At 33.7% G+C, this 57,671-nt stretch carries 62 protein-coding genes and 1 tRNA gene (1 of these 63 running past the window's edge); 33 read left to right on the top strand and 30 right to left on the bottom strand.

Translation table 11 applies throughout. From position 1 onward, the window contains the following. From ACQH2P_RS05300 to ACQH2P_RS05290, 3 genes are all read left to right on the top strand, one after another. Positions 1-857: the end of an ATP-dependent DNA helicase RecG gene (locus ACQH2P_RS05300; RefSeq protein ID WP_425363324.1), read on the top strand. It extends 1,219 nt beyond the left edge of the window; the window shows 857 of its 2,076 coding nt (coding positions 1,220-2,076); its start codon lies beyond the left edge, outside the window; the stop codon is at positions 855-857. 78 nt (positions 858-935) lie between these two features. Then, positions 936-1,109: a hypothetical protein gene (locus tag ACQH2P_RS05295; RefSeq protein WP_425363323.1), complete on the top strand. Its 174-nt coding sequence runs from the start codon at positions 936-938 to the stop codon at positions 1,107-1,109. 64 nt (positions 1,110-1,173) lie between these two features. Then, positions 1,174-2,057, top strand: a protein-coding gene (locus tag ACQH2P_RS05290) for an IS630 family transposase (RefSeq protein ID WP_425363003.1) whose coding sequence is annotated in 2 segments (ribosomal slippage) — positions 1,174-1,494 and positions 1,497-2,057 — 882 coding nt in all. Because the reading frame shifts where the segments join, the coding sequence is not laid out codon by codon here. 58 nt (positions 2,058-2,115) lie between these two features. On the opposite strand, the gene ACQH2P_RS05285 is transcribed toward ACQH2P_RS05290, so the two are convergent. Then, complete coding sequence (locus tag ACQH2P_RS05285) at positions 2,116-2,241, bottom strand: hypothetical protein (protein ID WP_425363322.1); 126 nt, start codon at positions 2,239-2,241, stop codon at positions 2,116-2,118. A gap of 431 nt (positions 2,242-2,672) precedes the next feature. Here ACQH2P_RS05285 and ACQH2P_RS05280 point away from each other — a divergent pair, with 431 nt between their 5' ends. The 4 genes from ACQH2P_RS05280 (at position 2,673) to ACQH2P_RS05265 (ending at position 9,433) form a co-directional block, all read left to right on the top strand. Then, the gene (locus tag ACQH2P_RS05280) at positions 2,673-3,995 is read left to right on the top strand and encodes an MFS transporter (RefSeq protein ID WP_425363321.1); all 1,323 of its coding nucleotides are present in this window, start codon (positions 2,673-2,675) and stop codon (positions 3,993-3,995) included. Positions 3,996-4,028: 33 nt separating this feature from the next. Beyond that, positions 4,029-4,997 carry a phosphatase domain-containing protein gene (locus ACQH2P_RS05275; protein WP_425363320.1) on the top strand — a complete coding sequence of 323 codons (969 nt, stop codon included), beginning with the start codon at positions 4,029-4,031 and terminating at the stop codon, positions 4,995-4,997. Positions 4,998-5,110: 113 nt separating this feature from the next. Next, complete coding sequence (locus ACQH2P_RS05270; protein ID WP_425363319.1) at positions 5,111-7,480, top strand: penicillin-binding protein 1A; 2,370 nt, start codon at positions 5,111-5,113, stop codon at positions 7,478-7,480. A gap of 132 nt (positions 7,481-7,612) precedes the next feature. Then, a complete protein-coding gene (locus ACQH2P_RS05265) occupies positions 7,613-9,433 on the top strand; it encodes an autotransporter domain-containing protein (RefSeq protein ID WP_425363318.1) in 1,821 nt (606 codons plus the stop codon). A gap of 416 nt (positions 9,434-9,849) precedes the next feature. Here ACQH2P_RS05265 and ACQH2P_RS05260 read toward each other — a convergent pair whose 3' ends face one another. Continuing rightward, positions 9,850-9,987 carry a hypothetical protein gene (locus ACQH2P_RS05260; protein ID WP_425363317.1) on the bottom strand — a complete coding sequence of 46 codons (138 nt, stop codon included), beginning with the start codon at positions 9,985-9,987 and terminating at the stop codon, positions 9,850-9,852. 379 nt (positions 9,988-10,366) lie between these two features. After that, positions 10,367-11,860 (bottom strand): Npt1/Npt2 family nucleotide transporter, encoded by a 1,494-nt coding sequence (locus tag ACQH2P_RS05255; RefSeq protein WP_425363316.1) that lies wholly within the window; start codon positions 11,858-11,860, stop codon positions 10,367-10,369. A gap of 26 nt (positions 11,861-11,886) precedes the next feature. Between ACQH2P_RS05255 and ACQH2P_RS05250 the strand changes: the two genes are divergently transcribed. The 6 genes from ACQH2P_RS05250 to ACQH2P_RS05225 all read left to right on the top strand — a co-directional run bounded on the left by ACQH2P_RS05250 (position 11,887) and on the right by ACQH2P_RS05225 (position 17,300). Next, positions 11,887-12,051 (top strand): hypothetical protein, encoded by a 165-nt coding sequence (locus ACQH2P_RS05250; RefSeq protein WP_425363315.1) that lies wholly within the window; start codon positions 11,887-11,889, stop codon positions 12,049-12,051. A gap of 148 nt (positions 12,052-12,199) precedes the next feature. Further along, entirely contained in the window at positions 12,200-12,601 is a 402-nt protein-coding gene (locus ACQH2P_RS05245; protein WP_425363314.1) for a hypothetical protein, read from the top strand. Beyond that, positions 12,601-13,914: a tRNA lysidine(34) synthetase TilS gene (gene tilS, locus ACQH2P_RS05240; RefSeq protein WP_425363313.1), complete on the top strand. Its 1,314-nt coding sequence runs from the start codon at positions 12,601-12,603 to the stop codon at positions 13,912-13,914. The genes ACQH2P_RS05245 and tilS overlap by 1 nt, the downstream gene beginning before the upstream one ends. An 11-nt stretch (positions 13,915-13,925) precedes the next feature. Further along, complete coding sequence (ftsH, locus tag ACQH2P_RS05235) at positions 13,926-15,812, top strand: ATP-dependent zinc metalloprotease FtsH (RefSeq protein ID WP_425363312.1); 1,887 nt, start codon at positions 13,926-13,928, stop codon at positions 15,810-15,812. A 14-nt stretch (positions 15,813-15,826) separates the two neighbouring features. After that, on the top strand, positions 15,827-16,612 hold the full coding sequence (locus ACQH2P_RS05230; protein WP_425363311.1) for a succinate dehydrogenase iron-sulfur subunit: 786 nt from the start codon (positions 15,827-15,829) through the stop codon (positions 16,610-16,612). Positions 16,613-16,637: 25 nt separating this feature from the next. Next, positions 16,638-17,300 carry a GNAT family N-acetyltransferase gene (locus tag ACQH2P_RS05225; protein ID WP_425363310.1) on the top strand — a complete coding sequence of 221 codons (663 nt, stop codon included), beginning with the start codon at positions 16,638-16,640 and terminating at the stop codon, positions 17,298-17,300. 435 nt (positions 17,301-17,735) lie between these two features. Here the strand turns inward: ACQH2P_RS05225 and ACQH2P_RS05220 are convergent, their stop codons facing one another. Continuing rightward, positions 17,736-17,957: a transposase gene (locus ACQH2P_RS05220; RefSeq protein WP_425363309.1), complete on the bottom strand. Its 222-nt coding sequence runs from the start codon at positions 17,955-17,957 to the stop codon at positions 17,736-17,738. Positions 17,958-18,010: 53 nt separating this feature from the next. On the opposite strand from ACQH2P_RS05220, the gene ACQH2P_RS05215 reads away from it, so the two are divergent. Continuing rightward, positions 18,011-18,178: a hypothetical protein gene (locus ACQH2P_RS05215; RefSeq protein WP_425363308.1), complete on the top strand. Its 168-nt coding sequence runs from the start codon at positions 18,011-18,013 to the stop codon at positions 18,176-18,178. Here ACQH2P_RS05215 and ACQH2P_RS05210 read toward each other — a convergent pair. The 6 genes from ACQH2P_RS05210 to ACQH2P_RS05185 form a co-directional block, all read right to left on the bottom strand. After that, positions 18,123-18,662: an IS110 family transposase gene (locus ACQH2P_RS05210; protein ID WP_425363307.1), complete on the bottom strand. Its 540-nt coding sequence runs from the start codon at positions 18,660-18,662 to the stop codon at positions 18,123-18,125. The two genes, ACQH2P_RS05215 and ACQH2P_RS05210, sit on opposite strands and share 56 nt — an antisense overlap. 269 nt (positions 18,663-18,931) lie before the next feature. Further along, complete coding sequence (locus ACQH2P_RS05205; protein ID WP_425363306.1) at positions 18,932-19,066, bottom strand: hypothetical protein; 135 nt, start codon at positions 19,064-19,066, stop codon at positions 18,932-18,934. A gap of 402 nt (positions 19,067-19,468) precedes the next feature. Then, complete coding sequence (hemA, locus tag ACQH2P_RS05200) at positions 19,469-20,713, bottom strand: 5-aminolevulinate synthase (RefSeq protein WP_425363305.1); 1,245 nt, start codon at positions 20,711-20,713, stop codon at positions 19,469-19,471. A gap of 110 nt (positions 20,714-20,823) precedes the next feature. Continuing rightward, positions 20,824-22,860, bottom strand: coding sequence for a DNA mismatch repair endonuclease MutL (mutL, locus tag ACQH2P_RS05195; protein ID WP_425363304.1), 2,037 nt, complete (start codon positions 22,858-22,860; stop codon positions 20,824-20,826). After that, the gene (locus ACQH2P_RS05190; RefSeq protein WP_425363303.1) at positions 22,835-23,014 is read right to left on the bottom strand and encodes a zinc-finger domain-containing protein; all 180 of its coding nucleotides are present in this window, start codon (positions 23,012-23,014) and stop codon (positions 22,835-22,837) included. The genes mutL and ACQH2P_RS05190 overlap by 26 nt, the downstream gene beginning before the upstream one ends. A gap of 177 nt (positions 23,015-23,191) precedes the next feature. Next, positions 23,192-23,845: a phosphatase PAP2 family protein gene (locus tag ACQH2P_RS05185; RefSeq protein ID WP_425363302.1), complete on the bottom strand. Its 654-nt coding sequence runs from the start codon at positions 23,843-23,845 to the stop codon at positions 23,192-23,194. Between the two features lie 34 nt (positions 23,846-23,879). On the opposite strand from ACQH2P_RS05185, the gene ACQH2P_RS05180 reads away from it, so the two are divergent. The 5 genes from ACQH2P_RS05180 to ACQH2P_RS05160 all read left to right on the top strand — a co-directional run bounded on the left by ACQH2P_RS05180 (position 23,880) and on the right by ACQH2P_RS05160 (position 27,818). After that, positions 23,880-24,626, top strand: coding sequence for an MBL fold metallo-hydrolase (locus ACQH2P_RS05180; RefSeq protein WP_425363301.1), 747 nt, complete (start codon positions 23,880-23,882; stop codon positions 24,624-24,626). A 1-nt stretch (position 24,627) separates the two neighbouring features. Continuing rightward, entirely contained in the window at positions 24,628-25,350 is a 723-nt protein-coding gene (locus ACQH2P_RS05175) for an amino acid ABC transporter ATP-binding protein (protein ID WP_425363300.1), read from the top strand. Continuing rightward, positions 25,347-26,051: a TIGR02281 family clan AA aspartic protease gene (locus ACQH2P_RS05170; RefSeq protein WP_425363299.1), complete on the top strand. Its 705-nt coding sequence runs from the start codon at positions 25,347-25,349 to the stop codon at positions 26,049-26,051. The genes ACQH2P_RS05175 and ACQH2P_RS05170 overlap by 4 nt, the downstream gene beginning before the upstream one ends. 734 nt (positions 26,052-26,785) lie before the next feature. Further along, positions 26,786-27,154, top strand: a complete 369-nt coding sequence (locus ACQH2P_RS05165) for a hypothetical protein (protein WP_425363298.1) — start codon at positions 26,786-26,788, stop codon at positions 27,152-27,154. Continuing rightward, a complete protein-coding gene (locus tag ACQH2P_RS05160) occupies positions 27,120-27,818 on the top strand; it encodes a hypothetical protein (RefSeq protein ID WP_425363297.1) in 699 nt (232 codons plus the stop codon). The genes ACQH2P_RS05165 and ACQH2P_RS05160 overlap by 35 nt, the downstream gene beginning before the upstream one ends. Here ACQH2P_RS05160 and ACQH2P_RS05155 read toward each other — a convergent pair. Both ACQH2P_RS05155 and ACQH2P_RS05150 read right to left on the bottom strand, forming a co-directional pair. After that, positions 27,808-28,691, bottom strand: a protein-coding gene (locus ACQH2P_RS05155; RefSeq protein WP_425362619.1) for an IS630 family transposase whose coding sequence is annotated in 2 segments (ribosomal slippage) — positions 27,808-28,368 and positions 28,371-28,691 — 882 coding nt in all. Because the reading frame shifts where the segments join, the coding sequence is not laid out codon by codon here. The two genes, ACQH2P_RS05160 and ACQH2P_RS05155, sit on opposite strands and share 11 nt — an antisense overlap. Positions 28,692-28,755: 64 nt before the next feature. Next, a complete protein-coding gene (locus ACQH2P_RS05150; protein ID WP_425364111.1) occupies positions 28,756-29,073 on the bottom strand; it encodes a reverse transcriptase domain-containing protein in 318 nt (105 codons plus the stop codon). Between the two features lie 95 nt (positions 29,074-29,168). Here ACQH2P_RS05150 and ACQH2P_RS05145 point away from each other — a divergent pair, with 95 nt between their 5' ends. Then, positions 29,169-29,300: a hypothetical protein gene (locus tag ACQH2P_RS05145; RefSeq protein WP_425363296.1), complete on the top strand. Its 132-nt coding sequence runs from the start codon at positions 29,169-29,171 to the stop codon at positions 29,298-29,300. A 194-nt stretch (positions 29,301-29,494) separates the two neighbouring features. Here the strand turns inward: ACQH2P_RS05145 and ACQH2P_RS05140 are convergent, their stop codons facing one another. From ACQH2P_RS05140 to ACQH2P_RS05100, 9 genes are all read right to left on the bottom strand, one after another. Continuing rightward, positions 29,495-29,662 carry a hypothetical protein gene (locus tag ACQH2P_RS05140; RefSeq protein ID WP_425363295.1) on the bottom strand — a complete coding sequence of 56 codons (168 nt, stop codon included), beginning with the start codon at positions 29,660-29,662 and terminating at the stop codon, positions 29,495-29,497. A 78-nt stretch (positions 29,663-29,740) separates the two neighbouring features. Further along, entirely contained in the window at positions 29,741-30,472 is a 732-nt protein-coding gene (locus ACQH2P_RS05135; protein ID WP_425364110.1) for a methyltransferase domain-containing protein, read from the bottom strand. A 73-nt stretch (positions 30,473-30,545) separates the two neighbouring features. Beyond that, a complete protein-coding gene (locus tag ACQH2P_RS05130; RefSeq protein ID WP_425363294.1) occupies positions 30,546-31,199 on the bottom strand; it encodes a lytic transglycosylase domain-containing protein in 654 nt (217 codons plus the stop codon). Between the two features lie 366 nt (positions 31,200-31,565). Continuing rightward, the gene (locus tag ACQH2P_RS05125; RefSeq protein ID WP_425363293.1) at positions 31,566-31,841 is read right to left on the bottom strand and encodes a hypothetical protein; all 276 of its coding nucleotides are present in this window, start codon (positions 31,839-31,841) and stop codon (positions 31,566-31,568) included. Positions 31,842-31,958: 117 nt separating this feature from the next. Continuing rightward, positions 31,959-32,034, bottom strand: a tRNA-Ala gene (locus tag ACQH2P_RS05120). Positions 32,035-32,277: 243 nt separating this feature from the next. Further along, a complete protein-coding gene (gene idi, locus ACQH2P_RS05115) occupies positions 32,278-32,859 on the bottom strand; it encodes an isopentenyl-diphosphate Delta-isomerase (RefSeq protein WP_425363292.1) in 582 nt (193 codons plus the stop codon). Next, positions 32,859-34,154 carry a lipid IV(A) 3-deoxy-D-manno-octulosonic acid transferase gene (gene waaA, locus ACQH2P_RS05110; protein ID WP_425363291.1) on the bottom strand — a complete coding sequence of 432 codons (1,296 nt, stop codon included), beginning with the start codon at positions 34,152-34,154 and terminating at the stop codon, positions 32,859-32,861. The genes idi and waaA overlap by 1 nt, the downstream gene beginning before the upstream one ends. A 3-nt stretch (positions 34,155-34,157) precedes the next feature. Continuing rightward, entirely contained in the window at positions 34,158-34,829 is a 672-nt protein-coding gene (locus ACQH2P_RS05105) for a lysophospholipid acyltransferase family protein (RefSeq protein ID WP_425363290.1), read from the bottom strand. After that, positions 34,790-35,992 carry a pyridoxal phosphate-dependent aminotransferase gene (locus tag ACQH2P_RS05100; protein ID WP_425363289.1) on the bottom strand — a complete coding sequence of 401 codons (1,203 nt, stop codon included), beginning with the start codon at positions 35,990-35,992 and terminating at the stop codon, positions 34,790-34,792. Before ACQH2P_RS05100 ends, ACQH2P_RS05105 begins: the two co-directional genes overlap by 40 nt. A gap of 193 nt (positions 35,993-36,185) precedes the next feature. Here ACQH2P_RS05100 and ACQH2P_RS05095 point away from each other — a divergent pair, with 193 nt between their 5' ends. The 11 genes from ACQH2P_RS05095 to ACQH2P_RS05045 all read left to right on the top strand — a co-directional run bounded on the left by ACQH2P_RS05095 (position 36,186) and on the right by ACQH2P_RS05045 (position 45,542). Then, positions 36,186-36,437, top strand: a complete 252-nt coding sequence (locus ACQH2P_RS05095; RefSeq protein ID WP_425363288.1) for a hypothetical protein — start codon at positions 36,186-36,188, stop codon at positions 36,435-36,437. A 236-nt stretch (positions 36,438-36,673) separates the two neighbouring features. Further along, positions 36,674-37,696: a methyltransferase domain-containing protein gene (locus ACQH2P_RS05090; protein WP_425364109.1), complete on the top strand. Its 1,023-nt coding sequence runs from the start codon at positions 36,674-36,676 to the stop codon at positions 37,694-37,696. 37 nt (positions 37,697-37,733) lie between these two features. Next, positions 37,734-38,492 (top strand): MlaA family lipoprotein, encoded by a 759-nt coding sequence (locus ACQH2P_RS05085; protein WP_425363287.1) that lies wholly within the window; start codon positions 37,734-37,736, stop codon positions 38,490-38,492. Between the two features lie 162 nt (positions 38,493-38,654). Further along, positions 38,655-39,236, top strand: a complete 582-nt coding sequence (locus ACQH2P_RS05080) for an MlaC/ttg2D family ABC transporter substrate-binding protein (protein WP_425363286.1) — start codon at positions 38,655-38,657, stop codon at positions 39,234-39,236. Positions 39,237-39,585: 349 nt separating this feature from the next. After that, complete coding sequence (locus ACQH2P_RS05075) at positions 39,586-40,476, top strand: ribose-phosphate diphosphokinase (RefSeq protein ID WP_425363285.1); 891 nt, start codon at positions 39,586-39,588, stop codon at positions 40,474-40,476. A gap of 17 nt (positions 40,477-40,493) precedes the next feature. Further along, entirely contained in the window at positions 40,494-41,594 is a 1,101-nt protein-coding gene (locus ACQH2P_RS05070; RefSeq protein ID WP_425363284.1) for an alanine racemase, read from the top strand. Continuing rightward, positions 41,584-42,357 carry an MlaE family ABC transporter permease gene (locus ACQH2P_RS05065; RefSeq protein ID WP_425363283.1) on the top strand — a complete coding sequence of 258 codons (774 nt, stop codon included), beginning with the start codon at positions 41,584-41,586 and terminating at the stop codon, positions 42,355-42,357. Before ACQH2P_RS05070 ends, ACQH2P_RS05065 begins: the two co-directional genes overlap by 11 nt. A 4-nt stretch (positions 42,358-42,361) precedes the next feature. After that, complete coding sequence (locus ACQH2P_RS05060; protein WP_425363282.1) at positions 42,362-43,123, top strand: ABC transporter ATP-binding protein; 762 nt, start codon at positions 42,362-42,364, stop codon at positions 43,121-43,123. Positions 43,124-43,583: 460 nt separating this feature from the next. Then, positions 43,584-45,074: an adenosine deaminase family protein gene (locus ACQH2P_RS05055; protein WP_425363281.1), complete on the top strand. Its 1,491-nt coding sequence runs from the start codon at positions 43,584-43,586 to the stop codon at positions 45,072-45,074. Positions 45,075-45,113: 39 nt separating this feature from the next. After that, positions 45,114-45,365, top strand: coding sequence for a hypothetical protein (locus ACQH2P_RS05050; protein WP_425363280.1), 252 nt, complete (start codon positions 45,114-45,116; stop codon positions 45,363-45,365). A 54-nt stretch (positions 45,366-45,419) separates the two neighbouring features. Further along, positions 45,420-45,542, top strand: coding sequence for a hypothetical protein (locus ACQH2P_RS05045; RefSeq protein WP_425363279.1), 123 nt, complete (start codon positions 45,420-45,422; stop codon positions 45,540-45,542). A gap of 97 nt (positions 45,543-45,639) precedes the next feature. Here the strand turns inward: ACQH2P_RS05045 and ACQH2P_RS05040 are convergent, their stop codons facing one another. The 7 genes from ACQH2P_RS05040 to efp all read right to left on the bottom strand — a co-directional run bounded on the left by ACQH2P_RS05040 (position 45,640) and on the right by efp (position 50,957). Further along, the gene (locus ACQH2P_RS05040) at positions 45,640-45,786 is read right to left on the bottom strand and encodes a hypothetical protein (protein ID WP_425363278.1); all 147 of its coding nucleotides are present in this window, start codon (positions 45,784-45,786) and stop codon (positions 45,640-45,642) included. A 518-nt stretch (positions 45,787-46,304) separates the two neighbouring features. Further along, positions 46,305-47,069 (bottom strand): CDP-alcohol phosphatidyltransferase family protein, encoded by a 765-nt coding sequence (locus ACQH2P_RS05035; RefSeq protein WP_425363277.1) that lies wholly within the window; start codon positions 47,067-47,069, stop codon positions 46,305-46,307. Positions 47,070-47,256: 187 nt separating this feature from the next. Next, complete coding sequence (locus tag ACQH2P_RS05030) at positions 47,257-47,952, bottom strand: phosphatidylserine decarboxylase (RefSeq protein ID WP_425363276.1); 696 nt, start codon at positions 47,950-47,952, stop codon at positions 47,257-47,259. 244 nt (positions 47,953-48,196) lie between these two features. Further along, positions 48,197-48,526 (bottom strand): DUF2610 domain-containing protein, encoded by a 330-nt coding sequence (locus ACQH2P_RS05025; RefSeq protein WP_425363275.1) that lies wholly within the window; start codon positions 48,524-48,526, stop codon positions 48,197-48,199. Positions 48,527-48,580: 54 nt separating this feature from the next. After that, positions 48,581-49,498: an Rpn family recombination-promoting nuclease/putative transposase gene (locus ACQH2P_RS05020; protein WP_425363274.1), complete on the bottom strand. Its 918-nt coding sequence runs from the start codon at positions 49,496-49,498 to the stop codon at positions 48,581-48,583. A gap of 133 nt (positions 49,499-49,631) precedes the next feature. After that, complete coding sequence (locus tag ACQH2P_RS05015) at positions 49,632-50,384, bottom strand: inositol monophosphatase family protein (RefSeq protein ID WP_425363273.1); 753 nt, start codon at positions 50,382-50,384, stop codon at positions 49,632-49,634. A gap of 6 nt (positions 50,385-50,390) precedes the next feature. Then, complete coding sequence (efp, locus tag ACQH2P_RS05010; protein ID WP_425363272.1) at positions 50,391-50,957, bottom strand: elongation factor P; 567 nt, start codon at positions 50,955-50,957, stop codon at positions 50,391-50,393. A 402-nt stretch (positions 50,958-51,359) separates the two neighbouring features. On the opposite strand from efp, the gene ACQH2P_RS05005 reads away from it, so the two are divergent. After that, a complete protein-coding gene (locus tag ACQH2P_RS05005; RefSeq protein WP_425363271.1) occupies positions 51,360-52,718 on the top strand; it encodes a PleD family two-component system response regulator in 1,359 nt (452 codons plus the stop codon). A gap of 97 nt (positions 52,719-52,815) precedes the next feature. Beyond that, the gene (locus ACQH2P_RS05000; protein ID WP_425363270.1) at positions 52,816-53,319 is read left to right on the top strand and encodes an RNA pyrophosphohydrolase; all 504 of its coding nucleotides are present in this window, start codon (positions 52,816-52,818) and stop codon (positions 53,317-53,319) included. A gap of 555 nt (positions 53,320-53,874) precedes the next feature. Here ACQH2P_RS05000 and ACQH2P_RS04995 read toward each other — a convergent pair. After that, positions 53,875-56,097, bottom strand: a complete 2,223-nt coding sequence (locus tag ACQH2P_RS04995; protein ID WP_425363269.1) for a tetratricopeptide repeat protein — start codon at positions 56,095-56,097, stop codon at positions 53,875-53,877. 64 nt (positions 56,098-56,161) lie between these two features. After that, positions 56,162-57,514 carry a signal recognition particle protein gene (gene ffh, locus ACQH2P_RS04990; protein ID WP_425363268.1) on the bottom strand — a complete coding sequence of 451 codons (1,353 nt, stop codon included), beginning with the start codon at positions 57,512-57,514 and terminating at the stop codon, positions 56,162-56,164. Positions 57,515-57,671 lie beyond the last annotated feature (157 nt).

Raw genomic sequence — 57,671 nt, 5'->3', positions numbered from 1 at the left:
TTAACAAAGCCTCGCATCCAGATGTTTTAGTAATGACAGCTACCCCTATTCCTAGAAGTCTTACTTTGACCATGTTTGGAGATATGGATATTTCTAAATTAACCAGTAAACCCAAAAATCGACTACCAATTATTACCAGCATATTACCAAAGACAAAACTAAATAATGTAATCTCAGTTTTGGATAAAAAGATAAGAGCTGGGGAGAAAATTTACTGGATATGTCCTCTTATCGATCAAAATGATGAAGAGTTAACAACGCAGGCAAAAAATACTGGAATGACTGACGTTAATAGCAGATTCATTACCATTGAAACCGCCTACCCTAACATTACAGCTATCATCCACGGCAAAATGAAAAATGAGCCAAAAGATATGATTATGCAACAATTTAAGAATGGCAATATTAAAATCCTGGTTGCTACAACTGTAATCGAAGTGGGTATCGATGTACCAGATGCCACCTTAATAGTCATCGAAAATGCTGAACAGTTTGGTTTAGCTCAGTTACATCAGATAAGAGGTAGAGTTGGACGTGGAATGTTACAATCTCATTGTATCCTTCTATATGATCCTAAAAAATTAAGTATATTTGCAAAATCTAGATTTGAAGTGATGAGAAATAGTAATGATGGTTTTTATATAGCTGAGCAAGACCTACTGTTAAGAGGTAGTGGAGAAATATTAGGTACTAAGCAAAGTGGTGAAATAAGATTCTTTTTTGCCGATCTAGCTAGAGACCTAGACCTTTTGACTAAAGCTAATAAATTAGCAGAAGAAAGTTCAAACAATCATTCAGAATTTTCTCTACTTCAAGCAAAATTATTTGCTAAAGTAGAATTTAATGAATTAAACTAACACTACAGTCGTAGTTTACAAATAAAATAAAATGTATTAGAATGTATGGCATAGTTGAAGGAGGAGATGAGATAAGGAATGGATAACATCAAGATATGGCAAGAACTGGAAGGAATGATAGAAGAAGGTCAGAGTGGTTTAAGAGTAGGATGTAATGATTATAGAACTTTTAATAATATGTCACTGTATGTCAAAGCATTAATGAGTTCTGTTGAGAGGAAGAATAGCTGGCAATTAGCGGAAATGGTATAGCACTTAACATATGGATTCAAATAAGTTATAATGATAAATAATAAAAAAATTTTATAATAGCAATATGGCATCCCCCTACAGTTACGATTTACGTTCTAGAGTTATAGAACATTATGAGAAATATAAGAAAGTAGCACTTACATGCGAAACCTTTAAAATTAGTCGGTCAATAATCTATGATTGGATTAGATTAAAGAAACAAACTGGAGATATAAAGTCAAAGGAGGGATACCAGAAAGGATATGGTCATAAAATCCCTGATTTATCGGAGTTGCGTCATTTAGTAGAAAAAGGTAACTCGTTAACGCTTACAGAAATAGCAAAAGAATTAGATAATGTTGCAAGTATAATGACTATCAGCCGAGCTTTAAAGAAACTCAACATTACTCGAAAAAAAAGACATATGCGTATAAAGAAAGAGATGAAGGAAAGCGACAAGATTTTCTCAGTGAATTAGAAAAAGTGCCGAAAGAGAAACGTGTTTATCTTGATGAAGCGGGCATAAATGATAATGAATCATATGAATATGGATGGTCAATGAAAGGAAGTCGTTGTAATGGGAGTAAATCGGGAAAACGTAGTGAAAGAACAAGTTTTATTGGTGCGTTAAATCAGAATAGTTTAATCGCATCACTAGTCTTTACTGGGAGCTGTGATAGTAAGGTATTTGAAGCTTATATAGAAAATTGCCTTGTGCCGGAGCTAAAGCCTGGACAGGTTGTCATTGCTGATAATGCAAGCTTTCATAAATCCAAAAGGGCTAAAGAATTAATTGAAAAAGCTGGCTGCAAACTAAAATTTTTACCACCTTATTCCCCTGATTTAAATCCTATTGAACATCATTGGTTTCCGATAAAAAATAACATTAGAAAATTATTAGATAAAGGTATTTCTGTATTTGAGGCAAGTTGTAGAACGTTTAAAATAATGTATGAACCTATATGTTAAGTGCTATAGGAGCTAAAACACCATACAATTTTCAGTATCTTTTATGTTATAGTTATGCCTATAGGATTAGGTGATAAAGAACATAACGATTGTAAGATGTCATTCCTAGCTGCGGCGGAAATCTAGATACCTGCTTTCGCAAGGTTAACACAAAGTTTGTATCACCTAATTCAATAGGTTTCACTATAAAGAAAGAACCCGTGTACTGTATGCACAAAGTTTACGACTGTAGTACTAGCATGAAGATAAAAAATATTTTTTGCTAAATCTATTCCTATTATGTTATATTCCATGTTGGGTCTTCCTATTGTTGTTTTAATATATTAAATCTAGAAGAATAACAACTGCTATTCATTCTATATATATGGTAGAGCCATACCATTACCTTACGCATGGCGTTTAAAAGTAATAGGGAGAACAGCCCGGCGTCATTGTGAGGAGCCACTTTGGTGGCAAACGAAGCAATCCAAATTTAACCGTTTTCCTAGATTGCTTCGTTGATCTCGCTAATAGACATTTAGGAACTTATAATAATATCAAGAACCTATTTGGGTTAGCTATATAAAGAAAATAGTATGAGGTAATTTAAATATAAGGTGGAGAGGTGGAGAGGTAATGGAATATCAACAGGAACAAAGAAGTCTAACTAGAGAACAAAAAGAAGCTATAGGATTATTCTCAGTTGGCACATTCCTAGAATATTTTGACTTAATGTTGTATGTCCATATGGGCGAGTTTTTTAATGAGTTATTTTTTAAACCTACCGATCCTCATACCGCATCTTTAATGAAGGCTTTGGTCTTTTGTTCTACATTTGTTTTTCGCCCTGTTGGTGCTTTAATATTCGGTTGGTTGGGTGATAATATAGGGCGCAAGTCAACAGTAATCATTACAACTTTTTTAATGGCCACATCATGTTTTGTTATGGCTAATCTCCCTACTTATGCTCAGATAGGAAGCACGGCAGCATGGATAGCAACAATCTGTCGTATTGTTCAAGGTATTTCTGCCATAGGAGAGGTGACAGGGGCACAACTTTATTTAACTGAAACGATTAAGCCCCCAGTTCAATATGCAAGTGTAGGATTAATGTGGGCTACCTGTAATCTAGGAACGTTAGGTGCTTTAGGTATTGCAACACTTGTTACTTCTCATGGTTTTAACTGGCGTCTGGCGTTTTGGATTGGTACAGCAATTGCATTGGTTGGTTTTGTTGCGAGAAGCAAACTTAGAGAAGTACCAGAATTTGCTGATGCCAAATATCGAATAAAAAGAGTTTTTGAAAGAATTAATACAGATCCAGCTATCTTAAAAGACAATCCCATTTGGCAAGCAAAAGTTAATAAAAAAACACTAATAGCTTTCTTTTTATTACAATGTGCTTCACCGGTATGTTTTTATTTTATATACGTACATTGTGGTAATATTTTAAAAACTAATTTTGGTTATACAACTTCGGAGGTTATTCATCATAACTTTATTATCTGTATAATAGAGCTGCTAACCATTTTAGTATTCTGTTATTTAAGCTTAAAAGTGCATCCATTATTAATCCTAAAAATCATACTGTTAATATCTTCTATTTTTATCATATTTTGTCCGTATTTATTGAATAATGTTAGTTCTCCTTACCAATTATTTCTGATTCAATTCGTTATATCTTTATTACATGAATGCTTAGGTCCTGCTCTTCCCATTTGTTATAGAAGCTTTCCTATATTTAAACGTTTTACCTGTGCTACTATGACATTTGCTTTATCTCGAGCTTTAATGCTTGTTATTACCTCTTTTGGTTTTGTCTATCTTATTGAATATTTTGGCAATTGGGGATTATTGTTTATTATGATTCCTACAATTATTGGCTTTGCCTATGGGTTATTTCATTTCGAAAAGTTAGCAAAAGATTCTGGGAATTATCCACCCAAAGGAGTCTTATAGCTCTTGTGTTATTATAGTAAGTTAAAGTTTATAATGAAAAAAATAATAGGTTTAGACATAAGTGAAAAAGCTCAATTCATGACCGTATTAGGTATAATAGTGTTGTTATTACTTATGTCATGCACTAATCGCTCATCTTGTATTACTTATATGTTACCACCAGAATATTTAAATAATGGCAACTTAGCATATTTTGGATTTAATAATCATAATAAACTATCAGAGTTTCTTCCTAAACATATTAGATATATTAATCAATATAATATAATTGGTAGTGGGCAATTTAGTGTTAACCAATTTAAAAATGCTATTGTATCTAAAGTAGATATTATTGATGTTGATTTGAGAAGCGAGTATCATGGATTTAACGGTTTAAACCCAGTCTCCTTTATCAGTTTACCATATAATGACTCCAACACTAATAGATTTCAAGAAGAAATTATAGTACAGGAGCAATATTTATTTAATTCAATACTACCAACTTATAAACAACTTAGTATATATATAAATAATTTAAAGGTTAAACCAACAAAGAACGATCCTACCGCCTGTATAACCATTGCTACTAGGACTGAGGATGATATGATGAAAAGTTTAAACATTGATTATCATAGAATTACTGTGCTAGATCATCGAGAACCGAGTAATGATAATTTAGATAAAATGGTAGCACTTTTTGATCAGAAGTTAAAATTAAGTCCAAGTCGATGGGTTTATGTACATTGCAATGGTGGGAATGGTCGTACCACGACAGCTATAGCTGAGCTTATTATGTTAAAGCAACAAGAGGCGGACAAATTACAACCATTCGATGATTTGATATCATATGTGGAATCAGTTAATAATGGTTATAAATTAGTACCAAATTGTAATCCTAGGGATAAAAATCATCGTTGTCAATGGAAGTGGCATCGCTATAATACCTTAAAAATATTCTATAATTTTGTACGAACAAGAGCTAACAATCAAACTTTTAGTAATTGGTATGATAAGAATGTGTAAATATAACTATACTCTAAAACAAAAAATGTTCTTTCTAGGAGACTGTCGGAAATGACTAATTGCTTTAGTTATTTCTGACAATCTCTTGGACCTCATAATAAATTAATATAACTATGTTCAAACTTTTTTATGTATTTTTTAAATTATTTATAATATTAGGGCTAATAGCACTTAGTGCTTGTATATATTTGTTGTATCATTACTCTAAAGAATTACCGGACTATTCTCAACTTGCCGATTATCATCCACCATCGGTAACAAGAGTGTATGCCCAAAATGGAAAATTAATGGAGGAATATGCTTTGGAACGTAGAGTTTTTGTACCTATTAGTAGTGTACCACGCTCTCTTATAGAGGCGTTTATTTCAGCAGAAGATAAGAATTTTTTTGAACATTCAGGAGTTGATATTATAAGCATTATCAGAGCAGCAATATTAAATATCTCTAATATCGTACACCGTCGTAGAGTGGAAGGAGGGTCAACTATTACCCAGCAAGTAGTCAAGAATTTTTTATTAACCTCTGAGGTATCGATAGAACGTAAGATTAAAGAGGCGATTTTATCATATATGGTCTCAAAAACCTTTACTAAAGATCAAATTTTGGAGTTATATCTTAATCAAACATTTTTTGGTAGGGGAGCATACGGAGTTGCTATGGCTGCTCAAAACTATTTTAATAAATCTATTGACGATTTAACTCTTGCTGAATCAGCTTTTATTGCTGGGTTACCAAAAGCACCATCAAATTTTAACCCGGAGAAAAATTATGCCAGGGTAAAAGAGCGTAGAGATTATGTCATTATAAGAATGTTGGAAGATGGTTATATAACGCAAGAAACATCGAAGGAGGCAATAGATACTGCAATTACTTTACAAAAGCGGGATCGTAATGAGACCGTTACAGCCGGTTATTATGCTGAGCAAGTACGGGAAGAAGTCATTAGCAGAATTGGCAGTAAAGAATATTTTTATACTGGAGGGTTAACAGTCATTACCTCACTTGATGCTAATATGCAGCAAGCTGCGGAAAATGCCCTTAGGAAAGGTATAAGAGAATATGACAGAAACCATGGTTTTAGAGGAGTCATAACTAATATAGATATAAATAACTGGCAAGATAATTTAAATAAACTAACAAAGCCACCAGCCATTCTGGAATATCAATTGGCTGTGGTGTTAAATGTTGCAGATAATCAAGCAGAAATTGGTCTTTGCGACTTGAGTAAGTCAAAAATAGTTTTATCAGAAATGAAATGGGCAAAAAATAATCTTAAATCTGTAAAAGCTCTTTTACAGAAGGGTGATGTTATAGTAGTCGAAAAAGTGAATGCTAATTACTATTTAAGACAAATTCCGACCGTTAATGGGGCTATTATGGCGATGAATCCTACAACAGGTCAGGTACTTGCAAGTGTTGGTGGATATGATTTTACGGTTAGTAAATTTGATCGTGCTACCCAGGCTTTACGACAACCAGGGTCACTCTGCAAAACTTTCGTTTATCTTGCTGCTTTAGAAAACGCAATCCAGCCAAATAGAATTTTTGAAGATGGTCCAATAGAGATTTCGCAAGGTTCTGGCATGCCAATTTGGAAACCCAAAAATTATAAAGGAGATTTTTTGGGCTTAATTACTATGCGTACCGGTCTTGAGAAATCACGAAACCTTATTACGGTCAGGGTAGCACAAACTATAGGACTAAATAAAGTCGCTGAAATAATCAAACGATTCGGCATTAATAATGAGCCAAAGAAATTTTATTCTATGGTTCTTGGTTCGCTCGAAACCACGTTAAAAAGAATGACCACCGCTTATGCGATAATTGCTAATTCAGGGAAAAAAGTTACACCACATTTTGTAGAACTCATTAAAGATCGTAACGGTAAAATAATTTACCGTAGAGATAATAGAGAATGTGAAAATTGTAGTGTATCTGACTCCCAGCTTACTGATAACTTATCACCACCTATCCTATCTCAACCAGATTGTCGAATGATTACCGATGAGGCAAGTGATTATCAGATTACCTCATTTCTTACTGGAGCAGTTGAAAGAGGCACGGCAACAGCTGCAAAAAAACTTGGTAAGGTTATAGCTGGTAAAAGTGGCACTACCAACGAGAGTATGGATACTTGGTTTATTGGTTTTACTCCCAAAATAGTTGTTGGAACATATATTGGCTATGATACACCAAAAACACTTGGAAAAACTGAAACAGGGTCAAGGGTTGCCTTACCTATATTCATTGATTTTATGGAAAAGGCATATTCTGATATCCCTTCACTGGCGTTTAAAATACCAGAATCGATTAAATTATTACCAGTAAATCCGCAAACCGGTAAAATTACTTCTTCTGGCAGTGTTATGGAAGCATTCAAAATTCATGATATACAAATATTAGATTATCAACAAGATAACCAAGATAATGGTGTTTTCCATAATATACCTCCCGAAAAAGATAGTTCTCAGGAGATATATTAAACAAGATTTATCTAGACAATGGATGTTACTATGATACTATTTCAATTATTGCTTGCCAGTGATATTTGAGTATCCACTTATTAAATGGAGGTACTCACTAACTGAACATAATAAATTGGAAGCAACATCAATATGCCAATATTAGATAAAACTTTTATAGGAGTGAATAAGGTAATCAAATGTCTTATATTAAGTTGTTTCCATGTTAATATACTCTATGTTTCTGTAGCATTAGGAAATCCTTTATCAAATATTTTTAAAAATATGTATAAAGATTTTGAAAAGAGACCTAAAATTCTAATTCCTGGTAGTTCTATATTATTAATAGATCATAGTAAAAGCAAGTCAGTGATTAGCCAAGACACTGAACCTATAAAACCAATATCACAGCCATCCAATGTTAACACTCTATCTCCAGTAGTAGAAGTCGTTCCAGAAGTAGCAGTTGTTTCGGGAAGAGTAGCCATTCCACTAACAGAAGCGGCACCTGACCCACTAGCAGGAGTGGCACCTGATCCGCCAGCAGGAGTGGCACCTGACCCACTAGCAGGAGCGGCACCTGACCCACTAGCAGGAGCGGCACCTGACCCACTAGCAGGAGCGGCACCTGACCCACTAGCAGGAGCGGCACCTGACCCACTAGCAGGAGCGGCACCTGACCCACTAGCAGGAGCGGCACCTGATCCACCAGCAGGAGCGGCACCTGACCCACTAGCAGGAGCGGCACCTGTTCCACCAGGAGGAGTACCACCTGATCCACCAGCAGGAGTGGCACCTGCCCCAGCAGCAGTACCACCTGACCCACTAGCAGGAGAGGCACCTGCCCCAGCAGGAGTACCACCTGATCCACCAGCAGGAGCGGCACCTGCCCCAGCAGCAGTACCACCTGACCCACTAGCAGGAGTGCCTGGTTCAGCAGTAACTGTGACATTAGCCCCAATTACAACAACTAATACCGAGGACATAACACTATTACAAAAACAAAAAGAAACAGTAAGAAATGTTGCCTTAGCGGTAAATGAAATAGTTATATTATCTTATGAATTTGCAAACTCAACTATTGATTTAAGATTAAGAAATATAAGGCATTTAAACAATCTTACCGCTCTTGCTACTGGTGATGAGAGTAATATTATTCCTAAAAATTTGTGGATTAGTGGCACGATGGGTACAGCCAAATATAATGGGGAAAACATGTTAAGCGGGTATAGTGGCAGAACTAGTGCCGCCACTATTGGAGGTGATATAGAACTGCCAAGTGGTAGCATTATTGGAGGAGTTTATAACTATGTTTTCTCTAATTTCAAATACAAGAATCGCATTGACAAAGTTGCTGCCCATACCCACGTAATATCTATATATGGTCAAACTAATTTGTCTAAGAAACTAATATTACAGGGATTTCTTTCTCTTGCTTCGGGTAATGTTTCTGCAAAATTACCTACACGAACTCAGTTAGTTAAAGCTAAATTTGCTAATAGTTCCTATAGTAGCAAAGTAATAATTGCTCACAACTCAAGGATTAGCAGAGTATTAATTACCCCATATATTGGGTTTAAATATGGAGGATATAATATTGCTGGATATAAAACACAAAGTCTACCGGTTGCTGCTAGTTATAACCAAAGAGCTTCCGGACTTATAGGATTTGAAGTGATTATGCCATTGAAGATTAATAATACTAGCCAAGTGATTCCTGGATTGCATATGGGAGCTGAAAAGTTTTTGCATAATAAGCAACAAAAGTTTCGTATGCAGATAATGTCAGGTCGAGCTAACAACAGAGAGGAAGTATTGTTACTTGAAGAACCAGATAAATACCAGTATAAAATTGGTGGAACTATTACTATGAAATGTCAACCAATAGAAATTATGGCAGTATATGAATATTTAGTTTCTAATAATAAATATTCCGGTCATCAAGGTTCACTAAAATTAAAGTTATCGTTCTAGGATTATTGTTCTACAGTTATAGCACTTAACATATATATTCATACATTGTTTTTAACATTCTATAACTTGCCTCAAATACAGAATCTCTTTTATTTAATACGAACATATATGTTAAGTGCTATAACCAGATTAATATTTAAACCATAGTAAACTGGCATCATTGTGAGGAAGTAGCGAAGCACAACTAAGCAGCTATAGTGAAACCTATTGAATTAGGTGATACAAACTTTGTGTCATACCTGCGAAATCAGGTATCTAGATTCCCGCCTACGCGGGAATGACAACTTACAATAGTTATGTTCTTTATCACCTAATCCTATAGGCATAACTATATAAGTTGTCATTCTTAGCAATGGCAGGAATCTAGATACCTCATAACTGTCGAAAGTTAGAAGGTAGAGCGGGTTTAGAGGTCATCATGACAGTTTAAAAGTTGCGGGGAAATAACTGGCGTCATTGAGAGGAGGCATGAGCCGACGAAGCAACCCATTTTTGGTTACTTTTATGGATTGCTTCGTCGACCTACAGTCTTCTTGCAATGACGTTGACCACATACGACTTTTAAAGTACACTATCTAAAACCGCTTCCTCTTCTAACTTTCGACAGTTGTGGGCATTTGCGTGCGAAACAAAGTTTACTAGCCCCCGTCAAAAGTCTAAAGATACAACATCTGCTATTTTTAAACAAAAAAAAGGTCATTCCTGCGTAAGCAGGAATCTATAATATCTCAGGTTTTTTTGTTTACCAATTTTAGCTCCCTGCTTTCGCAGGGATGACACAAAACAGGATTGCTTCTAGCAAAGCTACTTCCTCGCTAATAGGCATCTGTATATATATCCTGAAATAAATTCAGGATGACTCAAAACGCTCTCAGATGTTTTAGATTCCCGCCGCAGCTAGAAATGACATCTTTTCCGTTGGGGCAAATGCTATTAGGATTTGCTATGAATCTGAACTTGATACTCCTTATTGAGTGCTTTAATCGCGTATAGCCACAATATTACGATAACAAAAAATACACCAGCAAAATAAGGGGTAGCTTCAACAAAAGTAAAGGTAGGAAGTAATATAAAGAATGTTGACTGGATAATACCGCCACCAGATTTACCGAACCTACCACCTATAACTTCTACTGCCGCTTGACCTTTTGTTCTAAGATCCTTATCAAGAGGGATATATGCCATATTCTTGGTAGCGTCAAATAATGAATATTTTGTGGCCTTGCTTAAAATATTTTGAATCATTCCAATCATCACTGCTACTGCCAAAGGTCCAGAAGTGAATAGACCAGTAACGTACATCGCAATAGTGCTATCAAAGAAGATAAAGGCAAAGAAAGCAATTCCAGTAATTAACATCATCAAAGGAGTAATCATAGCAGCGGTGAACCAAGAAACCCTTCTTAAAATGTTAGAACCAACGATCATAAACAATATAGCGGTCACACCTTGCCAAGCCTGAAATTGCCCCATATACATAGTATATTCTTCTTTAGTTGGATATAGTTGCTGAATTTTTGATTTCCATACACCTTCTACAAGATTTACTGATACACTATAAGATATAATTAGTAAGGCAATAAGCCCTAAATATTTTGAACTAAAAATCATTTTAAAGCTTTCCACAAGAGATAACTTAACCTTGCCTTTCTTGCTTGCTTTACTCGTTGTGTCATATAAAGTAGGATCGGTTAAAACATGCCGATTCATCCATCTATACAATAACATGATAACTAGAGCACTACCCATCATAATAATAAATAGTGGAGTAAATTTCAGATGTTCTGAAACTATTTGAGTTTCTTTGCTTAAAAAATAGCCAAGTATTAAGGCCGTCACTGGTAAAGATAAATTTGCTAGCATACCAAACATAGAATAAAAGCGTTTTGCTTCTTCAGTCTTGGTAATTTGGTTAGCAAATTGCCAAAATAATAAGCTAAGCATCATACTTCCCCAAAGTTCTGATATAGCATAAAAGATTGCAAAACTCCACTTACCAATTACCCTAATAAACCACTTGAAATTCGGATATGCATTACTTAATGCATCAATTGTTTCAGGATTAGGATGTACCAATTCTGGATATGGGTATAATACAAAAGTAAACAACGCAAAATATGCCAGAAAAAAACCAGTTACAGCGTAAAAAACATTTTCTTGTTTTAAAGAATCGCAAAGCTTTACGTAAGCAACCATAAATAGTACTGCCATTGGTAAAACAACATAGGTTTTTACAAAACTTATTGATTCAGGACCAATAGCTGTTACCACAAACCCATCTTTTATCGATCTAAGAGTAGAATAGTTAAGCAAAATGCAAAACATCATAGCAGCCATAGGCAAAAATTTCTTATTTTCATGCCCTTCAATTGGCCAAACTACTCTTCTTATTTCTGAGAAATAACTATTATCTTTCACCTTATCCATACCGTTTTATTATCATTATATAGTCAGTGCACTTATATAGATATATACAAGAAAAGTCAAATGATTATTTCCCTACAGCTAACCTGATTAGCATTACTCCGTCATTGCGAGGAGACCTACGGTCGACGAAGCAATCCATTTCTGGTCACTTTTTGGATTGCTTCGTCGCTACTAAAGTAGCTCCTCGCTAATAGACAGGGGTTAGCTATAATCAATATAAATATGATTGCTATTAAAAAAGATAATAGCTAAACAGGATTATTATAGTGTATATTTATTTTTGCTAGTTTTCATATTTAGCAATTAAAAGTTATATAAAAATATTTTAGGAGTGTATAAATGATAAAAAAAAAGAGACTAATTACTACTATAGTAGGGCTACTATTACTAAGCTCAAATAGTATAGCAAATACTGTGCCACCCACCACGTCAAATGCCAGTAAAACTACGGTTAATAGCGAGCATGAATTACAAAAAATTATTGATGAGTTCAGTTCTTATGCTGCAGGAGTTTCAGCAGAACTAAGGGAAGAAATAAAAAAATATCGAATAGAAGTTGCTAAAATTAATGGTCATAAACGAGAATTATATAAAAAAATCTCACAAGAAGCTCAGAACTATCTGGCTAAAGAGCGGGAATATAAAAAAAGAATTTCATCTCTGAGAAAAAATCCAGCTGAAAATCAAGAAAACCCTAAATCTACAGAAAATAAATCTGTCAAAAAAGATTCAGCTAAATAATGCTTTATCAACAATTTCAGCAGAATATTGAAAAACTAATTGGCAATAGACCTCGGATGGGGTCTATTGCCTTAGCTGTTTCAGGGGGTTCTGATTCCATAGCCCTTTTAATGTTAACACATAAATGGGTCAGCACTAATAGTATTAATGAAAATATTAATGTAGTTGTGATGTTAGTTGACCATCATTTGCGGGAACAATCCAAGATGGAGCATGAGTATGTCCGAGATTTAAGCCATAAATTGGGACATGACTACCACCTACTGCACTTCGATCACCAAAATAATTTTTCTAATTTACAAGCAAGGGCAAGAGAAGGTCGTTATCAATTAATGACCGATTTATGTAAAAAACTAGATATATTGACCATTTTAACGGCCCATCACTTGGATGATTATATAGAGAATTATTGTCTGAGATTAGAAAAAAAAAGTAGTATATTTGGACTTAGTGCTAGCCATATTAACTGGTATAATAATGTTAAAATAGTGAGACCATTGTTTAACATACCAAAACAACAATTAGTAACATATTTAACTGCCAATAATATTAAATGGTTTGAAGATGAATCAAACAAATCCGACAAATATCAACGAAATATCATTAGAAAAAAATTATCTCAAGAAGGAAAATATGTAAAAAACCAAATAATTTCTGAGCAATCTACAATTAACCAATTAGTAGAAGAAAAATTGCAACCTGAATTGATTGCCTGTATTGCAGAATCAGTAAAAATTTATCAATTCGGTTTTGCTACTATAAATTTATTAAAGGTTGTAGAATTTTCTAGCGAAATAATACTACAGTTAATCAGTTTTGTCCTTATCATTATTAGTGGTAGGAACCGTAGTAGCAGAACAAGCGGGGTAAGCAGGATAATGGTATTATTGCAACAACAAATGGATTTTACTAAAACACTACATGGCTGTGTGATAAAAAAAATTAGTAATAATCTAATAATTTACCGAGAATTTGGTAGGAATTTGCCAATGGATATTAAACTTAACAATGTAGATGTCTGGGATGGTAGATTTCGTTTTGTAGGAAGTCCTACAAATAATTCAGACTATTTGATAAGTAATCTAACGATAAAGGATTATAGTAAAATAAGGCAAGATTTAGATTTAACAATACTGAAAGATGCAAGTTTTAATAATCATGTCGCTATTTTATTAACTCTACCAGTAGTCAAGATACTTGAAAAAGTTATAGCCATACCCCATATATCGTATTATAATGGCAATGGTTTGAGTAAGGGACTCGGTGTTTCTTTCTCTCCCAATTTTATATCGCGTTTTACGCATTTCTGTTAGGTGAGTTGTAGATGAATAATCAAGGTAAGAACGTTCTGATTTGGGTATCGATTTTTGTTTTAATGGTACTTGCCTTTCATGCATTTCAAAATGATGGTTTTATGGGAGGAAAGAGTAATATCTCTTTCTCAGATTTTTTAACCAAAATTGATGAAAAAGCAGTTAGTTCTGTTAAAATTCAGGGCAGAACAATCGATGGAACCCTAAGCGATGGAGGCTCTTTCTCAACTTATGCTCCTGACTATCCAGATTTAATAAATCGCTTAAGTAGTAATGGTGTACATATTGAGGTAGTACCTCCTGATACCAAAATGAACCTGTTGTTCAGCATATTCATTTCGTGGTTTCCAATGATTCTGTTGATAGGTGGCTGGGTATTTTTTATGCGACAAATGCAAGGTGGCGGAAAAGCTATGGGTTTTGGTAAATCTAAAGCCAAACTAATTTCAGATAAAGGACCGAAAGTTACTTTTAAAGACGTAGCTGGTATTGACGAAGCTAAAGAAGAATTAACTGAGATTGTTGACTTTCTTAGAGATCCAAGCAAATTCCAGAAACTTGGTGGTAAAATTCCCAAAGGCTGTTTATTAATAGGATCACCTGGGACAGGTAAGACTCTGTTAGCAAGAGCTATAGCAGGTGAGGCAAATGTTCCTTTCTTTAGCATCTCCGGTTCCGATTTTGTTGAAATGTTTGTTGGTGTTGGTGCAAGTCGTGTGCGTGATATGTTCGAACAAGGAAAGCGTAATGCACCTTGCATAATCTTTATTGATGAAATAGATGCTGTAGGTCGTCACAGGGGTATTGGTATGGGCGGTGGTAACGATGAGCGTGAACAAACATTAAATCAGATGTTAGTTGAAATGGATGGGTTTGAAGATAATGAAGGGGTAGTGATTATTGCAGCAACTAACAGACCTGATGTACTTGATACCGCCTTACTAAGACCTGGAAGATTTGATCGTCAAATTACTGTGCCTAATCCAGATATTGACGGTAGGGAGCAAATTTTACAAGTACATTTGAAGAAGATAAAATGTGCTAAGAATATAGTACCTAGAATCATAGCTAGAGGAACTCCTGGGTTCTCAGGGGCAGAACTTGCTAATCTTGTTAACGAATCGGCATTAATTGCTGCCCGTAAAGGTAAGAAGGAAGTTAATATGCTGGAGTTAGAAGAGGCAAAAGATAAGGTGTTAATGGGCGTTGAAAGACGTTCTATGATTATGTCAGATGAGCAGAAAAAATTGACTGCCTATCATGAAGGTGGGCATGCATTGGTTGGTCTTTACTGTCCTGCTTCTGATCCAATTCATAAAGCAACTATTATTCCAAGAGGTAAAGCACTTGGTATGGTAATGCGATTACCTGAAAATGATCGTTTTTCTATACAGCGTGATAAAATGGAAGCTGACATAGCAGTAGCAATGGCAGGCAGAGTGGCTGAAGAGCTTATTTTTGGTAAAGATAAAGTTACTTCTGGTGCTTCTTCCGATATTAAAATGGCAACCAGAATGGCCAGAGCTATGGTAACTGATTGGGGGCTAAGTGATGCAATAGGACCAGTATACCATGGTTCAAGTAATGAAGATATATATGCTAGTGGTAGGGGGGAAGGTCATACTTCTGTACATACAGCAGAATTAATTGATAAGGAAGTGAAAATTTTTGTTGAAAAAGGTTACGATTTGGCAAAAAATATACTAACTGAGCATATTAGTGAGCTCCATCTATTAGCCAAAATATTAATTGAGCATGAAACATTGTCAGGTCAGCAGATTAAAAATTTGCTTAGTGGTAGATCGATGAATTCAGAAGAGGTAAATTCATTTCCAACAAAAAATGATGATAATGGTGCTATAAAAGTTAAGAAGCTAAGTCAGAAAAAAGACTTATAGGATGGGGAATAGATATGGCAGAATTTAGATTACCACCTAATTCTAAAGTTCGTAAAGGGATAGTACATAAATATTCTGGGGAAACAGGTAAGCTACGTAATATTAGTATTTATAGATACGATCCAGATTCTGAGGAAAACCCTAGAATTGATATTTATGAGTTAGATCTAGGCAAAACAGGTTCAATGGTTCTAGATGCCTTAATTAAAATAAAAAATGAAATAGATTCTACCTTGACTTTCAGGCGTTCTTGTCGTGAGGGGATTTGCGGTAGTTGTGCAATGAATATAGATGGAACTAATACACTTGCCTGCATTAAGCCTATTGAAGAAATTTGTGGTGATATCAAGATATATCCCCTACCACATATGAAGGTAGTAAAAGATTTAGTACCTGATATGTCGCATTTTTATGCTCAATATGAATCGATAGAGCCTTGGCTAAAAACTGATACTCCTCCTCCTTCCAATAGTGAAAGATTGCAGTCCCTTAAGGATAGAGAAAAATTAGATGGGCTATATGAATGTATATTGTGTGCCTGTTGCTCCACTGCTTGCCCAAGCTATTGGTGGAATGGTGATAAATATTTAGGACCTGCGATTTTACTACAAGCTTATCGGTGGATTGTTGATTCTAGGGACGAGTATACTGGAGAGCGTTTAGATGCTCTGGAAGACCCTTTTAAACTATATCGTTGTCATACGATTATGAACTGTACCAAGACTTGCCCGAAAGGTTTAAATCCAGCTAAAGCTATTGCAGAGATAAAAAATCAAATAATACAACGTCATGGAGTGTAAAATAGAACTTTTCTATTAGGTAGATATGGACAATATACTTACTAATTTTAAGTTAGCATTAGCTAAGAATAATGGTAGCTTTTTTGAGCATGACATTATCTGCAATAATGAGTTAGTAAGATTAAGACCATTAAATGCAGAGGATATGTCAGTGTTTGCACGGTTCTCTTCTGATCAAGCAATCTGGAAATATTTTCCTATCAAAATGCGTCAAGTACAAGATATGAACAACTACGTTGATGAAGCCATACAACAAAGAAAGCTGGGTTTGCGATATCATTTTGCTATTGAAGAGCAGAAAACAGGCAAAATTGTTGGATCAACAGCTTTTGGCAATTATTCCCCGAAAGACCGCAGGATAGAAATAGGTTGGAGTTGGATAGAAACATTGTTTCAAGGAAGTGGTATTAATAAAAATGCAAAGTTTCTTTTGTTGCATTTTGCGTTTGATTACCTGAATATGGAAAGAGTGGAGTTTAAAACAGATGCACTTAATGTAAGAGCTAGAGGTGGGCTGGTTAAAATTGGAGCGACTGAAGAAGGTATGTTGCGAAGCCATACTCTTATGCCTGATGATAGACGCAGAGATACAGTATACTATAGTATACTCAAAGATGAGTGGGATACAAAATTACGGTTAAACTTTTCTGATTGCATGTACTCTGTAAAGATTTCTAAAGTGACCTAGGAGACTGTCGAAGATGACTAATTATTTTAAGCTATTTTTCTAAAAATCCTGTTTATAGCTAACCCGTTATGTTCTAGATAGCTTCTATGCTATTAGCGAAGAGACACTTCAGTAACGACGAAGCAATTGTTTTGTGTCATACCTACTAGGTTTAACTTGTCATACCTGCGAAAGTAGGTATCTAGATTCCCATAGCAATTATCTTTTATCTAAATTTTCAAAAAAAAATAAAAATATTTATCTAAATAACAAAACAACGTTTTTGTTGAATAAGTTTATGGCACACTTCAAGTAGTTTACGCATGCATGCAACTATAGTTATGCCCATAGGATTAGGTGATAAAGAACATAACGATTGTAAGTTGTCATTCCCGCGAAGGCGGGAATCTAGATACCTGCTTTCGCAGGTATGACACAAAGTTTGTATCACCTAATTCAATAGGTTTCACTATATAAAGCATCCCGTGGTATTTTCCTACCGCCTCTAATAAATCTTCGTCCTTGCTTATTACCACTATCACGGGCATAAGGAGCTATCCCCACAATTGCTGACAATTCGTTACTACTATAATTTTTATCCCCTAGTTCAGGTACAAAACTAATTAGTTTTGTAGCCAAACATTTACCAATACCAGGTACAGTCTCTAATATTTTCACCTTCTCTTTTAACTCTTCTGACTCATCTATTATAGTTATGCCTATAGGATTAGGTGATAAAGAACATAACTATTGTAAGTTGTCATTCCCGCGTAGGCGGGAATCTAGATACCTGCTTTCGCAGGTATGACACAAAGTTTGTATCACCTAATTCAATAGGTTTCACTATACCTCACTTAATTTTTTATCAAGCTCAGCTATTTCATTCTGTAAAAATTTAACGAGCTTTTCTATACTCTCTTTATCAATACCATCAATACTATGATGTAGCCTCTTCTTTTCATTACTCAGTATTAGAACTAAATCTTCCCGCCTTTGCTGATACCTCTTCAAAGTCTCGGATTCAACTTGATATACATAATTTGCTGAAAGTTGCATTTTATCGCCATAATATGCTAATTTAAATGCATCCTTCTTATCAGTTTTACATAAATTCACCGATTTACTAAATGAATTAAAACTATATGTATTGACCCTATGTATCTGTTGTTTATTATTATACAATTTTTGGCAAATCTCAGCTTCATAACCTCCAGTAGGCTCACATACTATTAGCTTAATCTCGTCATTCTTTATTAGTGTTATCAGTTCTTCATGCCCTAACTTATCATTGGAAAAACGATTATATATCGGTTTATTGTTAGACTCATATAAACATATATCTAACCATTTTTTACTTACATCTAGACCTATTATTTTACTCATGATATAATCTCCTTCATCTTATTGTGCAAGGCTGCTGCTTCCAGCACCTTCTGCAATTTGTTCAAAGCAAACTTTGTAAGAGGGTACTTATTCTATGCTCGATTATCTCAATCAAGTACCCCACAAGTCACCCTCTTACAATTATTTATATCACATTCTCAAGATATAAGTACCCTACATTTTTTATTTTGTAGTGAAAGTGTAATTCGACATAATGTATCAATTTAAGGAAAAAAACCGATCTCTAGCTGTCATTGCGAGGAGCCACTTTAGGCGACGAAGCAATCCAAAAGACCAGAAGTGGATTGCTTCGTCGTGCTTACACACTCCTCGCAATGACGCTTGTGTAGCATAATATCCTTATAATTTTTTGCTGTTTTATAGCACTTAACATATATGTTCATATTAGAAGAAGAGATTTTGTATTTGAGGCAAGTTGTAGAACATTAAAAATAATAGACCTATTTCGAAACTTGTTTGTGCTGAGGGATTTGAAGGAGACACTTCGTCTCGAACCGCAGCGTATTCTAATGTACGTGAGGATTCGAGTACCACAGCTGTCGAAAGTTAGAAGAGGAAGCTGTTTTAGATAGTGAGCTTTAAAAGTCGTATGTGGTCAACGTCATTGCGAGAAGACCGTAGGTCGACGAAGCAATCCAAAAAATTGCAACGGCAAAAATAAAACAGCAAGCTGTTTATTTGGATCGCCACGCCACTTCGTGGCTCGCGATGACGGTTATTCGTTTCTATAATCTAGTATTTTATATCATTAGTTGCGACTTTTAAACTGCCCTGTATGATATTACCTACGCTGCGGGGTATAGAGGTAATTTTATTATAGAATGAGAATTGATGGGTGATGATATATCAAGTGTATTGAGAATTTCAACAAGAGCTTTGGTAAGATCCTTAATCATTTGCTCGGTATGGTTGGGTGTTGGAATGATTCTTAAGCGTTCAGTGCCACGTGGTACGGTCGGAAAATTAATATGCTGAACATAAATATTATAGTTATCCAGCAACATATTAGAGGCTTGTTTGGCTTTAATTGGGTCACCAATAATTATTGGTATAATATGGCTATCATTTTTAAAATAATTCACTTTAGCTTGATCAAAAGATTTTTTTACCTTGGCTATTACCTCTTGGTAAGTTTCCCTTTCTATATTAGAATTTTTTAAATGACGAATACTTGCAGTTGCTGCCGAAGCAATAATTGGCGGTAGAGAGGTGGTGAATATAAAACCTGGGGCAGTAAGTCTTATAGAATCTATAATCTGACGATCAGCTGCAATATAGCCACCAATAACGCCGTAAGCCTTACCGAGCGTTCCCTGGATGATATTAATTTTATCAGCACAGCCTTGAAGATCGGCAATACCAGCACCATGCTTGCCATATAGACCCACTGTATGCACTTCATCAATAAAGGTTAAAGCATTATATTTTTTAGCTAAATTCACTATTTTTTCTATTGGAGAAAATAATCCGTCCATAGAATAAGCTGATTCAAAAACAATAATCTTTGGTCTATTAATATCCACTCCTTTGAGTAATTCTTCAAGATGTTGAACATCAATGTGTCGGTAAATATGTTTTTCAGCTTTTGAGTTACAGATACCGGAAATAATAGAAGCGTGATTTAACTCATCTGAGAAAAAAACTATATTAGGCATTATTTTTGCTAGTGTTGCAAGGGTAGTATCATTGGCAACATAACCAGAAGTGAAGACTAAAGATGATTCTTTATTATGTAGGGTTGCTAGTTCTTGCTCTAATTCTATTATGCAGCTATTATTGCCGCCTATATTTCTTGTACCACCAGAACCAATTCCATATTTGGCTGTAGCCTCTAGAGCAGCTTTGGTAATATCTGGATGCTTACTCATACCAAGATAATCATTAATACACCACATGACAATTTCTTTATCACCATACCAAGCGGACGGGAAGTTATCGGCCTGCCTTTGAACAGGAACAAATTCACGATATCTGCCCTCTTGCTTAATTCTAGTTATGTGGTTATCAAATATATTATTATAGTTAGACATTATATTAACCTTAATTACCAATTAGTACACAAACAGAGAATTATAGAAAGCTACGATTTCCATCAAAAACATGACAAACAATTTTTGCAATATTACAACTGAGTTGTCAGTTATATACGTCCAAATAACCGTTCAATATCTTTGAGTTTGAGTTCAATGTAAGTTGGTCTACCATGATTACATTGACCTGAAAAAGGTGTTTTCTCCATTTGTCTTAACAATTCATTCATTTCTTCAGCAGATAATTTACGACCTGCTCTGATAGCATAATGACATGCATAGGTTTCTGTAACATGTTCTATCAATTGAATCAAGGAAATATTTTCGCCAAGATCAGATAAATTATCTGCTAAATCTTGGATAAGTTGGCTTATATTGATATCTCCTAATAGACTTGGAGCTTCTGATACAATGATTGATCGCTCGCCAAATTTTTCTATGCTTAAACCTAATTTAGAAATATCCGACTTTTTATTATATAATAAATCGGCTCTTTTAACATCTGGTAATTCTACTATCTCAGGTATGAGTAATCTCTGCTTAATTAACCCATTATTACTTATCATCTGTTTAATTTTCTCGTATCCCAAACGTTCATGTGCTGCATGTTGATCTACGATAACAATACTATCTGCTGTTTGTGATATTATATAAGTACCGTGCAATTGTGCTCTTGCCGCTCCGAGTAGCACATTAGACCTCTTTTGAAACTCTACTTCTGCTGGTGATTTGTACGTGATACCGGTACTCTGCTCCTCACGTACATTTGAGTACGCTGCGGTTCTCCGTTCCGAGTCTCCTTCAAATCCCTCAGCACAAGCGAGTTTCAAAAGAGGTCTATTGTTACAATCGCTATTAGTATAGTCCTCTACTATTTCTACTTTAGCATAAGGTTCAGTCTTTATTAATTGCTGTTGAACATTAGAACTATCTTGGTTGGGTTTAGGGAGAGTTAAATTCTGGGCTCTATAAGTACCGCTATTATCAGATACGTTCAAATTATGAGGACTCAAATTATTCGGGTATATTTCTTTTGAAGAGCTAGGACTTTTTTGCGATACCGTATTTGTTTTAACTGCACTATCAGTACTAGTTGCCGTATTTCGAAAAAGACCTAAGGCGGTTGTGGCAATATTCGTTGAAACCATATGGCTTTTAGTGGCAAGGGCATCCTTAATAGAGCTTACCAGTAATCCCCGTATGGTATTTGGGTCGTGAAACCTTACTTCTGTTTTAGCAGGATGAACGTTAACGTCAACCATTTGGGGATCTATTTGTAGAAACAGAACTGAAACTGGATGTCTATCTCGAGCTAAATAATCCTGATATGCTACTCTTAAAGCGATTTGTAGTAATTTGTCCTTGACCGGTCTATTATTAACAAATAAAAACTGATCTTCAGCAGAAGCCCTATTAAAGGTAGGAAGACTAGTAAAGCCATATACTGAGATTTCTGCTCTTTGTAGATTAATATGAACAGAGTTTTCAATAAAATCATGACCTACTATATCAATTATTCTTTGCTGTAAAATTTGGTCAAAATTACCCTCTTGACCTTTTACTTTTAGGATATTTTTACCATCATGAGATAAATTAATACTGATTTTAGGGTGAGCTAATGCAATTTTCTTTATTACATCTACTGAAGCTGCAAATTCAGTTTTATCAGATCTTAAGAACTTTAATCTTGCAGGAGTAGCAAAGAATAAATCTCGTATTTCAATCTTAGTACCCTCATTATGAATGGTGGGCTTACTTTCTTTATGCCCACCATTAATTTGCATCTGATATGCTCTATCAGCTCCACGTGCCTTTGAAGTAATCAGCATCTTACTTACAGAGCCTATAGAAGGTAAAGCCTCTCCGCGAAAGCCAAAAGTGTGAATATTTAATAAATCTAACTCATCAAGTTTGGAAGTAGTATGCCGTTCTACGGCAATATTTAGCTCTTCCTCAGACATACCTATCCCATTGTCAGAAATAACAATAAGATTTTTGCCTGCCTGTTCAAGCATTATATCTATCTTAGTGCTAGCTGCATCAATAGCATTCTCAACTAGTTCTTTTACCACCGAAGCTGGTCGTTCAATCACCTCTCCAGCAGCGATACGATTTATAGTACTATCTGATAGGAGCTTTATCTTCATTGCTTAACACAAATTTTTTACTACAATAAGGACACATAATATATCCCTTGGTTGAATCAATTTCCAAATAAATTCTTGGATGATCATAAGGCGACTCTTTACCAGAACATGATACGGATGTAGAGATAGTCTCAATAATTTCTACATTTTGCATAAAATTAAAGCTATATGAGAATTTCTTAGTATGTTATCATTATAAAACATAAGTTGCATTTATTCAAAATAAAAATTAGGTATACTCTTCTGATTTGAGTATATACTAATTATGATGTACACTAAGTGTTTTATCAAAAATATTTTTATTATTTTTACTCAAGTCTTCTCTTAGCGATTAGCATAAAATCTTGAAAATACCGATACCTAACCATTTTATAAAGTTGTTGGCAAAAGTTCTAAAAACTATTTTGCCAACTATTATAATTATTATGGTGATAAGGAAACTATAAATAATATCAGCTGGATAGTGCATAGCAAGAGTAATACGTGAGATTGCCACTAACAAAACAATCAAAAGGGCTATAATTTTTTGTTCCATTGTTATATATGACCAAATAAAGTAGGCAGTCAACAATGCTAAACCGGAGTGACTACTTGGAAAACTAGATAAACATCTTTCAAGTTCAACATTAGCAATTGTTACAAAACTATTAATAGACAATGAGCAAAATGGTCTAGGTAGATTAATGAAAAACTTAAATAGAGCATAAGTGCAACCGAATATCGTATAAATTATACCAATCATTGCCATTTGATTATATATAGACCAAAATTTGATCTGACGCTGATTAAAATCTTGAATCTTTTTTAGCTGAGTGTAAAAATATACGCAATATATCAAATAAACGATAGCAAAGTTGCTAATATTAAAACAATAAGAGATAATTTGTAGAATATAAGCTATTATGCTAAAATGGTTAGTTATTCTATTGATCCACAAGAATATTTCTTGATTAAGACCTTGGAAATTATATAAAAGTTCAAACATTTCTAATTTTATTTGGTTTAAGTAAAATAATATTATGCTACAGATAACAGTGCTAGGATGTGGTTCTTCGCTTGGTCTACCGATAATTAATTGTGATTGCAGTACGTGTACCTCTACTTCAAGCTACAATAAAAGAACTAGATCATCAATATATATGGATGATGGTAATAGTCAAATTCTTGTTGATTTTGGTTTTGACATTAAGGGGCAATTACTACGAGAAAATATTAAAAAAGTGGATAGTGCTATATTAACCCATTATCATGCAGATCATGTTAACGGTATTGATGATTTGCGGGTATTCCCATTCTTTCAGAAGAGACCTTTAGAAATTTTTACTGACAGTAGCACAGCATTGAAAACTGAGAATCGTCACCAACACTTATTTGCTCCGGATAGGCTGATTGTAAGAACGGTAGATTTTTTTGCCAAACTTAAAATTAACACCATAGATGTACAATTTTTTAAACAGCATCATGGTTCTATAGATAGTTTGGGTATCAGAGTGGATGATTTTGTATATTCTAGTGATGTGGTAACTTTTCCGGTAGAATCCAAACCATTCTTAAGAAATATCAAAGTGTGGATATTAGACTGTATGGCATATGAATCTAATGATTGCCATGCAGGATTAGATAAAATTTTACAATGGAACGATGAATATAAACCACAGCAAATATTATTAACTAATATGAATCATTTTATTGATTATCACGAAATATCAAAAATATTGCCAAGCAATATAAAACCTCTATATGATGGTTACAAATTTATAGTTTAGTATGATAGTAGTTGATAAGGTTTCAAAAAAGTATAGTAAAACCTATGCTGTCAAAGATGTTAGTCTTGAGTTCAAAAAAAAGGAAACTATAGCGATTATAGGTTCTTCTGGTAGCGGTAAATCCACTTTATTACGAATTATTAATGCTTTAGAAATACCTACTACCGGGCAAGTGTTCATCGATAACAAAGAGTTAACTCAAAAGAATAAAAGGAAGCTTTGTCTTAAAATTGGTATGGTTTTCCAAGCCTTTAATCTTTTCCCGCACTTAAATGTTCAAGACAATTTAATATATGCTCCTGTTAATATTTTAGGAATGAAGTCAGTGACTGCCATTTCTAAAGCGGAAAAATTATTAGAACAATTTGGTTTAAAACAAAAAATTACTGCTTTTCCTACCAACCTATCTGGAGGACAAAAACAGCGAGTAGCGATTTGTCGAGCCTTGATGATGGATACAGAAGTAATGTTATTTGACGAGCCTACTTCAGCTTTAGATCCTGAAAATATTAAAGATGTTATTGAAATTATCTCTTTACTAAAAAATCAAATGATAATGATTGTTGTTACTCACCATATTAAATTTGCCAAAGCGATAGCAGATAGGATAATTTTTATGAATCACGGACAAGTTCTAGGCGATCAACCGGCAACAGAGTTTTTTGAAAAACCAAAATCTCATAGAGCAAGATTATTTTTAGAGAATATAGGTGACTTAATGTGAGTAATAAGAGTCTTATAAAGTTAACAATTCTTCTATGTATTAGTACTGTCATTACCTTCTTGATACGTAAATTGATAGATACACAATTTTCTGGTTTCTCTTGGAGTAGTGAGAAGAGTATATCTTGCTTTATAATGATTTTGATTGTTATCAGTATTGTTTATAATTCCTTTAGTCAGAAAGGTATAAAGATACTCTCTATTCAATTATTAACTTGGAGTGGAATTTTCTTAATTATAATTATTGGATATGCTTTTAGATTTGAATTAAATTATACCACACAACGAATCATATCCGTACTAATACCATCATATAGTTGGGTCAATAAACAAGGGGAATTAGTGATTAGTCGTAGTAGCGATGGACATTTTTATATTAATGCCCTGGTAAATGGAATAAGAATTAAATTTATGATTGATACCGGAGCAAGTGATGTTGCTCTTACTACTAGCGATGCTAAAATGCTAGGATTTGACTTATCAAAACTAAATTACACTAGAACTTACTCCACAGCTAACGGTACGAGTAAAGCTGCTCCCGTGAGATTAGATAGTGTAATGATTGATAGTAAGACTTTTTTTAGAAATGTTGAAGCTCACATAGGTACTGGCGGTCTTGATATATCACTACTAGGTATGTCAGTACTAGAGCGTTTTAAAAGTTTCAGAATAGATCGAGATATGTTAATTTTAAGTTGGTAAAAGATTTACCACTTAGATGAAATAAATTCAGGATGACATGTTGTTTTAATCATAGCTAATTGGAATAACTAAATATAAAAAATTTAATAATAATACAAATAATAGAAAATAAACTATTGACAGCAATCTTTAGTTGAGATATGCTGCGAAATATAGGGGGTGTTTTTCAATTAATCAACTGACAAAAGCCTGGAAGTCAGTTGTAATATAAGGGGTTATAAGGAATATTTATATGATTAAAAATTATGGTTTGTTTGAAAAATATTTAGCAAAGATATCATCTAGGAGGCTGTCGGAGATGACTAATTAATTATATTTTGAGCTATTTTTCGGCGAGAATAAATAGGATTTTCGCAGGAATAGTGTACCTATTTCAAGAAAATCATGTTTATTCGCAGCCAAATATAGAATTACTTTAGTTGTTTCCGACAGTCTCCTAGTACCATCAGTAAGTTTGGCTCAATAGAGGATATCTTTGTGAGCATGGTAACATTGTTATAGCTGCTGAAAAGGCTGGTTGTATACTCGAATAATTTGGATAATTGGATTTAAAAATGAATAGACTTCCTGCATAAGTCAAAGAAGCCCTCGGGATTTTTAGAAGAAACGAAGCCGAGTACCGCGGCGTACTTAAATGTACGTGAGGAGCGGAGGCAAGTTTCGACGACAAAATCACCAACTAGATTGACTTATGCAGGAAGTCAAAAGTAGAAGAGTATATCTCGCCACTTAGGTTGCACCGGATTATTAATAGCGATAAATATTTAGCCAAATGTGTCAATTTAGCTTTAGCCATTGCGGTAGATAGAGCAGAAGGGGTGTTATATGACAGAGCAATTAACGGTTATGAAGAAGTGACTTATAACAAGGATAATCAGGCAATTGCTACTAAGAAAAAATATTGTTCTAAGTCGTTGCTGGAATATCTTAAAGCTAATTCGCAGAAATATCAAACGAGGAAAAATGATACTAGTTACCATAGGAAAAATAGTGATGAAGGTGAACAGGCAACTAAAGCCCAAGAAATGTCAAAAATGATAGATGTAGCTAATTTTGAAATAGAATCATATGAAGCAGAATATGCAATTGCCAAAGGTCAGTAAGCCCAGAGTGATAAAAACTACTAGTAAAGCTAAAGCCAGCAAAGAGGTTCCTAGCTCTACCTCTAAAAGCCTTAAGTTTCCGGTGGACTGGTCGCCTTACCCATTTCAACTACCTTTGTGGAGATATTTATACTCTGGTGGGAAGAAAGCTATAGCAATTTGGCATAGAAGAGCTGGTAAGGATATTATGGGTATTAATTGGATCACTGCTAGTGCCATTCGGGAAGTTGGCATTTATTGGTATGTTTATCCTACCTATAATCAAGCTAAAATGAGTATATGGGATGGTATGACACTATCAGGGCGTCCTTATATGTCATTTATCCCTAAAGGGATTATTGCTCGTAGTCAGCAATATAAGCAACGGATATTATTTAAAAATGGCTCAGTGATTCAGTTTGTCGGTAGTGATCGTTATGCTACTATCAGGGGTAGTGGTATTAAGGGAGCAGTTATCTCAGAGTATTCTTACCATGATCCACGAGCTATGAGCTGTGTTATAGAGCCGATGGTAATTCGTAATAATGGCTGGTTGCTTTATTTATATACTCCTTCCGATAATCCAAAATTAACACATGGTGAAGAATTATACCGGAAATACCAAGATAGTCCGGAAGTGTTTTGCCAAATAAAAACTATTGAAGATATAGCACTTAACATATAGGTTCATACATTATTTTAAACGTTCTACAACTTGCCTCAAATACAGAAATACCTTTATCTAATAATTTTCTAATGTTATTTTTTATCGGAAACCAATGATGTTCAATAGGATTTAAATCAGGGGAATAAGGTGGTAAAAATTTTAGTTTGCAGCCAGCTTTTTCAATTAATTCTTTAGCCCTTTTGGATTTATGAAAGCTTGCATTATCAGCAATGACAACCTGTCCAGGCTTTAGCTCCGGCACAAGGCAATTTTCTATATAAGCTTCAAATACCTTACTATCACAGCTCCCAGTAAAGACTAGTGATGCGATTAAACTATTCTGATTTAACGCACCAATAAAACTTGTTCTTTCACTACGTTTTCCCGATTTACTCCCATTACAACGACTTCCTTTCATTGACCATCCATATTCATATGATTCATTATCATTTATGCCCGCTTCATCAAGATAAACACGTCTCTCTATCGGCACTTTTTCTAATTCACTGAGAAAATCTTGTCGCTTTCCTTCATCTCTTTCTTTATACGCATATGTCTTTTTTTTCGAGTAATGTTGAGTTTCTTTAAAGCTCGGCTGATAGTCATTATACTTGCAACATTATCTAATTCTTTTGCTATTTCTGTAAGCGTTAACGAGTTACCCTTTTCTACTAAATGACGCAACTCCGATAAATCAGGGATTTTATGACCATATCCTTTCTGGTATCCCTCCTTTGACTTTATATCTCCAGTTTGTTTCTTTAATCTAATCCAATCATAGATTATTGACCGACTAATTTTAAAGGTTTCGCATGTAAGTGCTACTTTCTTATATTTCTCATAATGTTCTATAACTCTAGAACGTAAATCGTAACTGTAGGGGGATGCCATATTTCTATTATATAATTTTTTTATTATTTATCATTATAACTTATTTGAATCCATATGTTAAGTGCTATAACTCTCCATCAGATAATACTCCCGACTTAAACATACGGATTAAATACCTAATTAGCCTCATATCCTGGACTTTCTCCTGTAATATTTCGATCAATATCTTCCTGTCCACTGTACCAAAAAAGTTTGCTAAGTCTAAGTCTATTATGCTCTCAACCTCCTTTTCATAAAGATGTTTTGAAAGCTCTCTTACTGCATCATGACATCCAATTCCTGCCCTGAAACCGTAGGAACATTTAAGGAATAATGGCTCATAGATGTTCTCAAGTACTTTCTTCATCATCTTTTGGCAGAGCTTATCTTCGAAATTGCTAATCCCTAAAGTCCTATATTTACCCGGGCTTCCTTCCTTTGGTATCTTTACCTCTAGTATATTCCCTGGTTTATATATAGTTATGCCTATAGGATTAGGTGATAAAGAACATAACGATTGTAAGTTGTCATTCCCGCATAGGCGGGAATCTAGATACCTGCTTTCGCAAGGTTAACACAAAGTTTGTGTCACCTAATTCAATAGGTTTCACTATATATTCAATTCTCTAGCAATTTTTTTAATTGCCTTACCATCAACGTGGTACATCCTACGTATTCTTCCTATTGTTTCCACTATAAACACCCCTTTAAAACTCCTTAAAAAAATATTAACAATATTAATTTTTCGGAGATATTGTTACTTATTTAGGGGGGCAATTTTCATTACAATTTTTCCTTTAAAGGGGTCAATAGATGATTACAATTTACACCGCTAATTGCCAGCTATTCTTCCTCTCAACAGAACTCATTAATGCTTTGACATACAGTGACATATTATTAAAAGTTCTATAATCATTACATCCTACTCTTAAACCACTCTGACCTTCTTCTATCATTCCTTCCAGTTCTTGCCATATCTTGATGTTATCCATTCCTTATCTCATCTCCTCCTTCAACTATGCCATACATTCTAATACATTTTATATTATTTGTAAATTACGACTGTAGTATTAGGATATTTTTATATTATTCTTAGTCGGAGAGGCAATGAAACTAATTATATTAATTTGTTCGGTAAAAGTGGACGTAGCATTACTTAGAATGGAAAGCATTTGCTTTGATATTAGGTTGTGAGAATTTTGAAATAATGCCCCAGATTCTCCAATATTCTTTAACTCTCTAATGAAATCTAAAGGACTGTTATAGTTCAGCTGAATATTTTCATAATCAACGATAATTTCTGTAAATCCTGCCTGCCCTAACAAAGGTGTTACGTGATCAAAATGTATAAAAGGGGAAACATGTTGGAAGTGAGGACGGTTTGTTGCTATTTCAGCTTCGATAAATTTCATTCGTAGTTCCTTTAGGCTGTTACCACCGATAAAATTACCAATAAATAGACCATTTGGTTTTAAAATACGTTTTATTTGTAACAGGAAATTTTGTACATCATTGATCCAATGTAACCCTAGGGAAAAAGTTATTAGATCAAAACTAGCTGTTTCAAGAGGTAAAGTTTCTTCATCAATTAGTAATTTTGATGTATGATCAAAAGATTGTAACATAGCATTAGATGCATTAGTCGCTACAATTATAGCATAGTTATAGTTCTGCACTAATAGTTTTGTTAGTTGACCAGCACGACATCCTAAATCTAAAATATTGGGAAATTTTTTATCAATAATATTTAGACGCTCAATAATATCTTCTGCTGCGTATTTAAAGAACGAACACTCAGCGATATTATGTATCACTTTGTCACGGTTAGATTTTAACTTATCACGATCAAATATAATTGTTACCTAAAATTTTAGTCTAGCTAGCTCTTGGTAATGCTACCATAATACCACTCTTATATTTCCTAATATTACTTGTAAATGAAGTGCTACCTTTATTTGCTGGATTCGTTAATAGTTTATTGTTTGTTGGCAGAGTAGCTGTATTATTATAGTAATCTCCACTATACATATTAACAGAATTTTTATACAAGTCCATATTGTTAGCAATCTTGATAACATCTTGTTTATATCTAGAACCAAGCTCATGGGTAGCTGAATGGTAATAAGCAATGGCCTTGTGCCAACTACCTAATTGATCATATTTCTCCTTTAGAAACTTAGCTCCATAAGCAACGTTCTGTTCAGGATCAAAAGCTTGATTTAAGGAGTTAAACGCAGCTAAATGGTGTTTTAGGTTAATTTGCATGCATCCTACATCAATATTTTCTTTGCCTTGAATAATTTGTTTTTTTACAAAAAATATCGCTTCTCTTTTAGTATTAAAATGATACCCTTTCCCCTCAACGTTGACAGTCCAGGGCCAAACCACCCTGATTTTATATTCAGTATGTTTTTTACCAGATTCTTTTAAAGCTATTGAGTGTAGGGTATCAGGAGGAATCTGGTGTGTTTTTTCAAAGTAAGGAAACATCCTTGAGCATTTATGTGATTCAGCAATTTCCGCATCCATATCAGCATATGTATGTAACGGAACAAGACAAAATAAATATAGGGCTAATATGAACCTAATAGACATAGTATAAACATAATTTTATTTTGTCTTTGTAGCATATTAAAAATTTTTATACAAAACAAGTTATGCTTCAGTTTTTTTCAGGGCAGTTTAAAAATCGCAACTAATGATAGAAATACTAAATTACAGAAACAGGTGGTTGTCATCGCGAGCCACGAAATGGCGTGGCGATCCAAATAAACAGTTTGCTGTTTTATTTTTACCGCTGCAATTTTTGGATTGCCGCGTAGCCGCTTTGCGGCTCCTCGCAATGACGGCTACCCACCTAAATAAAACTGGTTTTTTTACTATTAGTTGCGACTTTTAAATTGCCCTGAGTTTTTTTAGTAGAATTTTTGCATTAAGAGTTAAAGATATATACTCGAATGATTTGGAAAATTGGATTTGAAAATGAGGGGCGAGTACACGCAGCGTACGTGAGTCCCTGATATTTTCAAAAACCAATTCTTCAAAGCAGAAGAGTATAGTGAAACCTATTGAATTAGGTGATACAAACTTTGTGTCATACCTGCGAAAGCAGGTATCTAGATTCCCGCCTTCGCGGGAATGACAACTTACAATCGTTATGTTCTTTATCACCTAATCCTATGAGCATAACTATATACTGACAAAAGAATAAAGGGGAAATTTAAAAGACCCCGAATGATAACGAATTTTTAGTAAGATTAAGAAAGTCCTGGAAAGGTTGGAGGCATCTGGTGGAGCCAGGGGGAGTCGAACCCCCGACCTTTTGAATGCCATTCAAACGCTCTACCAACTGAGCTATGACCCCTAAAATACCCTATATATTCTTTTACGGTGAAGAATATACTCATTATAGCTAACCCAATTAGCATTTAGCCATAGTAAACTGATGTCATTGCGAGGAGGCCATAAGCCGACGAAGCAATCCATTTCCAATCACTTTTATGTATTGCTTCGTCGCCACTGAAGCGGCTCCTCGCAATGACGTTTGTGAATTTGGCTAAATGTTAGTCTGGTTAGCTATACTCATTAGTCCAGTTTTATACTATAGTTATAAAGATGAATCCATAAATTTTTTAAATATTTCGTTATTTTCTAATATTTTTAGCTCTTCTTTACACCAAGGGGAAAAGTTTGCTGAGTGTTGTTCTGTGTATAACTTAAAGTCTTGCCATTTAAGTAATTTTACTTCTGCTATTTCTTGTTCATTTATTCTGATAATATCATCTGATAAAGCTAAATATATCGGACATATTTCATTTTCTACAATATTATTTACAGCAAATTTATAACGATAATTAGCAATAAAATATACTTTCTGTAGATTTGCCAAGCCTAATTCAAATTCTGCATGCCTATAAACAGCCTGTTCATAAGTTTCGTTAATTTGTGGATGTCCACAAAAACTATTTGACCAAAATCCACCCCAGGTTTTTTTGAGTAAGCTTCTTTTTTGTATGACAATTTCTTTTTGGCTATTGAAAAGAAACACAGAAATCCCTCTATGCAATGCTGTATTAGAATTATGAGCTTTTAATTTTTCCTCTATTCCAAGGATATTATCGTGTTCATCAACTAATACAACATGTATTGAATTTATACTCTTCTGCTTTAAATCATTTGAATATGACATTAATTATTTACTCCTACTAATAAATATTTTTCTATAATAGCTAAATAATTACCTAAAATCTGTTGGTTTTTATTAACAAATTCTAGGGCGTTAGTCTGATAAATTTTAGCTTCCTCGATACCAGTTTCAGATAGAAGATATTCCATTTTATTCAATAAATCACTTTCATTTTGAATTTGAATAGCAGCTTTATTAGCAAGCATCTCATTGGCAATATTAGCCGAATTACTCATATCTGGTCCAAATATAATATAATTAGCAAAATATGCGGGTTCAAGTACGTTATGTCCACCTTGTTTAAATGAACCACCAACAAATGAGATATAAGATATGTTAAAAAATAATCCTAGTTCCCCAAATTTATCAACGATGTAAAGATCATCAGTCAGAATAGGTATATTTTGTTTAGACTTAATACTATAGGTTAAATTTAATTGAGTACACGCTTTTCCTATATCATTTTTACGTTCAGGATGGCGTGGAATTAGAATAAAATAGCAATTTGGATATCGTTGTTTTATTGGTTTTATAACATTAAGTAATACCGATTCATCTTCCAGATGGGTGCTGGCAAAGGTGATAATTCTTCTAGCACTCATATGTTGTGCTAAAATTGTTAATTCTTGTTCATTTACAGGCAATTTTTTGTTGGCAAATTTGATATTACCGAAATTATCTATATTGGTTATACCAAGTTGCGTGAATTTCTGAAAATCGGTGTTACTTTGGACAATAATTTCACTAAAATTAGAGGTAATTGACCTAAAAAATGAACTTATTTTTTTCCATGATGCAAATGATTTATCAGAAATACGGGCATTCAGTAATAATAGTTTACAATGTTTCTTTCCTTCACTAATTAGGCAAGGCCATAATTCTGATTCAATAAAGATTCCTAGAGTTGGTTGCCAATTTTTAAAAAATTTCTTAACAAAAATAATATTGTCTATAGGAATTAGTTGATGAATGGCATTTACAGGTAGCTTCTGTTGTAATATTTTTGCAGAAGATTTAGTTCCTGAAGTAATCAAAAACTTTAAGGCGGTTTTTGGCATCGTTCTTTTTAGCCAAAGATTATTGATATTTTCAACTAAGGTAAGAGCTATCATAGATTCCCCTACACTAGCGGCATGTATCCAAACTAAAGTTTCGTTTCGTTTAGTATGTGTATGCCCAATAGCAAAACGTTCGCCTATACGTTTTATATCTTCTTTGCCAACAATAACTCTCAATACCAGTAAAAAAACATACAGTGGAAGAAGTAGGAAATTTAAGATATGATATAAATAGATCATAAATTATACTTCATTCCTATTTAGTGCTTGTACCAAATTAATATTATCTTGGTTTTCATTTCCTGTAAGAACTAATGGCAAACCTATAAAAGCTGTTACTTTACCAAAAGGTAGCGGCATAATCAGTTTATCCCAACTCTTGAGTAAAAAATATCTAGAAACATTGCAAGAAACCGGTATTAATTTTATATTATATTTTTGAGCTATTTTGTTAATATTACTATTTATTTTATAAATAGGTCCACGTGGACCATCTGGGGTAATCACGATATTACTACCGCTATGTAATTTTTTGATAATCGTTTTTAAAGCTGCCACAGAATTTTTATTAGTAGAGCCATTTATTACCCCAAAGCCAAATTTATTGACAATATCACTAATTATTCTACCATCAGAATGAGTAGAAATAAGGGCATAAATGCCTTTATGACCGGTAAATATTCCTGGACCTAAAGCAAGTCTGTTATGCCAAAAGGCAAAAATCACCCCTCTTTCTGCTAAAAATTGCTGTTTATTGTAATTATCGGGAAAAACAAATTGCCAGCGACAGGTAAAATAAACCACTCTCAAATAACTATACAATAGTTTAGTGACTACACTAAGTGCAAAATTATTTTTTTTTAGAAGTTTCTTGATCATTTTAATTGATGACAAGCATTTTTTATACGCGAGCATGCTTGCTCCAAATTTTCTATCGAAGTTGCGTAAGAAATTCTAAAATAATCTTCTAGACCAAATGCCATACCAGGCACAACTGCCACACCACATTCTTCAAGCAAATATTCTCCAAAATCATTACTATCTTTGATAATTTTATTAGAGGGGGTTTTAAGACCAAATAATTCATTACATTTAGGAAATAGATAAAATGCTCCTACCGGCTTATAACAACTAATACCCTTGATATCATTTAGGATTGATAAGGTTAGATCCCGTTTTTCTTGGAAATTCTTTGCATTAGACTTAATAAAATCCTGAGGACCAGTTAAAGCTTCAATGGCTGCCATTTGGCTTATAGAGCAAGGGTTAGAAGTGCTTTGTGACTGAATAATAGCCATTGCCTTAATTAACGATTTAGCACCAGCTCCGTATCCTATACGCCATCCTGTCATAGAATAAGCTTTTGATACACCATTAACAGTAAATATTCGATCTTTTAAATCCGGTGCCACTTGGGCAAAAGTATAAAACTTAAAATCATCAAAAATAATATGCTCATAAATATCATCAGACATAATATTTACATTGGGATATTTGCGTAGTAATTCAGCAATATCAGCTAATTCTTGATAGGAATATGCAACGCCTGTTGGATTACTCGGCGAATTAATAATCAACCATTTAGTTTTTTTGCTAATTACTCGCTCTAGAACATTAACAGTAAGTTTAAAATTGTTTGCAATATCACAGTTAACAAATACCGGAACTCCACCAGCTAATGCTACCATATCTGGGTATGAAACCCAATAGGGACTAGGAATAATCACTTCATCACCTGAGTTAAGAGATGCCATGAATAAATTATAGATTACTTGTTTCCCACCGCTGGACACGATTATCTCGTCTAAATCATAATCTAAATTATTTTCGTACTTGAATTTTTTCTGTACCGCTTGTTTAAGTTCCAGCATACCATCAACATTAGTATATTTTGTGAAACCATCTTGCACCGCTTTAATGGCAGCCTCTTTGATATTATTTGGTGTATCAAAGTCAGGTTCACCAGCCCCAAGAGATATTATATCTCTACCTAGCTTTTGTAGTTCAAATGTTTTTTTGACTAAGGCTAAAGTAGGGGAGGGTTTTATTAAATCTAAACGTTTAGCAATAAGTGACATGGTAGAACCTTATAATTTTTTACCAAGTATACAACTTTGTTTTCAAAAAACAATTCCTGAACAAGTTAATTATTATATTGCTAACCCTTTAATGTTCTAGATAACTTTTCCGTCATTGTGAGGAACTGCTTTAGCAACAACGAAGTAATCTAATGAATGTGGATTGCCACTATAGTTATGCTCATAGGATTAGGTGATAAAGAACATAACGATTGTAAGTTGTCATTCCCGCGAAGGCGGGAATCTAGATACCTGCTTTCGCAGGTATGACACAAAGTTTATATCACCTAATTCAATAGGTTTCACTATACCCTTGCGAAAGCAGGTATCTAGATCCCCGCCGCAGCTAGGGATGACAAACATTATCCGGCTAAAACCTTTTCTGGTTAGCTATACTACGATTTTATTTTATGTAATTATAGACAAAGTCATTAGTGCTAGTTAATATATATGCTATCATGTAGCGGGTAGTTTAAAAGTCGTAGAAGAAATAGTCTGACAATCTAGGACGTCATTGCGAGGAGGCGTAAGCCGACGAAGCAATCCAGAAAAGTGATTTAAAATGGATTGCTTCGTTGCCGCTAAAGCGGCTTCTCGCAATGACACCGGTTGTTTTTCTATGACTTTTAAACTGCCCTGTATATAATGAATATGTTCACAAAATCAAATTTCATAGACTTTATGTTTGGCAGCAAAATTATTCGTAACAGTTACGGTTCAATAAAAGACAAGACAAAATCATGCTATCACTCTTGCAAAAATTTTCCATCTTGGTATATGGGGAAAATCTTTACATTCATCAATTATTTTATCGATGTAAAATACAAGGTAACACACTTAAAAGAAACTAATTTTAACCTTGGTATAGACCATTTATATAAGAATAACTTAAATGACGCTATATTAAGGTTTAAATTGGTTGATAAATTTTTTTCTACTTCAGATCACCAAGCTAATTATTGGCTCGGTTGGACATATTTCTTGAAAAATAATTATGAAAAAGCTTTGTATCACCTAAAAAAAGCTTTTGAAGCTGATCAAGTAAAGTTAGGGATTTTTCTACAAACTTATAATAATTTGTCAGATATTCCCCAGCAAATTTGGCATCAATATAGAAACCTTGATGTCGGTGGAGACTATACTAAGCGATTTTTTGGTAAGAATAAAGTGAATCTGCCTTACAGTTTTGTCAGCAAAATTATGAGTAGCATAACAGATTTGCCTGATAATTACCATATTTTAGAGCTAGGTAGTAATACAGGCTTAGTGGGAGGTGAAATTAAAAAACGTTTTCCCGATAGTTTTACTCTTACTGGTGTAGAAAATTCAGAAATTATGAATGCTTCTGCCTTACATATGAATATTTACGACCATGTACTAGAAGTTTCCATACCAGATTTTATTAAGCAGAATTCTAATAAATATGACGTAATATTGAGTTTTAACTCTCTTTCTTTTACTAAAAATCTATCAGATTATTTTAATAATATTTATTCAATAGTTGATAAATTAGGGTATTTCGCATTTTGTTTGCCAATAAATAACGTTACTAATCTTTCATTAAAAAGAAAAGAATTTATTTTTGCTATAACAGATATCAAGGAAGCTTTAAGTAAAACTAAGTTCACTATATTAAGTAGTGAGGAATTAGTTATAGAAAAAAATGATAAATACTATATGGTGGTTTGTAAGAAAAACCATTAGACTTATCTAGATACGTCTATTAAAGAAGTCAATAATAATGAAGCGATTTGTATTACTAGTATTAGTTAACTTTTTTAACTTAACAGCAATAGCGGATGCTCAAAGTACTCAAGATAACGAGGATTTCCAATATGTTTATAATAATGACAGGAATGGTTGCATACAAGTCTATGACCCCTATGAGAAGCTAAATCGTAAATTTTTTGTCTTTAACTCCTTTTTAGACTATCTGTTTTTACGACCTATTACTATAGGCTATAAACAAGTTACTAATGATTATACCAGGGCTAGAGTGAGTAGTTTTCTGGATAATATTAATATGCCTTTGACTACTGTCAATTATGCTTTACAGATGAATTATGATCAAACTATGAAAAGTCTATGGAGATTTTTCATCAATAGTACATTTGGCATAGGAGGATTATTTGACGTAGCAAGTAAAATTGGCTTAAAAGTTACCAAACAAACTTTGGGTAGTACTTTAGCCCATTATGGAGTTGGTCCTGGACCATACTTAGTCCTACCATTTATCGGTGGTACTAATGCGAGGGATTTCACAGATCCGGTATTTACAAATAGTTATTTAAATCCTATAATGTATGTAGTACATAGGAACTTTGAAATGGTAGTTACTAGTGTGCAACTTATAGATACTAGGTTAAGATTATTGTCATTTACCGACTATATAACACGTAGTTCTATCGATCCTTACATAGCTGTAAGATCAGCTACGCATCAGAATCGTGAGTCTGTAATTGCCTATCCTAAGCAATTTAGATGCCCTAAACCTAACTAAACTATGGCTACCCCGATTGCATGATGTCATTGCGAGACCACGTAAGTGTAGTGGCAATCCACTATCATTAGACTGGATTGCTTCGTCGCTACTATAAGTAGCTCCTCGCAATGACAGAGTAATGCTAGTCGGGGTTAGCTATATGCAAAATTATGAGAAATTATGAAAAAATTTATTGTTTGCCTAATTTTAAATTTTCTGTCTTTATCCACTCATTCAGCTGTTAACGATAATAATGGGGGGGTTGATAATTATGTTAATCAACTAATAAAAGATGGGCTAGAGGTATTTAATGATCAAAATTTAACTCAAGATGCTAAAATTTCTAAAAGTAAAAAGCTGATTTTAGCTAACCTAGATTCCGATTGGATGGCTAAATTTACCATTGGTGTTTATAGAAGAACTCTAACCCCTGAGCAAATTAAACAATTTACAGAAGTTTATAGCAACTATGTCAGCAAAGTCTATGCCGACTTGGTAAAAAATTATCATGGTCAACAACCTAAAGTCGAACAAGTACGTATTCTTGATAAAGGTGAGTTTATGGTAGAAATGTTAATAGGAACGGTTAAAGTAAATTACTTGGTACGTCAGAAGGATGCAAGCGATAAAACTAGTTTTAAAGTCTCAGATGTTATTACAGAGGGTGTTAGTATGATCAGTTCTCAACAGTCGGAGTTCATGAATATTCTCAGTAATAGTGGTTTTGATACTTTAATAGATGAATTGATAAAAAAGTCGTGAAATGGTGCATTACTTTATACGTCATTGCGAGGAGTGCGTAAGCACGACGAAGCAATCCATATTATACTAATTTTATGGATTGCTTCGTCGACCTTATAGTCTCCTCGCAATGACGTTTTATAGACGCATATGTCATTGCGAGCGAACGTATGTGAGCGTGGCAATCCATGAAACTTGTCATATGGATTGCTTCGTCGCCACTAAAGTGGCTTCTCGCAATGACCAGTCGGAACCCCTCGCTAATAGACAGCAATTTGAACAGAAATAATAAAAATATTTTTCATAAAACACTTAGTGTACATCATAATTAGTATATACTACAAAAATTCGATAAATTATATTAATTAGCATGAAAATTCTTGCAGGTCTTAGCCACAAAAAATTAGCTAAACATTTAGCTAAGGAGCTAAATTGTCAGTATGTAGAAACTTATATTACAACTTTTGATGATAGTGAAACAAGAGTACAAATCCTTGAGGATGTGCAAGGGTGTAATGTTGTTATAGTACAATCTACTTCTAGACCAGTTAATAACCACTTGATGGAACTTTTATTATTAGTCGATACGGTAAAAAGGGCAGGAGCTTCACAAGTGACTGCAGTTATACCGTATTTGGGTTATAGTCGCCAAGATCGTAGATATGATAGTTTCTCTTCGGTTCCTGCCCGTCTGGTAGCAAATATGCTGGAAGTTGCCGGTATTGACAAGGTGATAACTGTTGATTTGCATTCGCAGCAATTAGAAGGGTTCTTTAAAATTGCTGTACAAAATCTTGAGCCAATAAGTTTATTTGCTCCGATTATTAAGAGCTATAATAATTCTATTATTGTTTCCCCAGATATTGGTGGTTTTGTACGTATAGGCAAGGCTAACAAACTTTTTAATATGAATATGGCTGTTATTAATAAAAGTAGGGATAGTAATGACCAATGCCAAATGTCAGAAATAATAGGTAACGTTTCAGGCAAGCATTGTCTATTAATTGATGATATTGTTGATAGTGGCGAAACCATTTGTAAGGGGGCTAAGCTATTAATGGAAGTAGGGGCACTATCTGTTAATGCTTTTATAACTCACCCTGTGCTTTCTGGATCGTCTAAGAAAAATATTGAGAATTCTGATATAATGAACGTCTATATAACTGATACTATAGAAACTAGCGATTTGTCTTCTAAATTTCATGTAATATCCGTTATTCCGATTATTGTAGAAGCATTACAAGAATCTGCAAGATTATGAGGGTTTAGGATTTTATTATGCAAAATGCTCGTTGTACACTTGAAATAGATTTAGCAAAAATTCGTACTAATTATCGTATGATTTCTGGAATTTGCAAAAATTCAGAGGTTGCTGCTGTGGTAAAGGCTAACAGCTATGGACTAGGAGCTGATAGCATCGCACCAGCATTACAGAGGGAGAATTGTCAGAATTTTTTTGTAAACTCAGTTAATGAGGGAATAGCATTACGTAAAGTGTTAGGAGCGAAATCTAATATTTTCGTGTTTCATGGTGTATTTTACAATGATGTTGAGGAATTTAGCAATAGTAACTTAATTCCGGTGCTTAACAATTTACAACAAGTTGCGATTTGGCAGAAACTCGCTGCTGTTAAACAACAACTGTTACGCTGTACAATCCATATCGACACTGGTATGAATCGTTTGGGAATGCTTGACACAGAGATGCAGCGTATAATAGACAATCCTGACCTATTAGCTGGTCTTGAATTACAATATATTATAAGTCATTTATCTGCCTCTGAAATAGCTGATAATCCTTATAATTTACAACAATTAACAAAATTTAAACATTATTTAAAATATTTGCCAACAACTAAAGCTAGTTTAGCTAATTCTAGTAGTATATTTTTAGGACAAGAATATCATTTTGACTTAATACGTCCTGGTGCTGCATTATATGGACTTAATCCTTTGGGAAATAACTCAAAAAATCCGATGCATAATCCAATTAGGCTAACTGCTCCGATAATACAATTACAAGAATTACCACCAGAAAGTTATATTGGTTATAATATGACCTTTAAGACAAATCGTAATAGACTGATTGCTACCTTACCTCTTGGTTATGCTGATGGTTATTCTAGGGCTTTTAGCAATTGTGGAGAGGTTTGTATTGGTTCTCACTTAGCTCCTGTAGTTGGTAGAGTGTCAATGGACTTAATTACCGTTGATGTTACTGAACTACCACCAAACGAAATATTTCTAGGGCAACAAGTGGAGATTATAGGGGATTATTGTACCCCAGATAAAATAGCTAATATAATAAATACCATTGGTTATGAAATTCTTACCATGCTCGGTGACAGATATAGGAGAGTATATAAAAATGATTCTTAATATAGTTAATTTACTCGGTAAACATACTATTGCTTTTGCAAGAACTATAGGGGCTTTTTCTCTATTTACTATGGCGGTAGTTACTAGTATTTTTAGGCGCCCCTTATATTACAACTTACTATTAAAGCAGTTGTTATCTATAGGCTTCTATTCTCTACCAGTTGTCGCTATGACTACCTTTTTTTCTGGTGCTGTACTCGCATTACAGAGTTACACAGGTTTTTCTCGTTTCTCGGCTGAGAGTTCAATAGCTACGGTGGTGGTTCTGTCAATAACTAGAGAACTTGGACCAGTTCTTGCAGGTCTCATGGTGGCTGGTAGGGTTGGTGCATCAATTGCTGCTGAAATAGCTACTATGAGAGTAACAGAACAAATAGATGCTCTATATACTTTGTCAACTGATCCGATAAAATATTTAGTTTTGCCAAGGGTACTAGCTGCAGTTATTACCTTACCATGTTTAGTATTAATAGGTGATGTATTAGGAGTAATGGGTGGTTATTTGGTAAGTGTTTACAAGCTTGATTTTAATAGCTCTAGTTATATAGTAAACAGCTTTAAATTTTTACAATCAATCGATGTCATTTCTGGTTTGGTAAAAGCAGCGGCTTTTGGTTTTATTATTTCAATAATAAGTTGCTATAGTGGATATTGCTCTGGAACAGGAGCAAAAGGAGTCGGAACTGCTACAACTTCGGCGGTAGTAAACTCCTCGGTGCTGATTTTAATTAGCAATTATTTGATAACAATGTGTTTTTTTTAAAGTTATGGACAACCAATCAAAAATAAAAATACGTTCATTATATAAATCTTTTGGCAATCGAAAGGTACTTGATGGTATAGACTTGGATATAAAACAGAATAGCTCGATGGTAATCCTTGGTGGTTCAGGAACTGGTAAATCAGTGCTAATCAAGACGATAGTTGGATTAATGCAGCCTGATGAAGGTAGTATAATTGTTGATGGAGTAGAAACTGTCAATATCTCAAGTAAAAACAGATTTAAAATGATGGAAACTATAGGCTTTCTATTCCAGGGTGGAGCACTTTTTGATTCTTTAACTGTTCAAGATAATATTACGTTTTTTGCTGAGAAATTATATAAATTATCTCCCAAAAATAAACAAGAGTTAGCGGCATCTAAACTTAATTCTGTAGGTTTGTCTAGCAAAATACTCAATTTTTATCCATCTGAGCTTTCTGGCGGTATGCAAAAACGCGTATCTTTAGCTAGGGCTATTTGTGGCGATCCTTTGATTCTTTTTCTTGATGAACCAACTACCGGTCTTGATCCTATCATGGCTAATGTTATTAATGAGTTAATAATTAAAGTCCAAGAAGAGCTAAAAGCTACTGCCATTACCATAACCCATGATATGAATAGTGCTTATATGATAGCTAAAGAGGTTGCCATGATTTATCAAGGAAAAATTTTATGGTTTGGTACAAAAGATGAGATAAAAAATAGTGACAATCCCTATTTACAACAATTTGTTAATGGTTCAACTACTGGACCAATTGAGGTTTAGTATCCCTGAATTAAAGTATGAAATATAGCTAACCCGATTAGCATTTATCCATAGCAAACTGGCGTCATTGCGAGGAGTGTGTAAGCACGACGAAGCAATCCACTTCTGGTCTTTTGGATTGCTTCGTCGCCTAAAGTGGCTCCTTGCAATGACAGTTAGAGATCGGTTTTTTTTCTTAAATTGATACATTATGTCGAATTACACTTTCACTACAAAATAAAAAATGTAGGGTATGCCTCTAAACCCGTTCTACCTTCTAACTTTCGACAGTTGTGAAATTATTACCCTTCCGAGCAAATTCATTAAAATATAGTTTGCATTGAAAACTAATTATGCTATAAAGCGTGTGTTTTTAAAAAAATATGTTATAACCACACCTCTTCCAGTATTAATTAAGGATAATTAGAATATAGTTTTTGATTCTTCGATACGTACACGTAGAGCAACCATATGATAAATAATGTTAGATTTCGTAAAACCCATAATTTCACTAAGACTCATTACTTCACTATTATTAATTAGTGGTATATTTAATATGCAGACTCACGCAGACACTATAAAAACAAATAAAAATAATCATTATCTCATGACACGTGATTACTACGATAATTTAATAACCTCTAATGAGTTCCCTATAGCGGAGCTTGGCATGTTGGCAAATATATTGCCTAAGGGTGGTGATATTCATCATCATTTTATCGGTGCTATTTATGCCGAGACTCTCTTAGATTATGTTAAAAAAGAAGGCTTCTGTATTGATCCTAACAGTTATCAAATTCTTAAAAAACCTACAAAAACATCTATGACTGTAGACGAGATCCGTGCTGATATACCAAAATATAATCAGCTTTTGTCAGTTTGGTCAACAGAAAATTTTAGCAATCATTCTCACGAGCAATTAGCACCAGATGAAAGATTCTTTGATTGTTTTAACTATTTTGCTTGGGTAGAAGACTATATTATTCAAGATGGTTTGATAGATTTAAAGAAAAGAGCGGAAGCAGAAAATGTGCAATATATAGAAACTATATTCCCTTTTGCCCCTGTTAGTACAAATGTTGCTCTAGACGATATCAACAAATTAACAAGCAATACAGATGACCTTACTATTAACCAGGTTTTAGAAAAAGCTATGTTATTGTTAGATCAGGATAAAGTTATACATCAAGCTATTACTCACTACTCAACTATAGTAACAGATAAATCTAAAGGTATTGATAATGATCAGTTTACCATGCGGTTTCAACCATATGTATTTCGTGGTAGTAAACCTTCTATGGTGTTCTCTGGTTTGTATTCCGCCTTCTCTTTAGCACAAAATAATCATAAAATAGTTGGTGTAAATATAGTAGGTGCAGAACATTTAGTTGTTGCTATCAACGATTATACATTACATATGAAAATGTTTCGTTTTCTTAAACAGAAGTTTCCTAATGTTAAATTATCTTTGCATGCGGGTGAATTAGCGTTAGGGCAAGTTCCTCCAGAAGGGCTAACCCATCATATTCGTGATGCTGTATTGATAGCCGGTGCAAATCGTATTAGTCACGGGGTGGATATTATGCATGAATCTAATCCTTATCAACTAATAAATACATTATTAGAAAAGAATATACTTATTGAAATTAATTTAACTAGCAATGAATTTATTCTAGGAATTGCAGGTAATGACCATCCTATCAAGCTATATATGCGTTATGGGGTGCCAATTGCAATTTGTACCGATGATGCAGGAGTATCACGCCATAATTTAACTCAAGAATATTTATTATTTATTAGCCGTTATAAACCATCTTATGATCAATTAAAACAAGTCGTATATAATAGTATTAAATATTCCTTCTTAACAGAAGAGGAAAAGAAAAAACAACTGAATTTACTGGATAACAAGTTTATTCTTTTTGAAGAAAATATAGCTCTTCATAGTAAAACAATGCAAGAAAAAAAATAATACTTGACAGAGCAACTATAGTAAAACCTATTAAATTAGGTGATATTATATGATAAAAATATAGTTAATCCTGGAAGGTTTTTGGTAGCCTTCCGTCAAGACCATAGGTCGACGAAGCAATCCTGTTTTGTGTCATCCTTGCTTAATATTAATGTCATCCCTGCGAAAACAGGGATCTTAGATTCCCGCCTACGCGGGAATGACAATTCACAATTGCTTCGTCGGCTCACGCCTCCTCGAAATGACTCCTGGATTCTCAAGAACTTACTCGGGCTAGTACTACAGTTGTAGTTTACAAATAATATAAAATGTATGGCATAGTTGAAGGAGGAGATGAGATAAGGAATGGATAACATCAAGATATGGCAAGAACTGGAAGGAATGATAGAAGAAGGTCAGAGTGGTTTAAGAGTAGGATGTAATGATATAGAACTTTTAATAATATGTCACTGTATGTCAAAGCATTAATGAGTTCTGTTGAGAGGAAGAATAGCTGGCAATTAGCGGAAATGGTAGGAGCTAAGACACCATACAATTTTCAGTATCTTTTATGTTATAGTTATGCCTATAGGATTAGGTGATAAAGAACATAACTATTGTAAGTTGTCATTCCTAGCTGCGGCGGGAATCTAGATACCTGCTTTCGCAAGGTTAACACAAAGTTTATATCACCTAATTCAATAGGTTTCACTATATCAGCCTTACGGTTCAAGAAATTAGACGTTTTGTAAAGTTGATTTTTTCAAGCTTATTTACGACAACAAAGGAAGCATTCTTAAGCCTATCCTTATGGCGAAGACGACACCAAGCCAGAGCAAAAGATTGTCACTTTAAAGATAAAGAAAGAACCCGTGCACTGTATGCACAAAGTTTACGACTGTAGTGCTAGGAAATATTTAAAAAATGGATGGGACTTATATTTTTCAAGTAGCTTTAACATAATTATATTCTTGAAAGCAGGGAGTTATACATTGGTAATAACATTTTTTTATGTTTAAGTTATATAGCTAAGTCAACTAGCATTACCCGTCATTGCGAGGAGGTCATAAGACCAACGAAGCAATTGTAAGTTGTTATTCTTAGCAACGGCGGGAATCTAGATCCCTCTACTTACGCAGGTATGACACAAAGCAGCATTGCTTCGTTGCCACTAAAGCGTCTCATCGCAATGACATATGTGAATTTGGTGTAATGTTAGTCGGATTAGCTATATACATTTGTCACAGTAACCTAATAAAATCTTTTACTAATAAAACAACAAACTGGTATAGACAGCATATATATAAAAGCAATGAAGGGCAACAAATACCACGGATATATAATAAGACTTATTATGATAACAGCAAATATCATCATTGCTAACGATAAATATTCATGTTTTATCTTAATATTTTTTGTTGAAAATGTTGGCAACCTACTGGCAAGTAAAAAAGCGATTACCACAATATATAAACCTATCATAATGGTATGGACACGAATATTAATACCTAAAATACCACTCACTTCAAAATCCAAAATCACTGGCATTAGAGCGAGTAAAGCTCCACAAGGAGCAGGTACGCCAGTAAAAAAATACTCTAGTTTCTTATTATGTATCTCATGAAAAATAGCAGTATTAAACCTTGCAAGCCTTAATGCCATGCATACGATAAATAATAATATAGCTCCCCATGAAAATACTTTATATTCATATTGCTGAAAAGACCATAAATATATAAGACCAGCCGGGACTACCCCAAAATTAGCAAAGTCACATAATGAATCCAGTTCAGCACCAAACGGGCTAGTAGCATTTAGCATCCTTGCTATCCTACCATCAATTCCATCTATTATAGCAGCAACTAAGGTACAATACACAGCCTTTTCCCATAGCCCATCCAATCCAAATTTAATGGCACTAATACCAACCACAAGACCCAATAAAGTGATAAAATTAGGAAGTAATTTTATAAACGGAATTGGTTTTGTTATTCTAACTTTGCGTATTTTAATCAATTTATACCTATATACTTAACTATAGCTAATCCGAATAGTATTTGCTCCAGCGGAAAAGATGTCATTCCCGCGTAGGCGGGAATCTATGATCTCTTAGAGTTTTTTTAGATCCTTGCTTTCGCAGGGATAACAAACATTGCACCAGTTTGATATGACTAAATACTATTAGGGTGAGCTATAATTAGTATTACCTTCTTTCAAATTTAAGTTCAGATGTTTTTTTGTTCCTAAAATCAGCAATAATAGTTTCTCCACCAACTGAAGTTTGCCCTTCGGTAACACAAAGGGCAGTTTTAAGTGGCAAATAAACGTCAGCTCTACTACCAAAGCGGATAATACCATATCTATCACCAATTCTAACCTCAGTATCTTCTTCTAAGTCACATAATATCCTTCTAGCTATTAATCCTGCGATTTGCACAAAGGCAATTTTATGACCACTCTTTGTTTCCATTAGAACAGATTGACGTTCATTATAGATACTTGCTTTATCAAGGGAAGCATTGAAAAATTTTCCAGGATTGTAATGTAGAGATAAAATCTTGCCATTAGCCGGAATACGGTTTACATGAATATTAAAAATATTCAAAAAAATGCTAACTCTAATCATTTCCTGATCACCAAGACCAAGTTCTATCGGTGGAACAGCTTCTGTTATTTTTTGCACTATTCCATCTGCTGGGCTTACTACCAAATCGTCACTAATAGGAGTAAAGCGATCCGGATTTCTGAAAAAATATATGCACCAAACTGTCATAACCAATCCTATATACCCAGGGGTATTATGGACAGTAAAAAGTAAAAAAGTTACCACTGCAAAGCTTACAATAAATATATAACCTTCTCGATGAATAATCTTAGACAAATCATTATACTGCTTCATTCTCACTCTCTAATTCGTATTAATTTTAGTATACATTAATTATTAATAGCACTAATAGGTAATTGCATTTAAATTTTATTTTTTAATTAGTATAGCTAACCCATTAATGTTGGGATAAGTTGATGCATTAAACAACGTCATTGCGAGGAAACCATGAGGTCGACGAAGCAATCCATCTAGTGAATGCGGATTGCCACAATCACTACGATATCTCGCAATGACATCATTTTGCTGTTACTTTATATCATATCCCATCGTTAACATCATTATTACTATCATGCTCATCATTGTTACTTTCTGATCCTTCATTTTTTTCAGTTCTATCATCCTCTTCTTGTGCTGAGCCAAGAGCATACACACATAATTCTTCAAGTAATACATTATTCTTATTAGCCAGTTCTTGTAGCTTAGTGATTGCATCCATGACCTCTGGTGGTATTTTTCCACCACGTTGCTTTGATAACCAGTCATCCTGAAAATGCAAAGGATGATGTCCTGGCTCAGGTTGCCCTACATATATGGTAAACGGTGCCATTTGCCCGCCAAAATCACAATTAACAGTAAATTTTTTCATAACATAATATCGTGTTGAATTATTAGAATATTATCGTCTATTACCACAAACCTGTTATGGCAATTTTAATTTTTCTATTTGTTCCTTGCTGAGCTCAGTAAGTTCTATTATTTCCTTAACTGATTTGCCTTTAGCTATCATTTTTTTTGCTATTTCTATTCTTCCTCTAGCTTCTCCTATAGCTTCACCTCTAGCTTCCCCTATAACTTCACCGCTAGCTTTACCTATAGCTTCAGCAGTTCTTAGTTCATCTCTATCAGTATAAATCTGTTTCTGATAATAGAAATAGCTTGCCCTTTCCTCAGAAGTCATTCTTAGGATATTAAGCTTTTCTGCTACTTGACTCATATAAGGCGAATGATAATTTTTTGGTACTTCATCATATTTCATGACATGCAGCCAATCATCGATCTCTTTTTCTAGACGATCATTAAACAGTGGTACTGATATATAGAAATATTCTGGTAAAATATTGGTAGCATCAAAAATTTCATCAGTTTCTTTATTCTTAATATGAACAGTTAAACGTTCATTAGTCTCTATTTCATGAATGATAGTTTTACCATGGTAAATAGTACCATTGCCATTACCTATAGGAAAATAAAGTAGAGAGATATGAAATATTTTGATAATTTGTGTATAATCCGCTCCTTGTGCAAGATTATCCACGATAAGTCTTGAAGTATTAAAACAAGCCTTATGGATGAAGGATTCCTGAACATTACGTTCGATTTCAATAATATATTTATGGTGTTCTTCATCTTCAACAATTAAATCAGCTAGGCTTCTTTTGCTTTTACTATCTTCTTTGTTACTTTCACTTTCAAGAAGAGATATTATCTTAACATCTTTATAGCCCTTAGTTTTAAGAAGAGCAGAGATAAAACCTTCTACTATACTATAATCCCCTTTATCTTTTAGAAGATATTTGATAGCATAGTCAAAACTAACTAACGGCTTATCATTATTCATACTAATTATACTGTTCTTTATTGTTCATATAACGAGCTTATTATAGTCCAAAACACAGAAAAAAACTACCTTATATATAAAAATTCAACTACAACAGTAACAAAAATAAAATGTTTTTCAAAAATTTAATTACTCAAGTAGATGTTTTTTCTGTTAATAAATGTTCAAATTTCTTAGAAAGTTCATAATTAGTAGCAACAAACAGTTTATCATTATTTATTATCGCTCCACCTGATTCTTGAACTATTAAATCAAAACCAGTTTTTAAAGTATAATTTACTGATGAAAAATAAACAGCATCAATCTTACCAGCTGCCAGTAGTAGCATTCCATAACAATGACAACCAAAAACCCTAGCATTTTTTAAGAAAACTGGGTTGATATTAAAGTCATCGGTAGCAATTAGAAAATTATCAACACTAGCACAACCAGAAACCCTCAATCTACTACCATTATTAGTAGTATTATTTTCTGACCACACCCCTCTTCCTTTTTCAGTATAATAAATCTCATCAAGAGCTGGAAAATTTATCACCGTACATATCGTAGTTAAAATTTTATTAATCTTCTTTAAACATGTTATAGATACAGCGAAAAATGGTAGGCTCTTTTCTAAATTATTCAAACCATCCAGCGGGTTTATTAATAAAACCATCTCATCAGCCTTATCCGGTTCAAACTTATCCTCTGGAAAGAATAACGCACTTGTATATTTTTGCAACTCGTTACGTAATAAATCTTGTGCTTTAACATATGCTTTATTGCAAAAATCGTAATTTCCCTTACTAGATCTCTGAAGCATTTCTAGCTCCAAAAAATCTCTATGCAAAAATTTAACAGCTTTACGTGACGCAGTAATAAGTAAGCTAGTTATTGGTTGTTGCATACACTATTACTTGGCTCTCTCAACAAAGCTGATATCTTCAATTTTTACCACTATTTTTTCACCTACCACTAAATAAGGTGGTACCATTACCTTTACTCCATTAGTTAAGATCGCTGGTTTATAAGAAGATGTTACCATAGAGCCTTTAATTACAGGATCAGTTTCCATAATTTCAGCAATAACGGTTTGCGGTAATTCAGCACTCAAAGCTTTTTCCTCATAAAACTGTACCTTTAGCACCATATTATCCTCAAGAAATGGCAAACTTTCGCCAAGAATTGACTTATTGATTAAAATTTGCTCAAATGTCTCATTATCCATTAAAACTAGATTATCGTCCTCAAAATATAGGAATTGTAAATCCTTATTATCAAGCTGTGCTTTTTCAACATAATCGGATGAATTAAACCGCTCATTAAGTTTTGTACCAGTTTTAAAATTTTTCATCTCTACTTGTACATAAGCTCCACCTTTACCAGGTTTAGTATGTTCAGGCGTTTTATGCACAACCCATAACTCATTATTATACACTATAATGTTACCAGCCCTAATAGCATTTGCTGAAATTTTCATATTATTATCACTTATTTAAAATATAATTATTCTTAGCCAATCCTAAATTTACTGAACTATGATGACATGAATTTATTAGGAAGAATATACAATAACTGTTATAAACACAAGTATATTTAAGTAATAATAATTTAGTAAAATTACTTAGTGCTGTAAAAATTTATGATACAATAAGAAAATTATTAAGAAACATAAAGCTAACCCGATCAGGTTCTTGATATTAGTTGTAAGTTCATAAATGTCATTGCGAGGAGGTCATAAGACCGACGAAGCAATCCATGAAAACGATTAAATTTGGATTGCTTCGTCGTGCTTACGCACTCCTCGCAATGACGCCAGGGTTCTCAAGAACTTATTCGGGTTAGCTATATTAAGGAACATACAAACGAATATATTTATTTTATGACTGCCAATGTACTAGTAGTTGATGATATAGAATCAAATGTTAAATTACTGGAAGCTAAACTTTTAGGAGAATATTACACCGTCTTTACTGCCGATAATGGTAAAGATGCTCTGAACGTTCTTACCATTAATAGGATTGATATTGTATTGCTTGATGCCATGATGCCTGATATGGATGGATTTGAAACCTGTAGAAAAATTAAGTCTAATATTTCTACCATGCATATACCAGTTATTATGGTTACAGCCCTTTCTGATACTGAAGATCGCATAAGAGGGCTTGAAGCTGGAGCTGATGAATTCTTAACAAAACCTATCGTTGATACTGCTCTTTTTGCCAGGGTACGATCTCTTGCTAGAATGAAGGCGGTTATTGATGAACTGAAACTGAGAAATACTACTAATGCTGAATTAGGTGGTTCTGTCATAGAAATACAGGATAATTTCTCAGATAATAAAATATTGTTAATTAACGATGATATAGTGCAGGCAAGAAATATACATAAAATGCTTCTAACTCTTACCCCAAACATCAAAATAATATCTGATATTAATGAATTGGAGGAAGATACCGAATATATCCCGGATTTAGTAATTATTAGCTGCCAATTAGAGCAAGGAGATCCTTTGCGAATAGGCATGATGTTACGTTCTAATGCTAAGTTTCATGACATAGTACTCATATTACAAGCCGAAGAAGAAAATAGAGCAATAGTTATCAAGGGTTTGGAACTGGGTATTAATGATTATTTTATATACCCAATAGATAAAAATGAGCTATTAGCTAGAATCAAAACTCAATTGAGAAGAAAACATTATCAAGATAAATTACGCAATGATTTAGAGTTAAGTGTAAATTTATCGATTAAAGATGGTTTGACTGGTATATTTAACCGCCATTATTTTGATACGCACATAAAACAAATGGTGAAGAAAGCTGCCGATAGCAAAAGACCCTTATGCTTACTTATGTGTGATATTGATCATTTTAAACAAGTTAATGATACTTATGGTCATCAAGCAGGAGATATAGTGCTAAAAACCATTACTAATGTTATGAAAAACATTTTTAGGGTTACAGACTTAATTGCTAGGTATGGTGGCGAGGAATTTGCTATCCTGTTAAATGATATAACGATTGACGAGGCTATGTATGTAGCGGAGCGGCTAAGAACAACAGTGGAATCTATCGATTTTAAAGTTAAAACTCAAGAGAACCCTATTAAGAAAACTATTTCAATAGGAGTAACTGAATACAAAATAGGAGAAACTATTAGTGATTTTATAGGACGTGCCGACCAAGCTCTGTATCAAGGAAAGGAACAAGGAAGAAATAGAGTAATTAAAATAACTTAAGGATTAATAATTTAGGTACACAAATAAAGAGTAATCAATTATACTAGGTTGTGAGGTGGGCATTTTGCTAATCTGCCGTCCATACAAAACTAAGATCATGAAAAATAAAACTCTTCGTAAATGTTACCATGAATTACCATATAGACCAAGTGTAGGTATGATGATAATTGATGGTACTAATAGAGTATTTGTTGGCAAAAGAATCGATAGTAAAATACCAGCTTGGCAAATGCCTCAAGGTGGTATAGATTTGGGAGAAACACCCAGTGTTGCCGCTCTTAGAGAAATGTCAGAAGAGATAGGTTCCAACAAAGGGTATATTCTTGCAGAAAGCAGATGTTGGTATAGTTATGACGTGCCTAAAGTTTTAATACCTAAATTATGGGATGGTAATTTCCGGGGTCAAAAACAAAAATGGTTTTTAATTAGGTTCACAGGTACTAATGAAGATATTAATATTAACACTAGTAACCCAGAATTTGAGGAATGGCGTTGGGTTAAATTTGATGAATTATTGTCAATTATAATTCCCTTTAAACGAAAACTTTATAAGGCTGTAGTTAAAGAATTTTCTCCTATCATTAATGATAAGAAATCTTAGATAAGTTATATGATTCATAGAGATTGTTCCAATTTTGAGATGTACTAAAATAGCTATAGTTATGCTCATAGGATTATGTTCTTTATCACCTAATCCTATGAGCATAACTATATAATATCTCAGGGCTTTTTGTCCACTATTTTAGATACCTGCTTTCGCAGGGATGACAAGCTTGGTACTGTGATTAGGTTATAAAAACTTTGTAAATCCATAAGGTTTTTGACAAAATAGGGTGAAAATCTTATGGATTTTGATGTGATTTTTAACCGCAAACATGTATTACCTCTCATACCTACAGCCTTTTTGACGGAGCGACTATTAAAAGTCATAGGAAAAACAGCCAGGCGTCATTGCGATGAGCCACTTTAGGCGACGAAGCAATCCAAAAGACCAGAAGTGGATTGCTTCGTCGTGCTTACACACTCCTCGCAATGACGCTTGTGTAGCATAATATCCTTATAATTTTTTGCTATTTTTACGATAGAATAAAAAATGTAGGGTACTATGGTTAACAATACTCAAAATATAGACAATTAAAATTTTGTTCACAGCAACCTATTTTCCTTTTGCCCATAAATCCATATTATATTGTTTACAATACTCAAACATAGATACAGTATTAGGGTGATTTATCCCAAACTCCTTGACTTGCGGTTTACCAAAAAATTTATAACTAAATAAGTTTTGTGCTTTACACGCAGCTTTAGCTCCTTGACTATATAAGTAACTAACTTGAGCCACATTTTTACGATTATCTCTATATAAATAATAATATATGTTATAAGCTTTATTATAGGAGTCTATTGCTTCTTTTATATTATCTTGGGCGAACAGAATATCACCTTGCACTACATAGCTCGCTGCTAGGTCTGTATCTTCTGAATAATCTGCATTTCTAGGGTTTCTAAGTTCGTTGGTTAAGAATATGGAAATAGCATTATTAATATGCTCTGAGGCTTGGTCTAGCTTACCCAGTCCTAATTCACTTCTTGCCATTTCAACAAAAGTGCAACCAAATACTTCATCATCTTCTTTTTTAAAGGATTTACACATGTCATATACTTGCTTGGCTATGGCATACGCTTCTTGGTGCTTTTTAAGGTAATTTAATACTTCTACTTTAATATTATAAGAATTTATAAGCCATGGGTCATCAGGGCTTGTTCCGTTTTTAATGGCTATTTCTATGCTTTTATTAACTTGTTCTAATGATTCAGTATATTTCCCTTGCATGAGGAATAGAAGCGCTTTAGCATCATGTATATAAAATATGTCACTTTCATCCATTAAACCTTTATTAACAATTTGTTCTATAATCTCAATGTTTTTTTCTGCTTCTTGAACTTGACCTAATGCAATATTCGATGTTGCTAAGGTAAACAGTACAGCCCATTTAAAAGATTCATAACCTTGTACATTATCTAATATTTTTTTCGTTCTTGTACAATAATTTATTGCTGCTTTATGATTAGAGGAAATTCTATAATACACGCCTATTGCTCGTAGGTAACTTGCATATGTGTATTTCTCGTCATTATTCATTAACCATAATTTAAACTTACCAGCTCCCTGTTGATCATTTTTATTAAACCAATTAATGAGTCTTTCTGTATTATGGTAATCGTAAGAGATAAGATATGCTGCTATTAGTTGTCTATTCAGTTGCATAATTTTATATATATTAGCGTTATATTTTTCAGCATTTCTAGAAAGTATTTCAAAATTTTCCCTCATAGTTTTCGTTTTTCTAAAAAGTTGGGCTTTTATCAAACTATTTGGCACGCATCCGACTAATTTAGTAATAATATCCTCTAAATAAGCTTTATTATTCTCAGCACAATTAATCTTAGCTATTTTCTGAGCAATAACATCGTGCATTTCAAAGATAGGATTAGCGTCATTATGGTCAATGTTAGATATTAAGGAAAATTTAGATAATTGATAAAGATCGTCACTCAGAGTACTTTTATCGTCAGTAATAAAACTTAGTAATTCTTTTGAGAAGCCTTGATTATTTATTAAAGCTATTTTATTTAGTAAATTTTTGGCGCTTGGCTTTAATTCATTGATAGCTAATATAATGTTCAATTTAATTTTATCTGATGATTGGTGGATTTTGTTCTTATATTCGGCTCTATCTAAACCTTGTACATTATTTAATAATTGTGCCCCTTGTACTATCAGGATAGGATAACCAGCAAATTCTTCACTCAAGAATTCTGCTGATTTTAGATCGTTATGTTCTAAAATATTGTTAGCAAGAGTAATGACATCATTTTTTTCAAATGTAGTCATTTTAATTGCGTTCGGTAATATTTCACTATCTTGGGAGCAAAATATAACGTGTCCGTTATGTTTCCAATCAACAAACTCCTGAACTTTTTTATTTTCACTTACCTTTAGATTATCGAATACCAGCAACCATTTATCTTGACTAGATAAATAGCTCATTATTTCTTTTCGTACTAACATTATATCTTCTGATATTAAATTAGATTTAGAAGTAGCATTAATAGCCTTTGCTAGTTTTAACAACTCTGCATTAATATCTAAATTACAATCAATAAACCAAATAAGTTTATAATTATTTTGATTCTCATAAGAATACATCCTAGCAAGCTGGGTTTTTCCCATACCACTGGTGCCTACTATGCTTGTTCGTCTGTATTTAGTTAAATCATTATCGAGTAGATTTAATTGTTGGACGTGATTAACAAAATAAGTAACTGGTGTAACAAAATTAGATATTCGCTCTTGGGCGAATGAATTAAGAGGCATTATTAATATTAATAATATAAAATATTTATTCATTTTTTACTCCTAGTGAACGTTTTAAGGAAAATTATGGTTTAAATAAATTGCCGATACTGCTACGCATTAGGCTTTTGGGATTCATATTGCTTACCTTTTTCATAAGATCACTTATTTGTTTAAATTGTTTCAATAGATTATTGACTTTTTGGACTGATGTTCCAGAACCTTCAGCGATACGTTTCCGACGTGAGGCATTTAGTAAATCTGGTTTTCTTCGTTCTTTTTTAGTCATCGATAAAATTATTGCTTCTTGCTGTTCTATTAATTTGCCACTTAATTTCGATTGATCAACCTTATCGATAATTTTATTCATGCCAGGTAACATACTCATCATACTACCAAATCCACCTAGTTTTTTTATACTCCTCATTTGCATTAGGTAATCTTCCAAATCAAATTTACCTTTTTTTAGTCTGGCAGCTGCTTTTTCTGCCTCTTGCTGATCTATTAGGCTGCTCGCTTTTTCAACAAAGGAGACGATATCTCCCATATCTAATATTCTCGAGGCGATGCGTTCTGGATCAAATAGCTCTAAATCTGTCAATTTCTCGCCAGTACTTAGAAACTTAATGGGCTTGTTGGTAACATGCTTAATACTCAAAGCTGCTCCACCTTTGGCATCTCCATCAATACGGGATAAAATTACACCAGTAATGGATAATTGCTGATCAAAATTGCTAGCTATAAGTACTGAATCTTGCCCAGTCATTGCATCAACTACCAAAATTATTTCTTTTGGTTCTACTAAATTTTTTATATTTACTGCTTCTTGCATCATTTGATCATCGATTTGTAACCTACCTGCCGTATCATAAATAACGACATCATAGGCAGCTAATTTTGATTCGTGCAAAGCTCTTTTAGTAATATCGATAGGAGTATGCTCTGGGATAATAGTTAAACTATCTACCTCTATCGATTTACCAAGGATAGTTAACTGTTCCTGAGCAGCAGGACGGTAAGTATCAAGAGAGACTAAAAGTACCTTTTTATTCTGATTTTTTAGTCTAAGGGCTAATTTGGCACTGGCAGTAGTCTTACCACTACCTTGCAGCCCAACCATTAAAATATTTACCGGTGGTGCAGATTTAAGTTGTAAGATACTTTCATCTGGAGAAGAGGATAATATATTAATTAACTCATTATGGATAATTTTTACTATCATCTGCCCAGGAGATACGGATTTTATGACTTCTTGCCCCATAGCTTTTAATTTTACTTCAGCAATAAAGTCCTTAACTACCGACAATGCCACATCTGCCTCAAGAAGAGCAATCCTAATATCACGCATAGTATCATTTATTTGGGCTTCCGATAAAGTGCCACTTCTTTTGATACGATCAAAGATTTTCGTCAGATTTTGAGTTAATGTTTGGAACATAAAAATGAAAATTTAATAAGTTAATTTTATTATTCTAACATACTTGCTAAGAAGCACTAAGCATATTAGTAAAAAAAATAGCAATTAACGAAATATTATCTCAAATAAAAAATAACCACTTAATATCATTACTCATTTTTACAAAAATACTTTACAT

The sequence above is a fragment of the Candidatus Tisiphia endosymbiont of Hybos culiciformis genome (assembly GCF_964030975.1).
Classification (GTDB): domain Bacteria; phylum Pseudomonadota; class Alphaproteobacteria; order Rickettsiales; family Rickettsiaceae; genus Tisiphia.
This window is presented reverse-complemented; position numbering and strand designations above follow the sequence as displayed.

Excerpts from the sequence above, each read along its gene's own strand:
- ACQH2P_RS05295 (WP_425363323.1), top strand. The coding sequence starts at position 936 with ATGGATAACATCAAGATATGGCAAGAACTGGAAGGAATGATAGAAGAA.
- ACQH2P_RS05280 (WP_425363321.1), top strand. The coding sequence starts at position 2,673 with ATGGAATATCAACAGGAACAAAGAAGTCTAACTAGAGAACAAAAAGAA.
- ACQH2P_RS05275 (WP_425363320.1), top strand. The coding sequence starts at position 4,029 with ATGAAAAAAATAATAGGTTTAGACATAAGTGAAAAAGCTCAATTCATG.
- ACQH2P_RS05270 (WP_425363319.1), top strand. The coding sequence starts at position 5,111 with ATGTTCAAACTTTTTTATGTATTTTTTAAATTATTTATAATATTAGGG.
- ACQH2P_RS05265 (WP_425363318.1), top strand. The coding sequence starts at position 7,613 with ATGCCAATATTAGATAAAACTTTTATAGGAGTGAATAAGGTAATCAAA.
- ACQH2P_RS05260 (WP_425363317.1), bottom strand. The coding sequence starts at position 9,987 with ATGTGGTCAACGTCATTGCAAGAAGACTGTAGGTCGACGAAGCAATCC.
- ACQH2P_RS05255 (WP_425363316.1), bottom strand. The coding sequence starts at position 11,860 with ATGGATAAGGTGAAAGATAATAGTTATTTCTCAGAAATAAGAAGAGTA.
- ACQH2P_RS05245 (WP_425363314.1), top strand. The coding sequence starts at position 12,200 with ATGATAAAAAAAAAGAGACTAATTACTACTATAGTAGGGCTACTATTA.
- tilS (WP_425363313.1), top strand. The coding sequence starts at position 12,601 with ATGCTTTATCAACAATTTCAGCAGAATATTGAAAAACTAATTGGCAAT.
- ftsH (WP_425363312.1), top strand. The coding sequence starts at position 13,926 with ATGAATAATCAAGGTAAGAACGTTCTGATTTGGGTATCGATTTTTGTT.
- ACQH2P_RS05230 (WP_425363311.1), top strand. The coding sequence starts at position 15,827 with ATGGCAGAATTTAGATTACCACCTAATTCTAAAGTTCGTAAAGGGATA.
- ACQH2P_RS05225 (WP_425363310.1), top strand. The coding sequence starts at position 16,638 with ATGGACAATATACTTACTAATTTTAAGTTAGCATTAGCTAAGAATAAT.
- ACQH2P_RS05210 (WP_425363307.1), bottom strand. The coding sequence starts at position 18,662 with ATGAGTAAAATAATAGGTCTAGATGTAAGTAAAAAATGGTTAGATATA.
- ACQH2P_RS05205 (WP_425363306.1), bottom strand. The coding sequence starts at position 19,066 with ATGAACATATATGTTAAGTGCTATAAAACAGCAAAAAATTATAAGGAT.
- hemA (WP_425363305.1), bottom strand. The coding sequence starts at position 20,713 with ATGTCTAACTATAATAATATATTTGATAACCACATAACTAGAATTAAG.
- mutL (WP_425363304.1), bottom strand. The coding sequence starts at position 22,860 with ATGAAGATAAAGCTCCTATCAGATAGTACTATAAATCGTATCGCTGCT.
- ACQH2P_RS05190 (WP_425363303.1), bottom strand. The coding sequence starts at position 23,014 with ATGCAAAATGTAGAAATTATTGAGACTATCTCTACATCCGTATCATGT.
- ACQH2P_RS05185 (WP_425363302.1), bottom strand. The coding sequence starts at position 23,845 with ATGTTTGAACTTTTATATAATTTCCAAGGTCTTAATCAAGAAATATTC.
- ACQH2P_RS05180 (WP_425363301.1), top strand. The coding sequence starts at position 23,880 with ATGCTACAGATAACAGTGCTAGGATGTGGTTCTTCGCTTGGTCTACCG.
- ACQH2P_RS05175 (WP_425363300.1), top strand. The coding sequence starts at position 24,628 with ATGATAGTAGTTGATAAGGTTTCAAAAAAGTATAGTAAAACCTATGCT.
- ACQH2P_RS05160 (WP_425363297.1), top strand. The coding sequence starts at position 27,120 with ATGAAGCAGAATATGCAATTGCCAAAGGTCAGTAAGCCCAGAGTGATA.
- ACQH2P_RS05140 (WP_425363295.1), bottom strand. The coding sequence starts at position 29,662 with ATGGATAACATCAAGATATGGCAAGAACTGGAAGGAATGATAGAAGAA.
- ACQH2P_RS05130 (WP_425363294.1), bottom strand. The coding sequence starts at position 31,199 with ATGGATGCGGAAATTGCTGAATCACATAAATGCTCAAGGATGTTTCCT.
- idi (WP_425363292.1), bottom strand. The coding sequence starts at position 32,859 with ATGTCATATTCAAATGATTTAAAGCAGAAGAGTATAAATTCAATACAT.
- waaA (WP_425363291.1), bottom strand. The coding sequence starts at position 34,154 with ATGATCTATTTATATCATATCTTAAATTTCCTACTTCTTCCACTGTAT.
- ACQH2P_RS05105 (WP_425363290.1), bottom strand. The coding sequence starts at position 34,829 with ATGCTCGCGTATAAAAAATGCTTGTCATCAATTAAAATGATCAAGAAA.
- ACQH2P_RS05100 (WP_425363289.1), bottom strand. The coding sequence starts at position 35,992 with ATGTCACTTATTGCTAAACGTTTAGATTTAATAAAACCCTCCCCTACT.
- ACQH2P_RS05090 (WP_425364109.1), top strand. The coding sequence starts at position 36,674 with ATGTTTGGCAGCAAAATTATTCGTAACAGTTACGGTTCAATAAAAGAC.
- ACQH2P_RS05085 (WP_425363287.1), top strand. The coding sequence starts at position 37,734 with ATGAAGCGATTTGTATTACTAGTATTAGTTAACTTTTTTAACTTAACA.
- ACQH2P_RS05080 (WP_425363286.1), top strand. The coding sequence starts at position 38,655 with ATGAAAAAATTTATTGTTTGCCTAATTTTAAATTTTCTGTCTTTATCC.
- ACQH2P_RS05075 (WP_425363285.1), top strand. The coding sequence starts at position 39,586 with ATGAAAATTCTTGCAGGTCTTAGCCACAAAAAATTAGCTAAACATTTA.
- ACQH2P_RS05070 (WP_425363284.1), top strand. The coding sequence starts at position 40,494 with ATGCAAAATGCTCGTTGTACACTTGAAATAGATTTAGCAAAAATTCGT.
- ACQH2P_RS05065 (WP_425363283.1), top strand. The coding sequence starts at position 41,584 with ATGATTCTTAATATAGTTAATTTACTCGGTAAACATACTATTGCTTTT.
- ACQH2P_RS05060 (WP_425363282.1), top strand. The coding sequence starts at position 42,362 with ATGGACAACCAATCAAAAATAAAAATACGTTCATTATATAAATCTTTT.
- ACQH2P_RS05055 (WP_425363281.1), top strand. The coding sequence starts at position 43,584 with ATGTTAGATTTCGTAAAACCCATAATTTCACTAAGACTCATTACTTCA.
- ACQH2P_RS05045 (WP_425363279.1), top strand. The coding sequence starts at position 45,420 with ATGGATAACATCAAGATATGGCAAGAACTGGAAGGAATGATAGAAGAA.
- ACQH2P_RS05030 (WP_425363276.1), bottom strand. The coding sequence starts at position 47,952 with ATGAAGCAGTATAATGATTTGTCTAAGATTATTCATCGAGAAGGTTAT.
- ACQH2P_RS05025 (WP_425363275.1), bottom strand. The coding sequence starts at position 48,526 with ATGAAAAAATTTACTGTTAATTGTGATTTTGGCGGGCAAATGGCACCG.
- ACQH2P_RS05020 (WP_425363274.1), bottom strand. The coding sequence starts at position 49,498 with ATGAATAATGATAAGCCGTTAGTTAGTTTTGACTATGCTATCAAATAT.
- ACQH2P_RS05015 (WP_425363273.1), bottom strand. The coding sequence starts at position 50,384 with ATGCAACAACCAATAACTAGCTTACTTATTACTGCGTCACGTAAAGCT.
- efp (WP_425363272.1), bottom strand. The coding sequence starts at position 50,957 with ATGAAAATTTCAGCAAATGCTATTAGGGCTGGTAACATTATAGTGTAT.
- ACQH2P_RS05005 (WP_425363271.1), top strand. The coding sequence starts at position 51,360 with ATGACTGCCAATGTACTAGTAGTTGATGATATAGAATCAAATGTTAAA.
- ACQH2P_RS05000 (WP_425363270.1), top strand. The coding sequence starts at position 52,816 with ATGAAAAATAAAACTCTTCGTAAATGTTACCATGAATTACCATATAGA.
- ACQH2P_RS04995 (WP_425363269.1), bottom strand. The coding sequence starts at position 56,097 with ATGCCTCTTAATTCATTCGCCCAAGAGCGAATATCTAATTTTGTTACA.
- ffh (WP_425363268.1), bottom strand. The coding sequence starts at position 57,514 with ATGTTCCAAACATTAACTCAAAATCTGACGAAAATCTTTGATCGTATC.